The sequence below is a fragment of the Pseudomonas persica genome (genome assembly GCF_900291015.1).
In the GTDB taxonomy this organism is placed as follows: Bacteria; Pseudomonadota; Gammaproteobacteria; order Pseudomonadales; family Pseudomonadaceae; genus Aquipseudomonas.
The window spans coordinates 1-57,355 of record NZ_OLKL01000029.1 but is presented as its reverse complement, the minus strand read 5'-3'; the positions used below and the strand labels follow the sequence as shown (position 1 = coordinate 57,355).

The 57,355-nt window shown below is 63.8% G+C and carries 50 protein-coding genes and 2 pseudogenes (1 of these 52 cut by a window edge); 33 read left to right on the top strand and 19 right to left on the bottom strand.

Going from position 1 to position 57,355, the window contains the following annotated elements; all coding sequences use genetic code 11:
- The 9 genes from FQ664_RS14445 to FQ664_RS14405 form a co-directional block, all read left to right on the top strand.
- Positions 1 to 1,339, top strand: partial view of an RNaseH domain-containing protein gene (locus FQ664_RS14445; protein ID WP_144172756.1) — the 3' portion only. Its footprint begins 1,028 nt before the window's first position; 1,339 of the gene's 2,367 nt are visible here — the last part of the coding sequence; its start codon lies off the left edge, out of view; the stop codon is at positions 1,337 to 1,339.
- Positions 1,340 to 1,392: 53 nt separating this feature from the next.
- Positions 1,393 to 2,961, top strand: a complete 1,569-nt coding sequence (locus FQ664_RS14440) for an ATP-dependent nuclease (protein WP_144172754.1) — start codon at positions 1,393 to 1,395, stop codon at positions 2,959 to 2,961.
- Positions 2,946 to 3,971 carry an AAA family ATPase gene (locus FQ664_RS14435; RefSeq protein WP_144172752.1) on the top strand — a complete coding sequence of 342 codons (1,026 nt, stop codon included), beginning with the start codon at positions 2,946 to 2,948 and terminating at the stop codon, positions 3,969 to 3,971. The genes FQ664_RS14440 and FQ664_RS14435 overlap by 16 nt, the downstream gene beginning before the upstream one ends.
- A gap of 255 nt (positions 3,972 to 4,226) precedes the next feature.
- Positions 4,227 to 5,150: a LysR substrate-binding domain-containing protein gene (locus FQ664_RS14430; protein WP_144172751.1), complete on the top strand. Its 924-nt coding sequence runs from the start codon at positions 4,227 to 4,229 to the stop codon at positions 5,148 to 5,150.
- Positions 5,151 to 5,286: 136 nt separating this feature from the next.
- Positions 5,287 to 6,204, top strand: coding sequence for a LysR substrate-binding domain-containing protein (locus tag FQ664_RS14425; RefSeq protein ID WP_144172749.1), 918 nt, complete (start codon positions 5,287 to 5,289; stop codon positions 6,202 to 6,204).
- Entirely contained in the window at positions 6,197 to 6,556 is a 360-nt protein-coding gene (locus FQ664_RS14420) for an MmcQ/YjbR family DNA-binding protein (RefSeq protein ID WP_144172747.1), read from the top strand. Before FQ664_RS14425 ends, FQ664_RS14420 begins: the two co-directional genes overlap by 8 nt.
- Before the next feature lie 93 nt (positions 6,557 to 6,649).
- A complete protein-coding gene (locus tag FQ664_RS14415; RefSeq protein ID WP_013972930.1) occupies positions 6,650 to 7,048 on the top strand; it encodes a MerR family transcriptional regulator in 399 nt (132 codons plus the stop codon).
- 19 nt (positions 7,049 to 7,067) lie between these two features.
- Complete coding sequence (locus FQ664_RS14410; RefSeq protein WP_144172745.1) at positions 7,068 to 7,967, top strand: hydroxymethylglutaryl-CoA lyase; 900 nt, start codon at positions 7,068 to 7,070, stop codon at positions 7,965 to 7,967.
- Positions 7,968 to 7,989: 22 nt separating this feature from the next.
- Positions 7,990 to 8,169, top strand: a complete 180-nt coding sequence (locus FQ664_RS14405; RefSeq protein ID WP_144172744.1) for a hypothetical protein — start codon at positions 7,990 to 7,992, stop codon at positions 8,167 to 8,169.
- Positions 8,170 to 8,498: 329 nt separating this feature from the next.
- Here the strand turns inward: FQ664_RS14405 and FQ664_RS14400 are convergent, their stop codons facing one another.
- Complete coding sequence (locus tag FQ664_RS14400; RefSeq protein ID WP_144172742.1) at positions 8,499 to 9,017, bottom strand: MgtC/SapB family protein; 519 nt, start codon at positions 9,015 to 9,017, stop codon at positions 8,499 to 8,501.
- Positions 9,018 to 9,249: 232 nt separating this feature from the next.
- On the opposite strand from FQ664_RS14400, the gene FQ664_RS14395 reads away from it, so the two are divergent.
- From FQ664_RS14395 to FQ664_RS27850, 4 genes are all read left to right on the top strand, one after another.
- Positions 9,250 to 9,489: a DUF3203 family protein gene (locus tag FQ664_RS14395; protein ID WP_144172740.1), complete on the top strand. Its 240-nt coding sequence runs from the start codon at positions 9,250 to 9,252 to the stop codon at positions 9,487 to 9,489.
- Between the two features lie 121 nt (positions 9,490 to 9,610).
- The gene (gene ccoG, locus FQ664_RS14390; RefSeq protein WP_144172739.1) at positions 9,611 to 11,014 is read left to right on the top strand and encodes a cytochrome c oxidase accessory protein CcoG; all 1,404 of its coding nucleotides are present in this window, start codon (positions 9,611 to 9,613) and stop codon (positions 11,012 to 11,014) included.
- A gap of 49 nt (positions 11,015 to 11,063) precedes the next feature.
- Positions 11,064 to 12,473, top strand: a complete 1,410-nt coding sequence (mapR, locus tag FQ664_RS14385; RefSeq protein ID WP_144172737.1) for a GntR family transcriptional regulator MpaR — start codon at positions 11,064 to 11,066, stop codon at positions 12,471 to 12,473.
- Positions 12,474 to 12,512: 39 nt separating this feature from the next.
- On the top strand, positions 12,513 to 12,647 hold the full coding sequence (locus FQ664_RS27850) for a hypothetical protein (RefSeq protein ID WP_256675962.1): 135 nt from the start codon (positions 12,513 to 12,515) through the stop codon (positions 12,645 to 12,647).
- A 9-nt stretch (positions 12,648 to 12,656) separates the two neighbouring features.
- On the opposite strand, the gene FQ664_RS14380 is transcribed toward FQ664_RS27850, so the two are convergent.
- Entirely contained in the window at positions 12,657 to 13,403 is a 747-nt protein-coding gene (locus FQ664_RS14380) for an SDR family oxidoreductase (RefSeq protein WP_144172735.1), read from the bottom strand.
- A 121-nt stretch (positions 13,404 to 13,524) separates the two neighbouring features.
- Entirely contained in the window at positions 13,525 to 14,541 is a 1,017-nt protein-coding gene (locus FQ664_RS14375) for an FAD:protein FMN transferase (protein WP_144172733.1), read from the bottom strand.
- Positions 14,542 to 14,792: 251 nt separating this feature from the next.
- On the opposite strand from FQ664_RS14375, the gene rsxC reads away from it, so the two are divergent.
- Entirely contained in the window at positions 14,793 to 16,193 is a 1,401-nt protein-coding gene (rsxC, locus tag FQ664_RS14370) for an electron transport complex subunit RsxC (RefSeq protein ID WP_144172731.1), read from the top strand.
- On the top strand, positions 16,190 to 17,137 hold the full coding sequence (locus FQ664_RS14365; RefSeq protein ID WP_144172730.1) for an RnfABCDGE type electron transport complex subunit D: 948 nt from the start codon (positions 16,190 to 16,192) through the stop codon (positions 17,135 to 17,137). Before rsxC ends, FQ664_RS14365 begins: the two co-directional genes overlap by 4 nt.
- Before the next feature lie 49 nt (positions 17,138 to 17,186).
- Here the strand turns inward: FQ664_RS14365 and FQ664_RS14360 are convergent, their stop codons facing one another.
- From FQ664_RS14360 to FQ664_RS14340, 5 genes are all read right to left on the bottom strand, one after another.
- A complete protein-coding gene (locus tag FQ664_RS14360) occupies positions 17,187 to 18,722 on the bottom strand; it encodes a DHA2 family efflux MFS transporter permease subunit (RefSeq protein ID WP_144172728.1) in 1,536 nt (511 codons plus the stop codon).
- Positions 18,719 to 19,912: an HlyD/EmrA/EmrK family protein gene (locus tag FQ664_RS14355; protein WP_144172726.1), complete on the bottom strand. Its 1,194-nt coding sequence runs from the start codon at positions 19,910 to 19,912 to the stop codon at positions 18,719 to 18,721. The genes FQ664_RS14360 and FQ664_RS14355 overlap by 4 nt, the downstream gene beginning before the upstream one ends.
- Before the next feature lie 30 nt (positions 19,913 to 19,942).
- Positions 19,943 to 20,416 (bottom strand): MarR family winged helix-turn-helix transcriptional regulator, encoded by a 474-nt coding sequence (locus FQ664_RS14350; RefSeq protein ID WP_144172724.1) that lies wholly within the window; start codon positions 20,414 to 20,416, stop codon positions 19,943 to 19,945.
- Between the two features lie 120 nt (positions 20,417 to 20,536).
- Positions 20,537 to 21,187, bottom strand: a complete 651-nt coding sequence (locus tag FQ664_RS14345) for a response regulator transcription factor (protein ID WP_144172722.1) — start codon at positions 21,185 to 21,187, stop codon at positions 20,537 to 20,539.
- Positions 21,188 to 21,193: 6 nt separating this feature from the next.
- Positions 21,194 to 22,600, bottom strand: a complete 1,407-nt coding sequence (locus FQ664_RS14340; protein ID WP_144172720.1) for a sensor histidine kinase — start codon at positions 22,598 to 22,600, stop codon at positions 21,194 to 21,196.
- Between the two features lie 194 nt (positions 22,601 to 22,794).
- On the opposite strand from FQ664_RS14340, the gene FQ664_RS14335 reads away from it, so the two are divergent.
- The 3 genes from FQ664_RS14335 to FQ664_RS14325 all read left to right on the top strand — a co-directional run bounded on the left by FQ664_RS14335 (position 22,795) and on the right by FQ664_RS14325 (position 27,591).
- A complete protein-coding gene (locus FQ664_RS14335) occupies positions 22,795 to 24,417 on the top strand; it encodes an acyl-CoA synthetase (RefSeq protein ID WP_144172718.1) in 1,623 nt (540 codons plus the stop codon).
- A 117-nt stretch (positions 24,418 to 24,534) separates the two neighbouring features.
- Positions 24,535 to 26,304, top strand: a complete 1,770-nt coding sequence (locus tag FQ664_RS14330) for an acyl-CoA dehydrogenase C-terminal domain-containing protein (protein WP_144172716.1) — start codon at positions 24,535 to 24,537, stop codon at positions 26,302 to 26,304.
- A 279-nt stretch (positions 26,305 to 26,583) separates the two neighbouring features.
- Positions 26,584 to 27,591, top strand: a complete 1,008-nt coding sequence (locus tag FQ664_RS14325; RefSeq protein WP_144172714.1) for a FecR family protein — start codon at positions 26,584 to 26,586, stop codon at positions 27,589 to 27,591.
- 13 nt (positions 27,592 to 27,604) lie between these two features.
- On the opposite strand, the gene FQ664_RS14320 is transcribed toward FQ664_RS14325, so the two are convergent.
- The gene (locus FQ664_RS14320) at positions 27,605 to 28,924 is read right to left on the bottom strand and encodes a Na+/H+ antiporter family protein (RefSeq protein WP_144172713.1); all 1,320 of its coding nucleotides are present in this window, start codon (positions 28,922 to 28,924) and stop codon (positions 27,605 to 27,607) included.
- A 258-nt stretch (positions 28,925 to 29,182) separates the two neighbouring features.
- On the opposite strand from FQ664_RS14320, the pseudogene FQ664_RS28280 reads away from it, so the two are divergent.
- Positions 29,183 to 30,469: pseudogene (locus tag FQ664_RS28280) on the top strand (methyl-accepting chemotaxis protein); the annotation flags it as partial.
- Between the two features lie 102 nt (positions 30,470 to 30,571).
- The gene (locus tag FQ664_RS28275; protein WP_370290277.1) at positions 30,572 to 31,327 is read left to right on the top strand and encodes a methyl-accepting chemotaxis protein; all 756 of its coding nucleotides are present in this window, start codon (positions 30,572 to 30,574) and stop codon (positions 31,325 to 31,327) included.
- Between the two features lie 34 nt (positions 31,328 to 31,361).
- On the opposite strand, the gene FQ664_RS14305 is transcribed toward FQ664_RS28275, so the two are convergent.
- Positions 31,362 to 33,263, bottom strand: a complete 1,902-nt coding sequence (locus FQ664_RS14305) for a S8 family serine peptidase (protein ID WP_144172709.1) — start codon at positions 33,261 to 33,263, stop codon at positions 31,362 to 31,364.
- A gap of 165 nt (positions 33,264 to 33,428) precedes the next feature.
- Here FQ664_RS14305 and FQ664_RS14300 point away from each other — a divergent pair, with 165 nt between their 5' ends.
- From FQ664_RS14300 to FQ664_RS14280, 5 genes are all read left to right on the top strand, one after another.
- Positions 33,429 to 34,445, top strand: coding sequence for an ABC transporter substrate-binding protein (locus FQ664_RS14300; RefSeq protein WP_144172707.1), 1,017 nt, complete (start codon positions 33,429 to 33,431; stop codon positions 34,443 to 34,445).
- Positions 34,442 to 35,290, top strand: coding sequence for an ABC transporter permease (locus tag FQ664_RS14295; protein ID WP_144172706.1), 849 nt, complete (start codon positions 34,442 to 34,444; stop codon positions 35,288 to 35,290). Before FQ664_RS14300 ends, FQ664_RS14295 begins: the two co-directional genes overlap by 4 nt.
- Positions 35,291 to 35,446: 156 nt before the next feature.
- Positions 35,447 to 36,310, top strand: coding sequence for a LysR family transcriptional regulator (locus tag FQ664_RS14290; protein ID WP_144172704.1), 864 nt, complete (start codon positions 35,447 to 35,449; stop codon positions 36,308 to 36,310).
- Positions 36,311 to 36,460: 150 nt separating this feature from the next.
- Positions 36,461 to 37,378: an AEC family transporter gene (locus tag FQ664_RS14285; protein ID WP_144172702.1), complete on the top strand. Its 918-nt coding sequence runs from the start codon at positions 36,461 to 36,463 to the stop codon at positions 37,376 to 37,378.
- 204 nt (positions 37,379 to 37,582) lie between these two features.
- Positions 37,583 to 38,434 carry a CAP domain-containing protein gene (locus FQ664_RS14280; protein WP_144172700.1) on the top strand — a complete coding sequence of 284 codons (852 nt, stop codon included), beginning with the start codon at positions 37,583 to 37,585 and terminating at the stop codon, positions 38,432 to 38,434.
- 213 nt (positions 38,435 to 38,647) lie between these two features.
- Here FQ664_RS14280 and FQ664_RS14270 read toward each other — a convergent pair whose 3' ends face one another.
- A complete protein-coding gene (locus FQ664_RS14270) occupies positions 38,648 to 39,622 on the bottom strand; it encodes a GlxA family transcriptional regulator (RefSeq protein ID WP_144172698.1) in 975 nt (324 codons plus the stop codon).
- A gap of 105 nt (positions 39,623 to 39,727) precedes the next feature.
- Between FQ664_RS14270 and FQ664_RS14265 the strand changes: the two genes are divergently transcribed.
- A complete protein-coding gene (locus FQ664_RS14265) occupies positions 39,728 to 40,339 on the top strand; it encodes a LysE family translocator (protein WP_144172696.1) in 612 nt (203 codons plus the stop codon).
- A 28-nt stretch (positions 40,340 to 40,367) separates the two neighbouring features.
- Here FQ664_RS14265 and FQ664_RS14260 read toward each other — a convergent pair whose 3' ends face one another.
- The gene (locus FQ664_RS14260; RefSeq protein ID WP_144172694.1) at positions 40,368 to 41,567 is read right to left on the bottom strand and encodes an MFS transporter; all 1,200 of its coding nucleotides are present in this window, start codon (positions 41,565 to 41,567) and stop codon (positions 40,368 to 40,370) included.
- 103 nt (positions 41,568 to 41,670) lie between these two features.
- Positions 41,671 to 42,576 carry a LysR family transcriptional regulator gene (locus FQ664_RS14255; protein WP_144172692.1) on the bottom strand — a complete coding sequence of 302 codons (906 nt, stop codon included), beginning with the start codon at positions 42,574 to 42,576 and terminating at the stop codon, positions 41,671 to 41,673.
- 118 nt (positions 42,577 to 42,694) lie between these two features.
- On the opposite strand from FQ664_RS14255, the gene FQ664_RS14250 reads away from it, so the two are divergent.
- The 3 genes from FQ664_RS14250 to FQ664_RS14240 all read left to right on the top strand — a co-directional run bounded on the left by FQ664_RS14250 (position 42,695) and on the right by FQ664_RS14240 (position 47,076).
- Positions 42,695 to 43,045, top strand: a complete 351-nt coding sequence (locus FQ664_RS14250; protein WP_144172690.1) for a cupin domain-containing protein — start codon at positions 42,695 to 42,697, stop codon at positions 43,043 to 43,045.
- 216 nt (positions 43,046 to 43,261) lie between these two features.
- Positions 43,262 to 45,679 carry a glucose/quinate/shikimate family membrane-bound PQQ-dependent dehydrogenase gene (locus tag FQ664_RS14245; protein ID WP_144172688.1) on the top strand — a complete coding sequence of 806 codons (2,418 nt, stop codon included), beginning with the start codon at positions 43,262 to 43,264 and terminating at the stop codon, positions 45,677 to 45,679.
- Between the two features lie 128 nt (positions 45,680 to 45,807).
- On the top strand, positions 45,808 to 47,076 hold the full coding sequence (locus FQ664_RS14240; RefSeq protein WP_144172687.1) for a carbohydrate porin: 1,269 nt from the start codon (positions 45,808 to 45,810) through the stop codon (positions 47,074 to 47,076).
- Between the two features lie 119 nt (positions 47,077 to 47,195).
- On the opposite strand, the gene argE is transcribed toward FQ664_RS14240, so the two are convergent.
- A complete protein-coding gene (gene argE, locus FQ664_RS14235) occupies positions 47,196 to 48,356 on the bottom strand; it encodes an acetylornithine deacetylase (protein ID WP_144172686.1) in 1,161 nt (386 codons plus the stop codon).
- Positions 48,349 to 49,026: a DUF1028 domain-containing protein gene (locus FQ664_RS14230; protein ID WP_144172684.1), complete on the bottom strand. Its 678-nt coding sequence runs from the start codon at positions 49,024 to 49,026 to the stop codon at positions 48,349 to 48,351. The genes argE and FQ664_RS14230 overlap by 8 nt, the downstream gene beginning before the upstream one ends.
- Before the next feature lie 304 nt (positions 49,027 to 49,330).
- Between FQ664_RS14230 and FQ664_RS14225 the strand changes: the two genes are divergently transcribed.
- Entirely contained in the window at positions 49,331 to 50,650 is a 1,320-nt protein-coding gene (locus FQ664_RS14225; protein WP_144172683.1) for a flavin-containing monooxygenase, read from the top strand.
- Complete coding sequence (locus tag FQ664_RS14220; RefSeq protein WP_144172682.1) at positions 50,650 to 51,066, top strand: RidA family protein; 417 nt, start codon at positions 50,650 to 50,652, stop codon at positions 51,064 to 51,066. The genes FQ664_RS14225 and FQ664_RS14220 overlap by 1 nt, the downstream gene beginning before the upstream one ends.
- A gap of 193 nt (positions 51,067 to 51,259) precedes the next feature.
- On the opposite strand, the gene FQ664_RS27845 is transcribed toward FQ664_RS14220, so the two are convergent.
- The 3 genes and pseudogenes from FQ664_RS27845 to pgm all read right to left on the bottom strand — a co-directional run bounded on the left by FQ664_RS27845 (position 51,260) and on the right by pgm (position 53,497).
- Complete coding sequence (locus FQ664_RS27845) at positions 51,260 to 51,538, bottom strand: STN domain-containing protein (RefSeq protein WP_144172681.1); 279 nt, start codon at positions 51,536 to 51,538, stop codon at positions 51,260 to 51,262.
- Between the two features lie 2 nt (positions 51,539 to 51,540).
- Positions 51,541 to 51,781, bottom strand: a pseudogene (locus FQ664_RS14210) (sigma factor); the annotation flags it as partial.
- Positions 51,782 to 51,859: 78 nt separating this feature from the next.
- Positions 51,860 to 53,497, bottom strand: coding sequence for a phosphoglucomutase (alpha-D-glucose-1,6-bisphosphate-dependent) (pgm, locus tag FQ664_RS14205; protein ID WP_144172680.1), 1,638 nt, complete (start codon positions 53,495 to 53,497; stop codon positions 51,860 to 51,862).
- Positions 53,498 to 53,812: 315 nt separating this feature from the next.
- On the opposite strand from pgm, the gene FQ664_RS14200 reads away from it, so the two are divergent.
- Complete coding sequence (locus FQ664_RS14200) at positions 53,813 to 54,460, top strand: DUF1345 domain-containing protein (protein ID WP_144172679.1); 648 nt, start codon at positions 53,813 to 53,815, stop codon at positions 54,458 to 54,460.
- 275 nt (positions 54,461 to 54,735) lie between these two features.
- Positions 54,736 to 54,996, top strand: coding sequence for a DUF1652 domain-containing protein (locus FQ664_RS14195; protein ID WP_144172678.1), 261 nt, complete (start codon positions 54,736 to 54,738; stop codon positions 54,994 to 54,996).
- Here the strand turns inward: FQ664_RS14195 and FQ664_RS14190 are convergent.
- Positions 54,993 to 57,083, bottom strand: coding sequence for a putative bifunctional diguanylate cyclase/phosphodiesterase (locus FQ664_RS14190; RefSeq protein WP_144172676.1), 2,091 nt, complete (start codon positions 57,081 to 57,083; stop codon positions 54,993 to 54,995). The genes FQ664_RS14195 and FQ664_RS14190 overlap by 4 nt on opposite strands.
- Positions 57,084 to 57,355 lie beyond the last annotated feature (272 nt).

Sequence of the window (57,355 nt, the reverse complement as noted above, 5' to 3'; positions counted from 1 at the left end):
CGTGGCAAAACCTGTAAAGGCCTCAACGCCAGTGAAGGTGCATGCTGCGGTACTGGCAGCACACTCCGAGATCATGTTGCGACTGGTCAAAGCCAGCGAGACCCTGGGCTCGACCATGCCGTTTTTCAAGAAGAACGCCCCGCCTGAAATCCAACTGACGCGCCTGGCTTTCGAAGGCGCAACCTCCATGTTGGAGGGCAGCGCTTCTTCCATTGAACTCGATGGTTGGCTTCGAAAGAGCGTCGTCCCCGAAATCAAGAAACTCGGCACATCAATCCTGATCGTTGAAACTAGTACCTTAGCTGCAGCACTCGATTCAGACAGAGACCCAAAGCATTACATCCGTAGGGTACTGGCCGAGCATGGCATTGTGACTCAGTTCATCATGCATGAGGTACCAGACCCGAACAAACCGAAGCCCAAAAAAGAGTCGCGGGACTACAAGGCTCTCAACACTGTCACCGAGGCGATCCGCCTAACGGGTTACTTCCCAACCGCTTTCGTCAAGGCAAAGACCATCCCGACAGGCACAACGATTTTGTCTATTCGCCTGGATCGCATTAACGAAAAGGGTGACATGATCTACCTACCAGTCATCACCAGGTCGGTGGCTGATACTCAGAAATGCGAGGTCTACTGGTTCGTCAAGAACGACCCTAGCCGCGGGCAATGGTATCCGTTCACTGAGGGCGTCGCTGCCATTCATGCCACGCCTTCGCTGATTAACCCTGAGGCCATCAACAAGCTCGTGACGTGGTCGATGCTTGTGGCCACGGATGAGGCAGACACCCCGCTGATTGTCTGCCTCGATAGCAATTTGCGGACATTCTATCGGGGGCTGAAGGACAGCCCCGACAGCGGCCTGCCTCCCGTCCCGGCCAATGCGGCCATTGTGCGAATCAGGGTGGATAACGACATCGCTCAGATGTCCGGCAACCACTCCGAGCACCCTACCCAGCCCCAGTACATTGGGCAGAAAATCGGCGTCTTCCAGTCACTTCGAAGCCCTGCCGTTTATTACTTCGTATCGCCTTCAAAGATCTATAGCAAGGCTGAAGGCCAGCGTAAAAACACCCGCTACCAGGTCGGTGATTTCTTGTTGGCGGATCCTTGGCAGCAACTCGGCGTTACCGAGATCACCGTCATAGAGCCGGCTTCCTTTGCCTCCTCAACCGCGATCGCGGAACAAGTCGCCCTGCTCTGCCGCAACGCGCCCTTGTGGGACGGTCAACTCAAACTGCCAAGCCCCATGCACCTGGGGGCCCAGATCGCCAACGACCACCCCATCATGGAAATGCGCCGAAAAAGTGATGCCAATCGCCTGGCCGAGAAGGCCTGACCACTCGATGTCCGCTAGCCGACCTTGAACTCAAACACTGTGGGAATGATTTGATGCCTGCCATCAAGAAAGTGATGCTCCAAAACTTCAAGAAATTCGAGTCGCTTATGCTTGAGTTCGATGCAGGGGTGAATGTACTGATCGGTGACAACGAGACGGGGAAAAGCAGCGTGTTGCTTGGCCTCGATCTCGCACTGAGTGCCAGCCGCAGTCGCGTTGAAACCATCGGGTACGAGTCACTGTTGGCGCAGTCTGCGGTAAAGGCTTTTCAGCAGGGCCCACGTACGCTCGACCAGTTGCCGGAATTGGTCGTGGAGGTGTTTCTCGAGGAAGGCGATGATCAAGGCTACTACGGCACGCAGAATCTAGCCGGCGCCATGACTGACGGAATTGGGATGAAGATAGCTCCGCTGGTTGAGGAGTTCGGTGCAACGATCCATCAGCTCTTGCAAGACGACCCGGAAGGTTTCCCATACGAATACTATGGCGTGAAATTCTACACCTTCTCTGGCGGCCCTCATGTCAGCTATCGGCGTCCGGTGAAGCACCTTCTCTTGGACAGCTCTCGCATCGACAGTGAGTACGCGGCAAGGGAGTACACCCGCACAGTGTTCAGCTTCAACGCCGAACCACCTGAACGCTACAGCCTGGAAAATCGCTATCGCCGCGGGAAGGAAGCTTTTCGCGACAAGGTGTTGGCCGCACTCAATGCTAACCTGGGTGCATACCAATTTGGCGTGAGAACCAGCATCCGCTCCAATCTCGAAACCGACCTCGTCATCACCAAGGATGGCATCCCAATCGAGAATCGAGGTAAAGGTGAGCAGTGCTTCATCAAAACCGAGTTCGCGCTGCGCCGGCATGAAGCCAAGGGCGAACTGCATGCCCTACTCCTGGAAGAACCAGAGAACCACCTCAGCCACACCAAGATGAAGCTCCTGGTTGAGCAATTGGCCGCCACGGCTGGAACGCAGCTCTTCATCGCCACTCACAGCAGCCACATCTGCTCGCGGCTCGACCTCCGGCACGCACTTCTCTTGGGTAGCGATCAGCAGGCTGGTCGGTTGAAGGCGCTCACCGAACCGACCGCCAGCTTCTTCATGAAGGCACCGGATAACAATGTCCTGGAGTTCGCGCTCTCCAAGAAGGTCATTCTGGTGGAGGGTGATGCCGAGTTCATCCTGATCGAAGAGTTCTACAAGAAGCACTCCAACGGACGAACGCCACACGCCGATCAGGTGCACATCATTTCGATAGGTGGCACGAGCTTCAAACGCTATCTGGAGCTCGGAAAGTTACTGGGAATCCGCGTCGCAGCGATCCGCGACAATGACGGTGATTATCAGCAGCATTGTGTAGAGAACTACAAGGACAGTCTGTATCCGGAAGCTCGCATCTTTGCTGACGTAGCCAAGGATCGGTCGACCTTTGAGATCGGCTTGTACCAGGACAACAAGGTGGCCTGCGACGACCTGTTCGCTGCCGGGCGCAAGAAGCTGACCGTCCAGGAGTACATGCTCAAGAACAAGGCCGACGCTGCGTTCGAGCTGCTCAGGAAGAAGTCAGCAGCGCTCGTGGCCCCTCAGTACATCAGGGATGCGATCGCATGGATAAACGAGTGATTTTTGCAGTGGCTGGGTCAGGCAAAACGACCCACCTCATCAGCAAGCTCTGCCTTGAGAAGCGCGCCCTGATCATCACGTACACGGAGAACAATTACAGCCATCTGCGCAAAAGCATCATCAAGAAGTTCGGCACCCTTCCGTCGAACATCACCGTGATGACGTACTTTGCGTTCCTACACGGTTTCTGCTTCCGCCCCTTCATGCAAAACGAGATGGACACGCGGGGCCTGAATTTCAGAGCCCCTCCGCAGCGCAACTATCCGCTGACGGAGCGCAAGCGGTACCGCGATCCGGGCGGACGCCTGTATCACAACCGCCTGGCCAAGCTGATAGAGGTCGAAGGCCTCCTCCCTGCTGTCCGATCTCGGATTGAGCGCTTTTACGATTCTGTCTACGTCGATGAAGTGCAGGACTTCGCAGGCCACGATTTCAACCTGTTGCTGGAGATATCGGCTGCCAACGCCGAAATGCTGTTCGTGGGGGATTTCTACCAGCACACCTTTGATACGAGCCGCGATGGTACGATGAACAGCTCCCTTCACAAAGACATCACCAAGTACGAAAGGCGCTTCACCAAAGCCAAGATCAAGGTGGACAAAGAAAGCCTCAGCAAGAGCTGGCGGTGCGGAACCACAGTCTGCGATTTCATCACGGCCCACCTGCAGATCAAGATTGACTCACACAAAGGCAGGGTGACAGAGATCATCAAGGTCGACACCCAAGAACTGGCAGACCGTCTGCACAGTGATCACAGCATCGTGAAACTATTTCAGGAGCAGCACTATAAGTACGGTTGCTACTCACAGAACTGGGGTGCCAGTAAGGGGCAGGATCACTACGAGGATGTCTGCGTCGTGATGGGCGCGAAGGCCTGGAAGCAATTTGAACAAGGTAAGTTGAGTGAGGCCGTGGCTCATACAAGGAACAAGCTCTATGTGGCGTTCTCGCGGGCTCGGGGGGACATATATGTGGCCTCGGACAAACTTTTTAAAGCTTACAAATCGTGACTGCTTGGTATCCACGCCCTAACGAAAATGTGCGTAGCACTACAATGGCGAGCAGCTTCAAAACGTTGTAATTTCTCGACAAAGGCATTTCTTACCACCTCGTAGCGATCCAATAAAAGCCTATCGCAACGCCTGAAAACTGCCGGGCTTTCCTGGTTTTTTACATGGTTCATACGGGTGGGCACAAGCCTAGTAACTTCAGGCATAATGGACGCTACTCCATGCCTTGCCCCTACTCCATAAGGTCATTCGAAAGTGCCCATTGGTGATCCCCGAAATTTGAGCGACCTCTTTTATTTCGCGAAGGTCGTGGAGGCTGGCGGTTTCGCTGCCGCAGGTCGCCTACTTGGTATTCCGAAATCCAGACTATCCCGGCGAATTGCAGAATTGGAGCAGCGGCTAAACGCTCGCCTCCTCCAACGAACAACACGCAAATTGCAGCTCACTGCGCTAGGTGAGCGATACCTTCGCCACTGCCAGGCAATGCTTTTGGAAGCAGAGCAAGCTGATGAGGTGATTGCTAGCGCAACCAGTGAACCGAGAGGCCCTCTCAGGGTGAGCAGCCCAGTTGGGCTAGCAAATCAATTTCTGAATCCGTTGGTTCGTGATTTCCTAGCGCAATACCCTCATGTCCAGCTCGACCTGCTTTTGGTCAATCGCCGTATCGACTTGATCAATGAAGGCATTGATGTAGCGCTTCGTGTTCGCGAAGTAGAGGATGAGGAACCAAACCTCGTCACCAAGCGTTTGCGCGAGGCCCGGACAGAGGTTGTTGCCTCCGCAGATTTTCGGGACTCTCATCCTGTCTCTCACCCTAAAGATCTGATGATTCTGCCTTTCCTAGGGGCGCTAGATTCTGACCGGTTGGCAAGGATGCGCTTATTCAACGAAACCGGTGAGCGTTTCGAGATCACTATGGCAGCCCGTTTGGGTGTGGAAGATTTCATCATGCGCAAAGAAGCAGCATTGGCCGGACTAGGTTTCACAGTTTTGCCGTTAATGCATTGTGAAAACGAGCTAGCCAGCGGTGAGCTTGTTCGCATGCTCCCCGATTGGCGATGCGCACCTGCGTGGCTCCAGGCGGTGTACCCGCACAGGCGTGGAGTGTTGCCCGCTGTCAGGGCTTGGCTGGATCACTTAGCACACGCGTTCGATCGTTGCGGTGACCGGCCGCTATAGGTGGCTCCGCCAGCACCTTCTCGTCAGCCATTCTGATTTCATTCGATGAGGCTGGCCCTGATCAATGGTGTAGTTTTGATCATTCGTCAAAAACTGAAACATGCTAACCCACTGATCATCAGGGTAAATATCAGTTTTGATCAATGGTCTCTCTAGGAAAACTGGCCACCTTTTCTACTTTGCCCGCGTGGTCGAAGCCGGCGGTTTCGCCGCTGCCGGCCGTCAGTTGGGCATCCCCAAGTCGCGTCTGTCGCGGCGTATCGCCGAGCTTGAAGAACGCCTGGGCACACGCCTGCTGCAACGCACCACACGGCAACTGAAGCTCACCGCAGTGGGCGAGCGCTACCTGCACCACTGCCAAGCCATGCTGCTGGAAGCCGAAGCCGCCGATGAAACCGTGGCCAGCATGAGCAGCGAACCGCGCGGGCGTTTGCGGGTGTCCTGCCCGGTGGCATTGGCCCACGCCTTCCTGCCGGACGTGATCAGCCGCTTTCTCGCGCAGTACCCGCTGGTGCAACTGGACATGGTGCTGCTCAACCGCCGGGTCGACCTGATTTCCGAAGGCATCGACGTGGCCTTGCGCGTGCGCGACCTGGGCGATGAAGACCCGGCCCTGGTCACCCGCCGCCTGCGCCAGGCGCAGATGCAACTGGTTGCCGCGCCCGGTTTCGCCGACCATATCCGCGAACCGGGCGAGCTGGCATCACTGCCGGTGCTGGGCGCCGCCGAGGCGGACCGGCTGGTACACTTCCGTCTGTTCGGCCCCCACGGCAAGCAGCAGGAAATCGCCCTGGAGCCGCGCCTTGCCATCGATGATTTCGTAGTACGTAATGCTGCTGTACGAGCGGGCCTCGGGTTTACCGCACTACCCAGCATGTTCTGTGAGGAACAGCTCAAACGCGGCGAACTGGTGCGCCTGCTACCCGACTGGTCGCTACCGGGCGGCTACCTGCAGGCAGTGTACCCGCACCGGCGCGGCTTGCTGCCTGCGGTGCGGGTGTGGATCGATCACCTGGCGGCGTCGTTCGAGGCCTGTGGAGAACGGTATGTCTGAGCGGAACATGAGCGAAGCCCAGATGGCGGCGTTTTGCCTGAGCCTGCCAGGTGCTCGGGAAGACTACAAATGGGGCGGCGTCCGGGTGTTCTCGGTGGCAGGCAACAAGATGTTCGCAGTGCTCGACCTGGCAGGTGCGGGGTTGTCGTTCAAGGTGGCCGACGAGCTGTTTCTCGGCTATTGCGACCGCCCAGGGGTGCGGCCTGCACCGTACCTGGCGCGGGCGCGGTGGATCAGCATGGCGCTGCCCTATCCCATGGGGCGTGATGAACTGTGTGATCTGTTGCAGCGCTCGCACCAGTTGGTGGTACGGCGGTTGCCGAAGCGGTTGCAGGTGGGGTTGGTGATCTAGATAGCTGTACCGGCACACACATTTTCACCCCTGGCTTGACGTATACGTAAACCTGCCGGCAGGATACCGGCATACCCCACGCCGAGCCCCAGCATGAGCACCCAGACCTACAGCATCTCCGACCTGTCCCGCGAGCTGGACATCACTACCCGCGCCATCCGCTTCTATGAGGAACAGGGCCTGCTGAGCCCCGAGCGCCGCGGCCTGGAGCGTATCTATTCGGCGCGTGACAAGGTCAGCCTGAAGCTTATCCTGCGCGGCAAGCGCATCGGTTTTTCACTGGCCGAATGCCGCGAGCTGATCGAGCTGTACGACCCCTCCAGCGGCAACCTCAAGCAGCTCAACAGCATGCTGGCGAAAATAGCCGAACGCCGCGCCCAGCTGGAACAACAGATGCTCGATATCCACCAGATGCAGCTGGAGCTGGACACTGCCCAGGAGCGCTGCGAACAAGCCCTGGCCGCCACCCTGAACAACAAAGACAACCGCTGAACGCCACAGGAAACCCGCCATGTCCTTGCCCAAACACGTCCGTCTGGTCGAAGTAGGCCCCCGCGACGGCCTGCAGAACGAAGCCCAGCCCATCAGCGTCGCCGACAAGGTGCGCCTGGTGGACGACCTCACCGAGGCGGGCCTGGCCTATATTGAAGTGGGCAGTTTCGTCTCGCCCAAGTGGGTGCCACAGATGGCCGGTTCCGCCGAAGTGTTCGCCGGCATCCACCAGCGCCAGGGTGTTACCTATGCGGCGCTGGCGCCCAACCTGCGCGGTTTCGAGGACGCCCTGGCCGCAGGGGTGAAGGAAGTGGCGGTGTTCGCGGCTGCCTCCGAAGCCTTCTCGCAACGCAACATCAACTGCTCGATCAGCGACAGCCTCAAGCGCTTCGAGCCGATCATGGAAGCCGCGCGCAACCACGGTGTGCGTGTGCGCGGTTATGTGTCGTGCGTGCTCGGCTGCCCCTATGAAGGCAAGGTCAGCGCCGGGCAGGTCGCCCCGGTGGCCCGCGCCCTGCACGACATGGGCTGCTACGAGGTATCGCTGGGCGACACCATCGGCACCGGTACCGCCGGCGATACCCGGCGCCTGTTCGAGGTGGTGTCGGCACAAGTACCACGCGAGCAACTGGCCGGGCACTTCCACGATACCTATGGCCAAGCCCTGGCCAACGTGTATGCCAGCCTGCTCGAAGGCATCAGCGTGTTCGACAGCTCGGTGGCCGGGCTGGGCGGCTGCCCCTACGCCAAAGGCGCTACCGGTAATATCGCCAGTGAAGACGTGGTGTACCTGCTGCAGGGGCTGGGCATTGAAACCGGTATCGACCTGGACCGGCTGATCGCCGCCGGATGCCGCATCAGCAGCGTGCTGGGCCGCGACAACGGGTCGCGGGTAGCACGGGCGCGTAGCGCACAATAAGTCATACGGGTGTCACATACGTGTGGGTGAAGTGTTACCGCCTTCACGTTTCACAGCAAAAAATCGGGTAACAGGGAAACAAATCGGCAGAATTTCAGGCCACCCCTTTTCGGCTGAAATTGCCAAGCGATTGATTTTAAAGGGTTTTAAAAAGTTGGCACGCACCCTGCTATATCTCTGGTACAACAACAAAAAAATGTGACACCCAATAAAAACAACAGGTAACGGCTCTGACATAACAAGAACAACACGGCAGAGGCGTAGCAAGCAGATTTTTTTGGAGTCGACACGCTTTTCAGGGGTACGCCCCGCGATCTGGCACAAAACAATAAAACTACCTCAAGGTAGCGGCAGCCAGGTTCGGATCAGCAATGATGAAGGCAGGTCAGCGCTCAAAAAAATACGTTTGCTCTTGACCCCGCATGGGGGTCGCCAGCAACACCAGGACAGGCTGACAAAAACAACAAAAGGTCGGTCCCAATAATAAAAAAAGAGCAGGCAACAACGCTTTGAGGGGAGCTTCGGCTCCCCTCAGTGCTTCCTGCCCTCTTCCTCCTCCTGCTTTCCCTCATCCTGCCCTTCGAGCTTGTCCACCAGTAGCGGCATCGTGCCCAGCACCAGCAGGGCCAGTATCGTGCTGATCAACGCCGTGGCTTCGCGGCCCATGCCGGCTGCCGTACCGATGGCGGCGGTCATCCACAGCCCGGCGGCGGTAGTCAGGCCCTTCACATGGCTGGCGTCCTGGCCGTTCCCCTTGAGAATGGTACCCGCGCCAAGAAAACCGATACCGGCGACAATACCCTGGATCACCCGGCTCAGCGCCTGCTCATCGGCCCCGGCCATGCTCGGCGCCAGCACGAACAGCGCAGCACCCAGCGAAACCAGCATATGCGTGCGCACCCCGGCAGACTTGCCCTTGTGCTCGCGCTCGAAACCCAGCACGGCGCCGAGCAGGGCGGCCATCAGCAGGCGTACGAGGATTTGCGTGACCTCGCGCGCGTCGGTGATGTCGGCGAATTCGGCCTGGATTGCTTGCCAGATGAGGTCCATGGCGGTGTTCCCTTGCTGAGCATTGTCTTGCCTGTGCTGGCCTCTTCGCGGGTAAACCCGCTCCCACAGGAATGGCGCTGCGCTTAGGTCTGGAGCAGTACCCGCGAAGAGGCCGGGCCTGCCATCTGCAAGGGTTGACCTCCGAGCAAATGACAAAGTGCCGCTCAGCTTCCGGATGCAGCAACCCGCCCCGCCCTGTGGTCCACCCTGTAACCCCCAGGAGGACGACCCCATGCCCGTTGAAATCGACGAAACCACCCGCCGCTGTACCCTGCTCGGTGAAGACCTGCGCATCGAGGGTGATGGCCCGTCCATCGAAATCGTCACCGACGAACAGCTGCGCATGTCAGTGGCCCTGCTCGCCGGCCAGCGTGTGCCCATCACCGAAGCCGAGGCCGATGCACTGACCGTGGCGGGTGCGGTGGATAGCCGCAGGCATCTGAAGGCCAGCACGCCAGGCTCGGTGATCTGAGGCCTGGCGGGGCTTGCCCGAAGATCTGATACGGTTTTTATCGCAAAATCTGAGCCTGTGCTGATATCAGCCTCAGGGCCATAGTGCGCATGCCTGATCGAGGCCTGATGAGCACCGAGCCATGAACGATAGAATCCCTTTCACAGAGATCGTCACCGCCCCAGCCAGCCCCCAGCCGCGACGCGCCGACAATGGCATCCATACCCGTAGTTTCAGCGGGTTGTACCGCAACCTGCGCATCGCCTTTGCCGGAGCCCTGTTCGTGCTGTTCTTTGGCACCGCCTGGCTTAACTGGAACGGCCGCCAGGCCGTGCTGTGGGACTTGGGCAACAGCAAATTCCACATCTTCGGCGCCACCTTCTGGCCGCAGGACTTCATCCTGCTGTCGGCGTTGCTGATCATCTGCGCCTTCGGCCTGTTCGCCATCACCGTGTATGCCGGCCGCGTGTGGTGCGGCTACAGCTGCCCGCAGAGCACCTGGACCTGGCTGTTCATGTGGTGCGAAAAGGTCACCGAGGGTGACCGCAACCAGCGCATCAAGCTGGCCGCCGCGCCCTGGAGCCTGAACAAACTGGCCCGTCGCACATTGAAGCACAGCCTGTGGCTGGCCATTGGCGCGCTCACCGGGCTGACCTTCGTCGGCTACTTCACCCCGATCCGCGCACTGGCCACCGAACTGCTCACCTTGCAACTGGGCGGCGTGGCGCTGTTCTGGGTGCTGTTCTTCACCGCTGCCACCTACATCAATGCCGGCCTGCTGCGTGAAGCGGTATGCCTGCACATGTGCCCCTATGCGCGCTTCCAGAGCGTGATGTTCGACAAGGACACCCTGGCGGTCGCCTATGACCCACGTCGCGGCGAAACACGTGGCCCGCGCAAGAAAGGCAGCGACGCTCGCACCCAGGGCCTGGGCGACTGCATCGACTGCACCTTGTGCGTGCAGGTGTGCCCCACCGGCATCGATATCCGCGATGGCCTGCAAATGGCCTGCATCGGTTGTGCGGCGTGCATCGATGCCTGTGACGGGGTGATGGACAAGATGGGCTACACCCGTGGCCTGATCGGCTACAAGTCCGAACGCAGCCTGCAAGGTGGCACTACCCATTGGCTGCGCCCGCGCCTGCTGGGTTACGCCGCCGCGCTGGGGGTGATGATCGCGGCGCTGGTGGTGGCCTTGCAACTGCGTCCGATGGTATCGCTGGACGTGATCAAGGACCGTGGCCTGTTCCGCGAGAATGCCCAAGGCCAGATCGAGAATATCTACCTGCTCAAGATCATCAACAAGACCGAACGCACCCGGCACTACGAGCTGCGCCTGCTGGACGCCGACGGCTTCAGCTTGCAGGGCAGGACTTCATTCATGATCCCGGCCGGTGAAATGAGTGAACTGCCGGTGTCGGTGGCGATGCTGGCCGAGCGCCCGACCAGCAGCTCGCAGACGCTCAGTTTCGAAATCAGCGAGCGCGACGACCCCGCCATCCGCAGCGTGGCCCACAGCCGCTTCGTCGCACCGATGAACCGTTGATCCCTTACACTGCTTCCACCTGCCTGCCAGGCTTCGACAGAAGGCCAGAATGAAACGCTACGAACGCTTTGCCGACGACATCGCCGAACTGATCCGCTCCGGGGTGCTGGGCCCCGGCCAACGGGTGCCCTCGGTGCGCTATGCCAGCCAGACCCACGGGGTCAGCCCGTCCACCGTGTTCCAGGCCTACTACCTGCTGGAAAGGCGCGGGCTGATCCGCGCCCGGCCGCGCTCGGGTTACTTCGTCAACGCCCATGCCCCGCGCCAGTTCAGCGAGCCGCAGGCATTGCAGCCGGTCAGCGAGTCCACCGACGTCGACGTCAGCGCGCTGGTGTTCTCGATCCTCGACTCGATCAAGGACCCCAACACCGTGCCGTTCGGCTCGGCCTTCCCCAGCCCCGAACTGTTCCCGCTGCAACGCCTGTCGCGCTCGCTGGCCAGCGCCAGCCGCAACATGGACCCGCGCATGGTGGTGACCGACCTGTCACCCGGCAACCCACAACTGCGCCGGCAGATTGCCCTGCGCTACATGGTCGGCGGGCTGATGCTGCCGATGGAGGAGCTGCTGATCACCAACGGCGCGCTGGAAGCCCTGAACCTGTGCCTGCAGGCCGTCACCCAGCCCGGCGACCTTGTAGCCATCGAAGCCCCCGCCTTCTATGCCTGCCTGCAGGTACTGGAACGGCTCAAGCTCAAGGCGGTGGAAATCCCTGTGCACCCGCGCGAAGGCATGGACCTGAGCGTGCTGGCGCAGACCCTGGAAAAGCACCCGGTCAAGGCCGTGTGGTGCATGACCAATTTCCAGAATCCGGTTGGCGCCAGCATGCCGGAGGCGAAAAAGCAGGCACTGGTGGAGCTGCTGGCGCGTCATCAGGTGCCATTGATCGAAGACGACGTGTACGCCGAACTGTACTACGCGCAACAGGCCCCCAAACCGGCCAAGGCCTTCGACACCCAGGGCCTGGTGATGCACTGCGGCTCGTTCGCCAAGAGCCTGGCACCTGGCTACCGCATCGGCTGGGTGGCGGCCGGGCGTTTTGCGCAGAAGATCGAGCGGCTCAAGCTGATGACCTCGCTGTGTGCCTCAATGCCAGCCCAGGCGGCTATCGCCGACTACCTGCAGCACGGCGGCTACGACCGCCACCTGCGCAAGCTGCGCTATGCCCTGGAAGGCCAGCAGGCCAACATGCTGGCGGCCATCGCCCGGCACTTTCCGGCGCAGACGCGGGTCAGCCAACCGTCCGGCGGCTACTTCCTGTGGCTGGAGCTGCCCGAGCAGATGGACGCTCTCAAGCTGTTCCACATGGCCTTGGCCCAAGGCATCAGTATCGCCCCCGGACCGATCTTCTCGCCCACCCGGCGCTTCGGCAACTGCATCCGCCTGAACTACGGCAGCCCCTGGCATGAGGACGCCGAACGGGCCATGGAAACCCTGGGGCGGATCATCCGCTCGTTCTGATGGCTGATGACCCGGTGGGCGACTACGGAAAATACCCCAGTGTTGCTGCTTACCGGCTACGACACTACCGCTACCATGCCTTGTACCTGGCCCGACAAGCGCACCGAACTACTGGCCAAGCCGTTCGAGCTGGAAGTGCTGGCCGAACGGGTACGCACGCTGCTGGAGGATTGACGGGCGCGCTCAGCGCCCGCCACCCAGGTCGACGAAGCTGCCGGTGGAGTACGAGGCCTTGTCCGAGAGCAGCCAGAGGATGGCTTCGGCCACTTCCTCGGGGCGCCCGCCGCGGCCCATGGGCAAGCCGGGCTCAAGCTTGCTGACCCGCTCGGGGTCGCCGGACAGCGCATGGAACCCGGTATGGATGTAGCCTGGTCGTACGCCATTGACCCGCACACCCTCGCCTGCCACTTCCTTTGCCAGGCCGATGGTGAAGGTGTCGAGGGCGCCTTTGGAAGCGGCATAGTCCACGTACTCGTTGGGCGAGCCCAGGCGTGCGGCCACCGACGACACGTTGACGATGGCGCCGCCCTGCCCGCCGTGCCGGCGTGCCATGCGCAGCAGGGCGTGCTTGGCGCAGAGCATGGGGCCGACGATGTTGGTCTTCATGACTTTGAGCAGGCGGAATTCGGACATTTCCTCGACCCGGCTTTGCTGACCGATGGTGCCGGCGTTGTTGACCAGCGCGGTGACCGGGCCGAGTTCTGCGTCCACGCGCTGGAACAGCTGGATGACCTCATCCTCGACACTGGCGTCGGCGCGCACGGTGATGGCCTCGGCGCCCAGGGCGCGGACCTGGCCGAGGATGTTCTCGGCGGCCTGGTCGTCGGTGTGGTAGTTGATGCAGATGCGGTAGCCCTGGCGGGCCGCCAGCAGCGCCGTGGCGGCGCCGATGCCGCGGCTGGCACCGGTGATGACGATGACTTTCTCCATGGATTTGCCAATCGCTAGGGAAGGGAGCATCGACAATAGGGGAAAAGGCTACGCATGGGAATGACCAAGGTCAGCGCAGCACATCAGCGCCTGGTCAACCGGTAAGCGGGTTTTCCTTCGACTACTGCCTGGTCGTGCCCTGCCTGGGAAACAACGACTCGAATCGCGGCGTCGCCCGCGCAACGAAACCCAGCCCCTGGTGCATGATGAAATAGGCGGCGACGTCATGCCGTTCGGCGAAGGCATAGCCTTCCTCCGGGCCGAGCACCATCAACAGGGTATCCAGCGCATCGGCACGCAGCACCGAAGGGTCGACCACCGACACTGCCGCCAGCGCGTGCTTGACCGGCCTGCCGACACGTGGATCGAAGGTGTGCGAATAACGCTGGCCACCTTCTTCGAAATAGTTGCGGTAATCGCCGGCGGTGGCAACGCCGTAGCCATCCAGGGCGATAGCACGCTCCACTTGCTGCTCGCCGCCACCACTGGGTACCTCGAGGGCGATGCGCCAGGGCGAGCCATCCGGCTTGCGGCCGACCCCCTTGAGTTCGCCGGTGATCTCGACCAGATAGGCCTGGATACCCAGGGCCAAAAGCCGGTCGCCGACCCGATCCACGGCATAACCGGCGAGCATGCTGTCGAAATCCAGCTGCGCCGCCACATCCTTGCACAGTTTTTCTCCATCCAGGTGCAAGTGCTGGTGCCCTACCCGTGCCCGCTCCCGTGCCAGCGCGCCGGCATCCGGCACCTGCCTGCCTCGTGACTGCGGGCCGAAGCCCCAGAGGTTCATCAATGGCAAAACCGTCAGGTCGAAGGCCCCGCCACTCTCGCGAAACAGAGACTCACCGTACACCAGCAGGTGCCGCATTTCTTCCGGCACCGCCTGACAGGCGCCGGCCGGCAACGCGTTGAAGCGGGAAACCATGGAGTCGCCGCGCCAGTTGGAAAACTGCCTGTCGAGCGCCTCGAGTATCATCTGGACTTCGGCCTTTACCTGCTGCGCGCCGGGCGTCTGCGCGGCGGGTACGTACTGGATCGAATAAGTGCTCCCCATGGTTGGCCCGGAAAAGCGCTCGATCCTTTCGCCGCAGCCATACAGCAACGTCAACAGCATCACCAGCAGGCTTGCGCGCATCATTCGACACCTCGCAGACTCTGGCCGCCCCTTTGCGGCGCAGGCTATTTCACCAGAAATTGCAAGATGGCAATTGGCCTACCGTTCATCAGCAAGTCTGGTCAAAAATCGAACAAAATCCTCATTCAACACTCTGATCTGCGCGGGTGATCAACCATCCCCCTCCCTTTCCGCTAAACGCCCCGGAAGCCATAAAACCATCATGTGCATAAGCGCATAGGGGCGTTTTTTGCCCAAAAATTGGAGGACAGAATATGTCTAGCCATTCGTTGCAGAGCGTCGAACGCCTGCAGAGCCGAATCCGCGCCCAGCGCCAGCCGCAACAGAAACCTTTCTGGCGGCGCCTGCTGGCCATCGCCTCATCCTCTCAGCGTAGTTGGCACGGAGGGATCGAGCTCAGGGGATACAAGGAACTATCCAACGCCACCCCGGTTGCCCCGGTCGCGGTCGGAAAAATCCAGCTGGCGATTCCGCTCGGGCGGGGTCGCCGGTTTGTCCAGCCTTGCGTGCAGCCGGGACAGCATGTGCGCAAGGGCGAAGTCATCGGTATTGGCGATGACACCAGCGCTTGGGTGCATGCCAGTACCTCCGGCATCGTGGAACGGATTGATCTCGCCTTCGCGGCCGACTCGGCCGAGCCAGTCATGGCCGTCATTCTGAACGCAGATGGCCTGGATGAGTGGGTCGAACGCCCGGTGCCGGGCCTGCCGCAAACGCCAGAGGCGCTGGTCGAACACGCATTGCAGATGGGCATAGTCGGCCTTGGCGGGGCGGGTTTCCCGACGGCCCTCAAGCTGGCCGACGCCCGGCAGCCCGACCTGCTGCTGATCAACGGTGCCGAATGCGAGCCCTTCCTTACCTGCGATGACCGCCTCATGCGCGAGAATGCCGAAGCGTTGATCGAGGCCGCCGACTATGTCGCCGCGCTGCTGGGAATAACGACAACCCGTTTCGGCATCGAAACCAACAAACCAGAGGCGATGGCCAGGTTACGTGCCGCCGCTCGCCAGGCGCGCACCCAGGTAGAGATATGTCCGCTACCGGAGCGCTACCCGGCAGGCGGGCAGCCGTTGATGATCAAGAGCCTCAGTGGCCGCAACCTGGCGCCAGGGAGCCGGCCTGCCGATATCGGCGTCCTGGCGCTGAATGTCGCAACGCTCTACGCACTGGGCCGGGCCGTCTTCCAGGGCGAACCATTGATCAGCCGCGTGCTGACGCTGACCGGGGACTGCAAGCACCCCGGCAATGTCCGGGTGCCGGTGGGTTACCCGGTCAGCGAGCTGCGTGCGATTGCTGGCGCGTCCTCCACAGGACAGATAACCCAGGTCGGCGGCCCGATGATGGGGCTGCCGCTACCGGACGCTACCGCCGCCGTCAGCAAGACCAGTAGTTGCCTGATATTCGGCGCTGAACGCTACCTGCCGGCAACCCGCCCCGCAGGCAGTTGCATTCGCTGTACGCGCTGCGTGGATGTCTGCCCGATGTCGCTCAGGCCGCTGGATCTCTACGCTGCCGCCGAACGCCGTGACAAGGCCAGCCTGCAGGAACTGCGCTTGGATGCCTGTATCGAATGCGGCAGCTGCAGCAGCATCTGCCCGAGCAATATCCCGCTGCGAGAACGCTTCCGCCAGAGCAAGACGGAGGTACGAGCATGAGCCTGATACGCCATCCCATTCCACAACGGCTGCGCACGGTGATGCTGCTGGTCGTCTTGTGCCTCCTGCCGGGCACCGTCCTGTATGCCTGGCAATTCGGCGTTGTGGTCTGGTTGCAGACCTTCTGGTGCGTGCTGTTCGCCCTGGGCTTCGAAGCTGCCCTGCTGCGCCTGCGCGGGCATAATGTACGCGAGGGTTTGAGCGACCTCAGCTGGCTGGTGCTAGGCCTGATCCTGGCTCGGGCATTGCCGCTGCTGGTGCCGCTGTGGATGATCGCCCTGGCCAGTTTTGCCGCTCTCGCGCTATGCAAGCACGCCAGTGGAGGCCTTGGTCGCAACCGTCTCAACCCTGCCATGGTGGGTCTGGGGATCGTTGCCATCTGCTTCTACCAGCAGCTGTACCCCGCGCCATCGAACCATGCCCCGTGGACCGCAACCCTGGGCGCCAAGGCGGTTCTTCTACAACAGCTACAGTTGCTGCCACGCCTCGATCTCGATGCGTTTGCCGGCGCCACTCAACTGGCGCAGAACGAATTCACCCATATCACCCACAATCTGTCGGGGTACGGCTACATTGCCGGCGGCGTGATACTGGCTTTGCTGCGGGTGATCCGCATCGAGATTCCGCTGGCGATGCTCGCAAGCACAGTATTGCTGTGCATGGCCGCCGGCCATAGCCTGCAGGAAGCCGTGTACAACCTCAGTCTCGGTGGCTACCTCTTCACCGCCTTCTTCATCGCCACCGATCCGGTTACCAGTCCCAACACGCGCGCCGGTCGCATTCTCTTCGGCGTGACCGTTGGCACGCTCACCGAACTGATTCGCGAATTCGGGCTTTATGCTGACGGTCTTTGCTTCGCCGTGCTGGCCGGCAACCTGCTGGTGCCGCAAATCGATCGGTTGATGCTGCGTGCACAACGTCCCTGGTACGCAGCGAGTACCTGATTTGGGCATTTAGCAAGCGCAACAGCGTTGGGCCTAACCCTGGCCCGGCTCAATGCCCTGCCGAGGCCGGCCCCGCCTTGGCGGTAAAGGGCGGTTTGGCGAACCACACCAGCAGGATCAACCCGGCAAATACCCAGGTCATCAAGGTGAAGTAATCCACCGTCGACATCATGTACGCCTGCCCGTTGAGTATCTGCTCCAGCTGCGCATAGCCCTGCGGGTTGGCCCCGCCCAGCTGCTCCAGGGTATGCCGCGTGGCCGGTTCGAACGGGCTGATGTGCTCGCTCAGGTAGGCATGGTGCTGGTCCGCCCGGCGAATCCAGATCCAGGTCGTCAGCGACGCCGCAAAACTGCCGCCCAAGGTACGCAGGAAGGTCGCCAGCCCGGAGCCATCGGCAATCTGCTGCGGTGGCAGGTCGGACAGCAGGATGCTCAAGGTCGGCATGAAGAACAGCGCCACGCCAATACCCATGAACAGCTGCACCATCGCCACATGCTGGAAGTCCACCTCACTGGTGAACCCGGCACGCATGTAGCAGCTGCTGCCGATCGCCAGGAACGCCAGCCCGGCCAGCACACGCAAGTCGAAGCGGTGCGCGTACTTGCCCACGAACGGCGACATGAGCACCGGCAACAGGCCGATCGGCGCCACCGCCAGCCCCGCCCACGTCGCGGTATAGCCCAGCTGCGTCTGCAACCACTGCGGCAGGATCAGGTTGATGCCGAAGAACCCCGCATAACCCCCGACCAGCACGATGGTGCCGACGCGGAAGTTGCGGTGCGCGAACAGGCGCAGGTTGACCACCGGGTGACGATCTGTCAGTTCCCAGATCACGAACACCGCCAGGAACACCACCGAGATCAGGCTGCCGGCAATGATGAACGACGACTCGAACCAGTCCAGGTCATTGCCCTTGTCCAGCACCACCTGCAAGGCGCCGACACCGATGACCAGCGTCAGCAGGCCGATGTAGTCCATCGGCTGGCGGCTGGTAACCACCGGCCGGGTGCGCATCTGCTGGCGCACCACGGCGGCTGCGAACAGGCCGATGGGCACGTTGATGAAGAAGATCCACGGCCAGCTGTAGCTGTCGGTGATCCAGCCCCCGAGGATCGGCCCGGCAATCGGCGCCACCACCGTGACCATTGCCAGCAACGCCAGGGCCATACCGCGCTTGGCCGGCGGGTAGACGGCGATCAGCAAAGTCTGGGTCATGGGGTATAACGGCCCGGCCACCACGCCCTGCAACACACGAAAACCGACCAGCTCCGGCATCGACTGGGCAATACCGCACAGGAACGAGGCCAGCACGAACAGCAGCGTGGCCCAGATGAACAGTTTCACCTCGCCAAACCGCCGGCTGAGCCAGCCGGTCAGCGGCAAGGCGATGGCGTTGCTCACCGCGAACGAGGTGATAACCCAGGTGCCCTGCTCGTAGCTCACCCCCAGGTTGCCGGAAATGGTCGGCAAGGCCACGTTGGCGATGGTGGTGTCGAGCACCTGCATGAACGTCGCCAGCGACAGGCCGATGGTGGTCAGCAGCAGGCTCGGCGGGGTGAACTGGGCAGCAGCGTTGTTGCTCATCGCTGAGCCGTCTTGCCGGTTGCGCTGTTTTCTTGGATCAGCCGAGCGATCAGGTGGTCGGCCTCGACCAGCTGGCGGTCATACACCTGGGTGGTGTAGCTGGCCTGCTGTGGTGGCTGCTGGGCCAGGGCCGGGCCGCTCTGGTCGTGCAGGTCGACCTCGACCACGGTGGACAGGCCGATACGCAGCGGGTGGTCCTTGAGCTGGTCAGGGCTGAGGTGGATGCGCACCGGCACGCGCTGGACGATCTTGATCCAGTTACCGGTGGCATTCTGCGCCGGCAACAGGGCGAAGGCGCTGCCGGTGCCAGCGCCGAGGCTGTCGACCGTGCCGCTGTATCTGACCTCGTTGCCGTACAGGTCGGCGCTGATCTGCACCGGCTGGCCGATACGCATGTCGCGCAGCTGGGTTTCCTTGAAGTTGGCGTCGATCCACACCTGGTCCAGCGGGATCACTGCCATGGTCGCGGTGCCCGGCTGCAGGCGCTGACCCAGTTGCACGGTACGCTTGGCGACGTAGCCGGTGACCGGTGCCACCAGGGTGGTGCGGGCGTGGTCGAGGTAGGCCTGGCGCAGGTCGGCGGCGGCGGCCATCACCTCGGGGTGCGAGGACACCACAGTGTCGTCGACCAGCGCGCTGCTGGTGCTGAGCTGCTGGCGCGCACTGTTGACGGCGGCCTCGGCCACGCTCAGGTCATCGCGGGCATGGGACAATTCTTCCGCAGCAATCGCACCGCTGTCGGCCAGCACCTTGCGCCGGTTGAAGTCCTGCCGGGCCTTGCGCAGTTCGGCCTGGCGGGTTTCCAGCTGGGCCTTGAGCGCGTCGACGTTGCTGTACAACCCGCGCACCTGACGCACGCTGCGCGCCAGCCTGGCTTCGGCGGACTGCAAGGCCACCTCGCTGTCGGCCGGGTCGAACTGCAGCAATACCTGGCCGGCATGGACCAGGTCGCCGTCATCGGCACCGATGCTGGTAACGGTGCCGGTGACCAGCGGGGTGATCTCTACCACGTTGCCGTTGACGTAGGCATCGTCGGTGCTTTCGTGCCAGCGCCCAACCAGGCTGTACCAGGCCCAGGCGCCGACACCGGCAAGGATCAGCAGCAACAGCAGGCCAAGCAGCCAGGCCTTGCGCTTGCGCGACGGCTCGGGCGCGGCGGAGGGAGTCGGGGTGTCTGCGGGAGTGGCCATGACAATACCTTGGATAATTCGTGACAGGGATCAACGATCGCCGAAGCGGCGTATCGTCAACGGGTCGCCGGCAGCGAGCAGGACCTTGGCCAGCAGCCCTTCCAGGGCCTTGAGCTCTTCGGCTGCCAGCGCACCGCACAACTCGTTCATCGCCGCCGCGCCGATTTCCGGCAGGCGGTCAGCCAGGCGCTGGCCATCGGCGGTAAGGGCCAGGCGCACCTGGCGGCGGTCGTCGGCGCAGCGGTTGCGCACGATCAACTCCTTCTGCTCGAGGCGGTCGAGCATGCGGGTCATCGACCCACTGTCCAGGCCCAGGTAGCGGCACAGCTCGGCCGGGGTATCCACCTGGTACTGGGTGACGATGATCAGCACCTTGAACTGCGCGGCGGTGACGCCTTCGGATTCGAGGTGCCAGTCGAGAATGCGGTCCTTGAGGATCGCCGCGCGGCCAAGCAGCATGCCGATGGCGCAGGTCTGGAAGTTTTCGGGGGAGAAATGGGCCATCGGCGACTGCTCAAGTAATTGTGTAAAAATATTACTGCCTAGGCAGTGAATGTCAAAGCCTTGATTAGGTTGCTATGGAAAATTTCATGATTTGACGCTTCTGCTCGCACCCACAGGGATCTATGACTGCTGCCAAGGCCGAGCTCGCAGGCCGAGCGCCTCGACCGCCCCGCAGGCAATGGCCATGCCCACCAGCTCCGCCAGACTGGTGGCCTGCAACCGCTTCATCACCCGCCCCCGGTACAGGTCCACAGTTTTCACACTGACGCCCAGCCGCTCGGCAATCTCGCGGTTGCTCAAGCCCTGGGCCAACGGCACGAACACGTCCCGCTCGCGCGGTGTCAGGCCATCGATGCGCACCTGCACCTGGGCCAACGCCTGGTCGCCCTGACGTGCCCGCCCGGCGTGCTCCAGCGCGGCCTGTACGCTGTCGAGCAGCAACTGGTCGCTGTAGGGTTTTTCGATGAAGTCACAGGCGCCGGCCTTGAATGCCCGCACCACGATCGGCACATCGGCATGGCCGCTGACGAAAATCACCGGCAACCCCAGGCCACGCTCGCGCATCGCCTGCTGCACCGCCAAACCGCCCAGCCCCGGCATGCGCACATCCAGCAGTACACAGGCCGGCCCATCGTCGACGCAGGCGTCGAGAAACGCTTGCCCGCTGGCAAATGGCAAGGCCTGCAAGCCCACCGACTGCAGCAGCCACACCGTCGAATCCCGCATACCCTGGTCGTCATCGACCACATACACTTTCGCTTGCACCGCCATCTCCCCTTATCCCCTGCTGACCGCCAGGCGGCAGCACAGTACCAGACCGCCGTTGTCCCCGGCTCGCGCCCACAGGCTGCCGCCAAAGCCTTCGATCAGGCTGCGGCTCATGCTCAGGCCCAAGCCCAGGCCGTCGGCCTTGCTGGTGGTGAACGGCGTGAAGATTTCATCCAGGCACTCGGGCGCCACGCCCGGGCCCTGGTCGACCACCTCGACCAGCACACCGTCGCCATCGCGCGCGGCACCGAGCAGGATACGTGACGGCCGCTCGCCATGCTGCTCACGGTTGGCGTCGATGGCGTTGCGCAGCAGGTTCAACAGCACCTGCTCCAGCAGTACCCGGTCGGCATACACCGAGGGCAGTTGTGCGCTCATGCGCAGCTCGACCACCACCTGGTCACGCGCGGCCTCCCAGGCGCACAGGCGCATGGCTTCGCCCGCCACCTCGGCCACGTCCAGCGCCTGCAGGCGGCGCGGCCCTTTGCGCAGAAAGGCGCGCAGGCGGCGGATCACTTCGGCGGCATGGGTAGCCTGTTCGCTGATGCGCTGCAGGCCCTGCCCTACCCGCTCGCGGGCCTGCGGGTCGCGCTCCAGGCCCTGCAGGTAGCGCTGGCTGGCGTTGGCGTAGTTGACCACTGCGGCCAACGGCTGGTTGATCTCGTGGGCGATGCCCGAAGCCAGCTCGCCCAAGGTGGCCAACCGGGCACTGTGCGCCAGGCTTTCCTGGGCTTCGATGCGCAAAGTGATGTCGCGGGACACGCTGACCACTTCGACCACCGCGCCGGTGTAGGTTTCGCGGATGGCCCGGCTGGCGATTTCGAACCAACGGTAACCGCCGGCGGCCTGGCGCACCCGACAGGTCATGGTGTGGTAGCCGTCCTGGTCCAGGGCGGCGGCGGCCTGGCGCAGCACCTGGCGGCGTTCACGCGGGTGCAGCAGGGTATGCACGGCCATGCCACGCAGTTGCTCCGGCCACAGGCCAAGCAAGCGGAATGCCGCCGGCGAGGCATCGAGGAAACGCCCATCGGGGCTGTGCCGGGAGATCAAGTCAGTGGTGTTTTCGATGATCAGTCGGTACAGGCGCCGGGCTCGGCTGGCCTCGCGTGCGCCATGGCACTCGTCACTGGCGTCGCGGCAACGCGCCAGCACCTGTTGGCCCCGGTCGTCAGGGATGAAACTCCACAGCACGATGCGTTCGCCGACCTGCACTTCGACATCGGCAATCGCCCGGTGCTGGCGCAGGCAGGCGCGCACCAGGGCGGCGCAGTTGCCCGGCAGCCAGCTGGCCAGTGCCGGGCCTTCATCGACCCATGCCTGCAGCGCCGGGTTGAGTGCCAGCGGCCTGGCGTCGCCGGCCAGTATCAGGCTGGGTTGTGGGTCCTTGGCGAGTAAGGGGTAGGCAGTGCTGTCCACGGTAGGCGCCTCGTTTTTATAGTAGTTTTACTATATTGCTATAGTCGATATTCCTAATACCATAGCGACTCGCGTAAAACTGCGACAAGGGGAACGGCCCACCGTCCGCCTCCCTGCACCCTGAACAGAGCTAACAATCAGCCACCGGGGGTCAAGCGCACTGGATGTGCCTGCCTCCCCTACAGGATTACCGCATGTCGATCTATGCCCAGGGCCTGATGCCCGCTGCCGTCAACCATGTCGCCCTCACCCCGCTGAGTTTCATCGAGCGCACCGCTGCCGTGTACGGTAGCTACCCGGCGGTGATCCACGGTGCCATCCGCCGCAACTGGCAACAGACCTACCAACGCTGCCGGCGCCTGGCCAGTGCCCTGGTGGGCCGGGGTATCGGCCGTGGCGACACCGTGGCGGTGATGTTGCCCAACATTCCGGCCATGCTCGAAGCCCACTTTGGCGTGCCCATGACCGGCGCCGTGCTCAACACCCTGAACGTACGCCTGGACGCCGAGGCCATCGCCTTCATGCTGCAACATGGCGAGGCCAAGGTGCTGATTACCGACCGCGAGTTCCATACCGTCATCCAGGCGGCCCTGGCCTTGCTCGAACACCCGCCATTGGTGGTGGACGTGGATGACCCGGAGTACGGCGAAGGCCGTGCGGTCAGCGAACTGGATTATGAGGCGTTCCTCGCCGAAGGTGACCCGGACTTTGCCTGGGAGTGGCCCGATGACGAGTGGCAGGCGATCTCGCTCAACTACACCTCCGGCACCACCGGTAACCCCAAGGGCGTGGTCTACCACCACCGTGGCGCTTACCTGAACGCCTTGGGCAACCAGATGGTCTGGGCCATGGGCCATCGCCCGGTATACCTGTGGACCCTGCCGATGTTCCACTGCAACGGCTGGTGCTACCCGTGGACCATCACCGCGCTGGCCGGCACCCATGTGTTCCTGCGCCGGGTCGACCCGCAGAAAATCCTGACCCTGATCCGCGAGCACCGGGTCAGCCACCTGTGCGGCGCGCCGATCGTGCTCAACGCCCTGGTCAACATGCCCGAGGCGGCCAAAGCGGCCATCGAGCACCCGGTGCAGGCCATGGTCGCCGGCGCCGCGCCACCGGCCAAGGTCATCGGCGCCGTGGAAGAGATGGGCATCCAGGTCACCCACACCTACGGCCTGACCGAAGTCTACGGCCCGGTGACCGTGTGTGCCTGGCATGACGAATGGGATGAACTGTCGCTGGAGGATCGCGCACGGATCAAGTCCCGCCAGGGCGTGCGCTACCCGACCCTCGACGGCCTGATGGTCGCCGACCCGCAAACCCTCGAGCCGGTGCCGCGGGACGGCAACACCCTGGGCGAGATCTTCATGCGCGGCAACACGGTGATGAAGGGCTACCTGAAGAACCCGGAGGCCACCGCCGAAGCCTTCCGTGGTGGCTGGTTCCACACCGGTGACCTGGCCGTGTGGCACGCCGACGGCTATGTCGAGATCAAGGACCGGCTCAAGGACATCATCATTTCCGGCGGCGAGAACATCTCCACCATCGAGGTCGAGGACGCCCTGTATAAGCACCCGGCGGTGCTGGAGGCCGCGGTGGTGGCGCGCCCGGATGAAAAATGGGGGGAAACCCCGTGTGCCTTCGTTGCCCTCAAGCCAGGCCGCGAAGACACCCGCGAAGCCGACATCACCAACTGGTGCCGCGAGCACCTGGCCGGGTTCAAGGTGCCGAAGACCGTGGTGTTTGGCGAGCTGCCGAAGACCTCCACCGGCAAGATCCAGAAGTACGTGCTGCGCGACCGGGCCAAAGCCCTCTGATCCCGCAGTGGCCTCTTCGCGGGTACAGCACAGGGATCAGCTTTGGTGCAATCCCTGTGGGAGCGGGTTTACCCGCGAAAAGGCCGGCCCAGACCTCACACTTTTCAAGAGCTACCGATGACCACCTACTCCGCCCCCCTGCGCGACATGCGCTTCGTCCTGCATGATGTGTTCAACGCCCCGGCCCTGTGGGCCCGCCTGCCCGCCCTGGCCGAGCGCATCGACGCCGACACCGCCGACGCCATCCTCGAGGAAGCCGCCAAAGTCACCGGCCAGCTGATTGCCCCGCTCAGCCGCAACGGTGACGAACAAGGCGTGCGCTTTGAAGCCGGCGAAGTCACTACCCCTGACGGTTTCCGCGAAGCCTGGCACACCTACCGCGAAGGCGGTTGGGTCGGCCTGGGCGGAAACCCCGAACATGGCGGCATGGGCATGCCGAAAATGCTCGGTGTGCTGTTCGAAGAAATGCTCTACGCCGCCGATTGCAGCTTCAGCCTGTATTCGGCGTTGAGCGCCGGCAGCTGCCTGGCGATCGATGCTCACGCCAGCGAATTGCTCAAGGCCACCTACCTGCCGCCCCTGTACGAAGGCCGCTGGGCCGGCACCATGTGCCTCACCGAACCCCAGGCCGGCACCGACCTGGGGCTGATCCGCAGCCGCGCCGAACCCAAGGCCGACGGCAGCTATCGCATCAGCGGCAGCAAGATCTTCATCACCGGCGGCGAACAGGACCTGACCGAGAACATCGTCCACCTGGTGCTGGCCAAGCTGCCGGATGCGCCCGCCGGCGCCAAGGGTATCTCGCTGTTCCTGGTGCCCAAGTACCTGGTCGAAGCCGATGGCCGCCTGGGTGCACGCAACGCCGCCCACTGCGGCTCGATCGAGCACAAGATGGGCATCAAGGCCTCGGCCACCTGCGTGATGAACTTCGACGGTGCCGTCGGCTACCTGGTGGGTGAACCGAACAAGGGCCTGGCGGCGATGTTCACCATGATGAACTACGAACGCCTGTCCATCGGCATCCAGGGCATCGGCTGTGCCGAAGCCTCCTACCAGAGCGCCGCCCGCTACGCCAACGAGCGCCTGCAAAGCCGCGCCGCCAGCGGCCCGCAAGCACAGGACAAGGCTGCCGACCCGATCATCCACCATGGCGATGTGCGGCGCATGCTGCTGACCATGCGCACCCTCACCGAAGGCGGCCGGGCCTTTGCCGCCTATGTCGGCCAGCAGCTGGACCTGGCGCGCTATGCCGAAGACGCTGGCGAGCGCGAGCATGCACAGCGCCTGGTGGCGCTGCTGACACCGGTGGCCAAGGCGTTCTTCACCGACAACGGCCTGGAAAGCTGCGTGCTCGGCCAGCAGCTGTATGGCGGCCATGGCTACATCCGCGAATGGGGCCAAGAGCAGCGGGTGCGCGACGTGCGCATCGCGCAGATCTACGAAGGCACCAACGGCATCCAGGCTCTCGACCTGCTCGGGCGCAAGGTGCTGGCCGACGGTGGCCAGGCGCTGGCCAGCTTTGCCGCCGAGGTGCGGGCCTTCAGCGTGAATGCACCGTTGCACCGTGCGGCCCTGCAAGCGAGCCTGGCGCGACTGGAGGCTACCAGCGCCTGGCTGCGGGCGCGTGCCGGCGAGGATGCCAACCTGGTCAGCGCGGTGGCGGTGGAATATCTGCAGCTGTTCGGGCTGACTGCGTATGCCTATATGTGGGCGCGGATGGCGGCTGTGGCGCTGGCCAAGCGTGACGAAGATGCCGCGTTTCATGGGGCGAAGCTTGCCTGTGCCGAGTTCTTCTTCCAGCGGGTCTTGCCGCGGGGGTTGGCGCTGGAGGCGAGTATTCGGGCGGGTAGTGGCAGCCTTTATGGGATGACAGCGGAACAATTCTGAGCTTCCTGAACCGCCCCCATCGCTGGCAAGCCAGACTCCCACAGGGATTACACAGGCCCCAAAACTTGTGCAGTCCCTGTGGGAGCCTGGCTTGCCGGCGATGGGCTGCAAAGCAGCCCCAAGGATTTCCGCCATTGTTTGCGTGCGCGAAGGGTTCCCAAACGCGGAAAAACCATTGGCAATCCGACGAAAAACCGGCACAACTGATAGTCATTCGCCATTACCTCGGTTCTCGGGAGCCCTCCAGCAAGGGTAGAATGCGCAAAACCCGGAGCCGCAATGAACCACGACCGCCTCAATTCCAGCCCAGACGATGCCATCACCGACGCCGCCGCGCACTGGTGCATGCGCCTGCACGCCGAAGATTGCACGGCGGCCGAGCGCGAGGCGTTCGCCCGCTGGCTGGCGGCCGACCCGCGGCATGCCGAGGAATACCAGGCGATGCTGGAAATCTGGCAAACCGCCGACCTGCTGCCGCGCAACACCAGCGTCATCGACTTCAATCCGCCTGTGCAACAGGCTGCGCGCCCGCGCAACTGGCGGCCGCTGGCGTCTGCTGCTGCCATCGCCCTGGCGGTGCTGCCGCTGGCCGGCTGGGTGGGCTGGGAACAAGGCTGGCTGCCCAACCACTACCAGCACTTCGAAGCTGGCGCGCGTATGCAGACTGTGCAACTGGGCGACGGCAGCACGGTGCAGCTCAACCTCAACACCGAACTCACCTACCTCAACTACAAGGACCAGCGCCAGGTCACGCTCAAGCGTGGCGAAGCATTCTTCAAGGTAAAGCACGACAGCAGCCACCCGTTCATCGTGCATGCCGGCCGTGGCCAGACCCGCGTCACCGGCACCCAGTTCAACGTGTGGAAATACCAGGACCAGGTCAAGGTCACCCTGGTGGAGGGTTCGGTACTGGTGTCCAGCGACGGCAGCGACGGAGGCTACCGCCTCGGCCCAGGGATGCAGGCCAGCTATCACCAGGGCGACTTCGAACCGCAACTGGCGCAGAGCGACGACTACAGCAACAGCCTGGCCTGGCGGGACGGCAAGCTGGTGCTCGACAACCTGAGCCTGGAACAGGCGCTGCCGGTGATCAACCGCTACCTCGATGCACCGCTGCTGCTGGCCGATGCCAGCACTGGCCGCATCCGCATCAGCGGTATCTACAACACCCGTGAGGTGGGGCGCCTGGTCAACAACCTGCCCAAGGTGCTGCCGGTCTACCTGACCCGCAGCAAGGACGGCAGCACCGTGCTCAACCGCATCTCGCCGCCGCCCGACAAGGGCTGACGCCCTCCCAGTCTTACAGCGTCATCGCCGCCAACCAGCCGAACGCCAGCAGTGGCAGGTTGTAGTGGAGGAAGGTGGGTACCACGGTGTCCCAGATATGGTGATGCTGGCCATCCACATTCAGCCCCGAGGTCGGGCCCAAAGTCGAGTCCGAGGCAGGCGAACCCGCATCGCCCAAGGCCCCGGCGGTACCAACGATGCACACGGTGGCCAACGGGTCGAAGCCCAGCTGCACGCACAGTGGCACGAAGATCGCGGCCAGGATCGGCACGGTGGAGAACGACGAGCCGATGCCCATGGTCACCAACAGGCCCACCAGCAGCATCAGCAAGGCACCGATGCCCTTGCTGTGGTCGATCCACTGCGCCGAGGTTTCCACCAGGCTCGTCACCTCACCGGTGGCCTTCATCACGTCGGCAAAGCCAGAGGCGGCAATCATGATGAAGCCGATCATGGCCATCATCTTCATGCCTTCGGTGAACAGGTCGTCAGTGTCTTTCCAGCGCACGATGCCCGACAGCGAGAAGATCAGGAAGCCGACCATGGCACCGATGATCATCGAGTCCAGCCACAACTGGACGATGAACGCCGAGGCAATCGCCAGCCCGGCCACCAGCAGGGTCAGCGGGTTGTACTGCACGCTCACCTGCTCCACCTGTTCGATGCGCGCCAGGTCGTAGTCACGCTTCTTGCGGTAGCTGATGATTACCGCCAGCAACAGGCCGGCCAACATGCCGGCGGCCGGGATGGCCATGGCGTGGGTGACATTCACACCACTCACGTCGACCCCTGCGCGGGCAACGTTGGCCAGCAGGATTTCGTTGAGGAAGATGTTGCCAAAGCCCACCGGCAGGAACATGTACGGGGTGATCAGGCCGAAGGTGATCACGCAGGCGATCAGCCGGCGGTCGATGCGCAGACGGGTCAGCACGTATAGCAACGGCGGCACCAGCAACGGGATGAAAGCGATGTGGATAGGCAGGATGTTCTGCGACGACACCGCCACCACCAGCATCAGGCCGACCAGCAACCATTTGACCTTGCCGCCATTGGCATGGCCCTGGCGGTCGATCATGGCCAGGGCGCGGTCGGCCAGGGCATGGGCCAGGCCGGACTTGGCGATGGCCACGGCAAAGGCGCCCAGCAGTGCATAGGACAGGGCTACCGTGGCCCCACCGCCGAGGCCGCCGTTGAAGGCCTTGAGCGTACCCTCGATGCCCAGGCCGCCCACCAGCCCACCGGCCAGGGCCCCGATGATCAGGGCGATGACCACGTGCACGCGGGACAGGCTGAGTATCAGCATGATGCCGACCGCGGCGATCACTGCATTCATGGTTGGCTTACCTCATTGCGACAGAAAAAAAGCGCGCACTCTGAAGCAGTGGGCGGCAGATGTCAAAAAGCGCCATGTTGCGGCGGGTTACGCAGAGGGCTGAAATTTAAATTGAATGTTTGAATAAAGAAAAAGTGGAGTGCGCCGATAGAAGGTGTTGGGGCTGACAGGCACCAGAACTCTCCAGCCAGGCACCTCACAGCACAGCCCCGCCCCAAAGCCATAACCCTTACTGTCCAAAAAAAGGGATCCGCCCCCATGCCTTTGCGACAACTTTCCATCCAGTGGAAGATCACCCTGCTCGCCGGCCTCTGCCTGGCCGGCATCGTCACCCTGCTCGTCGGCCTGTCGCTGTACCGCATGGACCACAGCTCGGACCTGGTCAAGGCCAGCAGCATGCAGATGCTGACCGAGTCGGCGCAGTCGCGCATCGAGTCGCAGGGCGAGGTGCAGGCGCTGAACATCCGCCGCCAGTTCATGGACGCCTACCAGTACGGCGCCGGTTTCGCCCGCCAGGTGCTGTTCCTGCGCGAGCAGGCGCAAAAGCGCTTTCTCGATGCCTTCGACCTGCGCGAGGACATGACCCGCCAGGTACGCGCTGCCTTGCAGGCCAACCCTGACCTGCTCGGCCTGTCGCTGGTGTTCGAGCCCAATGCCCTGGACAACAAGGACAGCCTGTTCGCCGACAAGGCGGAACTGGGCAGCAACGAAACCGGGCGCTTCGCCCTGTACTGGTCGCAACCGCGTGTCGGCCAGCTGACGGCCATGGCCCTGCCCGAGCATGACATGGCCAATACCGAGATCGGCCCCAGCGGCCAGCCTGCCAATACCTGGTGGGTGTGCCCGCGCACGTCCGGCAAAGTGTGCGTAGTAGAGCCGTACTTCTATGAAATCGATGGCCAGCAGGTGCTGATGACCAGCATCGTCTTTCCGCTGACAGTCGACGGCAAAGTGATCGCCACCCTGTCCATCGACATCAACCTCAACAGCCTGCAGGCCCTGAGCCAGGAGGCCAGCCGCAGCCTGTACGAAGGCCGCACCACGGTCGGCATCCTCAGCCCGGTCGGCCTGCTGGCCGGCTACAGCGCCGACGCCAGCAAGCTGGCCCAGCGCTTCGACCAGGTCGACAAGGCCAAGGGCGCCGAACTGGTGCGCAAGCTGGCTGACGGCAAAATGACCATCGTGCACGACCAGCAGCGCCTGAAAGTGCTGGCCGCGTTCCGGCCGATCCCGGACGCCCAGCCCTGGGGCGTGCTGCTGGACGTGCCGGAAAACGCCCTGACCGGGCCGGCCGAAGCGCTGAAACAGGAACTGGACGCGCTGAACACCAGCGGCACCCTGCTGGAACTTGGCCTGGGCCTGGCGGCGGCGATTGCCGGCCTGCTGATGGTGTGGCTGATGGCCCGCGGCGTTACCCGGCCGATCCTTGGCGTGGCAAGCATGCTCAAGGACATCGCCAGCGGCGAAGGTGACCTGACCCGCCGCCTGACCTACCAGAAGCAGGACGAACTGGGCGAATTGGCCGGCTGGTTCAACCGGTTCCTCGACAAGCTGCAGCCGACCATCGCCGAGGTCAAACGCTCGGTACAGGCCGCCCGAGGCACCGCCGACCAGTCTTCGGCAATTGCCACGCAGACCAGCGCCGGCATGGAGCAGCAGTACCGCCAGGTCGACCAGGTAGCCACCGCCTCGCACGAAATGAGCGCCACCGCCCAGGATGTCGCCCGCAGCGCCGCCCAGGCCGCGCAGGCCGCCCGCGACGCAGACCAGGCCACCCGCGAAGGCCTGGCGGTGATCGACCGCACCACCCACAGCATCGATGCCCTGGCCGCCGACATGAGCAACGCCATGGCCGAAGTCGAGGGCCTGGCGCAGAACAGCGAGAAGATCGGATCGGTACTGGAAGTGATCCGCTCGATTGCCGAGCAGACCAACCTGCTGGCACTCAACGCCGCCATCGAGGCGGCCCGCGCCGGTGAAGCCGGCCGTGGTTTTGCCGTGGTGGCGGATGAGGTGCGCAACCTGGCCCAGCGCACCCAGGAGTCGGTGGAAGAAACCCGCCAGGTGATCGAAGCGTTGCAGAACGGCACCCGCGAAGTGGTCGGTGCCATGGACAACAGCCACCGCCAGGCCCAGGGCGGCGTGCAGCAGGTTGGCCAGGCCGTCACCGCGCTGCAGCGCATCGGCCAGGCAGTGACGGTCATCACCGACATGAACCTGCAAATCGCCTCGGCCGCCGAGGAGCAGAGCGCGGTGGCCGAGGAAATCAACAGCAACGTGGCGACCATCCGCGACGTCACCGAATCGCTGTCAGGGCAGGCCAACGAGTCGGCGCGGGTCAGCCAGTCGCTGAACAGTCTGGCCAACCAGCAGCAGGCGCTGATGGACCAGTTCCGCGTGTGACAGCGACCAGGGTCGGCACCTGCCGGCCCTGGACTCAGGCCGCGAACCTGCCGCCGCCGAGGATACGGTCCAGCAGCACCAGGGCGCCATGCACATTGGGCCTGGCGCCCATTGGTAGTACATCGGTATCGGGCAACGTGGCGTCGTCGTAACCAGACGCCATGACCAACTGGTGCATCTGGTTGCCATTGAGATAGATATGGTGTTGCTCCATGGCGTAGGACTGGATCAGGCCCAGCGCCCCGCATACCATCGGAGTGGCACTGGAAGTGCCCGCATAAGTCGCGGAATAGTCCCGGTTGTCACCGGCCAGATCCTGCAGGTCGCCATACGCCAGCGTAACGACACTATCGCCCCAGGCATTGAGCATCCGGGGATAGTAGCTGTTCGAGTACGCATGGGGCTTGCCGTCGTACGAGTGGCAGGCACCCACCAGGATGGCGCCTGAATCGCCATGGTTGTTGAAGTACGCCCAGTTGCCCAGGTCGACACCCTGCCCGGCGCGGGTACCTTTGCCATCGAGCGTCTTGCTGCTGCCATTGGCCGCGGCATTGACCACCACCGCCCCACGCTCGCTCAACTGCCTGGCGACGAACCACCAGGGCTGGTCGTGCAATGAAGGCAGCATCGTACTGAGCACATCGATGTGCGCTGTCTGGCGGTTGATACCCACGATGTCCCCCGGTTCCACATTACGCAGCAGGTCCTTGAGCGTCAGGAAGTTGCCTTGGGCGTCTGCGGCGCGGTTGTTGTACAGGTACAGTTCACTGTCATGGCTGATACCCGTCACTCCCACGCCATCGCGTGCCGCCAGGATGACCCCCGCCGATGCCGTGCCGTGCGCGGGGTCGTGGTTGGGGGCCAGCGAAACGACCTTCAAGCGAGCATTGCCACGTAACTCTTCATGTTCGGCAAACAAGCCTGCGTCACTGAAATGGATACGCGCCCCTTTGCCTGTCACCTGGCCGGCCCAGGCCTCGCGCACGTTCAGCCCCTTCCGTCGCGGGCCCGGTGCATCCAGGTAGGCCTGGCGCGGTTCGAAGTCGGGCGTGGCCTGTGCGTTTTCATGCGCCCGGTTGCCGGCCACCACCGCCGCGCCCGTCAATACAGTTGCCACCAGCCCTGCCAGGCCTAACAAGAAGATGTTCGGCGGCGTCGCTGATGGCAAGAAGTGCATGGACTGTACATATTCGAGTGCCGCCAGGGTCTTGAGCAACTCAACGTAGGTATCATTGAGCATGCTGTCGGGCTGATCGAGCAGACAGTAGTCGCATAATGCCTGGAGCCTGGGCTCAGCCCGTTCCGGTTCGCTCAGGACAGGCCTGGGGGCTATCACATCCTTGAGTTTCGGCCAGTAACGGACCAGCACTGAGCCGGAGGCGGGCTTCAGGTCATGCAGCAGGCGCTCATGCCCTCCCTCGCTGAAGGCTATGACCAGCGTCGGGTACCCAGCGCCTGGTGCCAGAGCCGGCGGGGTTTGCGGTGCATGACCGGGAGCGCCCGTTTGCGCCAATGCTCGCTTGCGACGGTCGCCGGTTCCGGGCAGCGGCACCTTGTCGAGCAGGCTCCGGTTGAGCTCCTCTGCCTTGATGTCGAGGACCAGCGGCGGCATGTCGATCACCCCGGCAGCACCGGTCGGACGGTTCATCGTGCGTGCATGCTCGTCCAGCAGTATGACCCTTGGCCGGATGAAATAGATGCCCGCCTCTTCCTCCACAACCAGTGTGGCTGGGCAGCCATGATCGCTGAGCTTGCCGCTGCGGGCGTGAGAATAGGCAGAAACGCCTTTGAACGACACCGGGCCGTCCGGCCCCGCTCGTTCGAACTCATAGCGGATGCGGTTGACCTTGTGAAGGTCCGCTCCGCTACAACGAACGTGCAATTTTCCGTCAAAGCGGAAATTGCGGTAATAGACGAAATTCAGATCTAGCGTCATCGGAAATGCCTCGTGAGGTGTGCTTGCCAAAGGGCAATGCTCACCTTTGCAGTGCGCTACATCCGCTAGCAGTGGGAGCACCTTCCCTGCCGGCAGCTGCAAGGGCGCGAAAGGGGCTGGTCTACACTTGCTCGCACCTGCGCAACGGCAACCGACGAGGCCCTGATGAAGAAAATCCCAACGCTGCTGGCCGGCCTGCTGCTCGCCGTAGGCCTGGCCAGCACCGACAGCGCCGCTTCGGCAGAACGCAACGAGCTCATCCACTTTGGCGCCATTGGCTGGGAGAGCGGTGCCCTCACCACCGAAATCCTGCGGTTGATCGTGGAGCGTGGTTACGGCTACCCCACCGACACCCTGCCCGGCAGCACCGTCAGCATGGAAGTGGCGCTGGCGCGCAACGACCTGCAAGTGATCGCCGAGGAATGGGCCGGGCGCAGTCCCGCCTGGGTCAAGGCGGAAGCGGCCGGACAGGTGTTCGCGTTGGGCGACACGGTCAAGCATGCCGAAGAAGGCTGGTGGGTGCCGGCCTATGTGGTCGAGGGTGATACCACGCGCAAGCTCAAGCCCATGGCACCCGACCTGCGCAGCGTCGACGACCTCAAACGTTACCCACAGGTGTTCCGTGACCCCGAGTCGCCCGACAAAGGGCGCTTTCTCAATAGCCCCAGCGGCTGGACATCCGAGACCGTCAACAGTCAGAAACTCAAGGCCTACGGGCTGAATGACCTGTATACCAACTTCCGCAGCGGTTCCGGGGCCGCGATGGATGCCGAAATTGCCTCGGCCATCCGCCGGGGCCAACCGGTGCTGTTCTACTACTGGAACCCGACCCCATTGATGGGCCGCTACAAACTCATACGCCTGGAAGAGCCGCCGTTCGATGCCCAAGCCTGGGCGACCCTCACCGATGCCGGCAACCCCGAGCCCAAGGGCAGCCGCTCGCTGCCGGCCAAATTGTCGATTGGCGTATCCAAGGCCTTTCGTGACGGCTACCCGGAGCTGGCGAGCCTGTTCGAGCGGGTCGACCTGCCCATCGACCGTCTCAACAAGGCACTGGCCGACATGAGCGAAAAACGCATGCCGCCCCGCGACGCTGCCCTTACCTTCCTGCGCGACAACCGCGAGGTGTGGAAAGCCTGGTTGCCTGCGGACATTGCCACCAAGGTGGAGGGCAGCCTGTGAGCGGCGGCTTCCCCCAAGCCCTGCAATTCTCCTTTGCCGACAGCGTCAACCGGCTGGTCGACTGGCTGGTGCTGAACTACGGCGATCACCTGCGCAGCCTCTCCGACCAGTTGCTGCAACTGCTGGTCGGCCTGGAAACCCTGCTGCGCCTGCTACCCTGGTGGCTGCTGCTATTGCTGATAGGCCTGCTCGCCTGGCATGCCAGCCGCCGCTTGCTGCGCAGCGCGGTACTGGTGGCGCTGCTGGCCCTGATCGGCATGCTCGGGTTGTGGGACAAACTGCTGCAGACCATGGCTTTGGTGCTGGTCAGTACCGGCCTCTGCGTGCTGGTGGGCGTGCCGCTGGGTATCCTGCTGGCTGCTCGGCCGCTGGCGAAGCGGTTGCTGTTGCCGGTACTGGATGTGATGCAGACACTGCCGGCCTTCGTTTACCTGATCCCGGTGCTGATGCTGTTCGGCCTGGGCAAGGTGCCCGCCGTGTTCGCCACACTGATCTATGCCCTGCCACCCCTGGTGCGGCTGACCGAACTGGGCCTGAGCCAGATCGACCCTTCGCTGTTGCAAGCCGCGCATGGTCTGGGGGCCAGCCGCTGGCAGCGGTTGCGGCGTATCGCCCTACCCCTGGCGCTGCCGAGCATCATGGCCGGGCTCAACCAGTCAGTGATGATGGCCCTGTCGATGGTGGTGGTGGCTTCGATGATTGGCGCCCGCGGGCTGGGCGAGGATGTGTTGGCGGGGATCCAGACCCTGAATGTCGGCCAAGGCGTCGAGGCCGGGCTGGCGATTGTCGCCCTGGCCATGGTGATCGACCGGATCAGCCAGGCCTATGGGCGTAATGCACGTTGAACAGTGTTGCCTGCCCCGGCCCTATCGCCGGCAAGCCAGCTCCCACAGGGTGCCACAATGGCCACCGCCGGTGGAGTACCTGTGGGAGCTGGCTTGCCGGCGATAGGGCCGGGCCTGACAATGCAGCTCTGTCAGCTTGAAACCGGACCCACCCGCATGTCCCTCAAAGCCCTGCGCACCCTGGTGACCATCGCTCGCCATGGCACCTTCGCCCGTGCCGCCGACCTGCTCAGCCTCACCCCTTCGGCGGTGAGCCTGCACATCAAGACCCTCGAAGACGAACTGCAGGTGCCCCTGTTCGACCGCAGCCGCAGGCAGGTGGTGCTGACCGAAGCCGGCCAACTGGCGGTGGCCCGCGCCGAGAGCATTCTGGGCGCCTATGACGAACTGGCCGACGCCTTGGCGAGCGGCCCGAGCCTGCGCGGCCGCCTGCGCCTGGGGGCGATCCATACAGTGCTGGCGCGGCGTCTGCCCAAAGCGCTGGTGTGGGTCAAGGCGCACCACCCGCAGCTGCATATCAGCGTGGCCTCCGGCATGTCGGCAGAGCTGGCGCGGCGCGTGGAAGACGGCGAGCTGGATGCGGCAATCACCACCGAACCAGTCAGCCCCTACCCGCAAAGCCTGGTCTTCACGCCATTGTTCGAAGACCGCTTCTGGGCCATCGCCAGCCCCGAATTGGCCGGACACAGCGTGCCGCAGTTGCTGGCCAGCCAGCCATTCCTGCGTTTCGACAAGCGTGCCTGGGCCGGACGGCAGATCGAACAGGAACTGCGTCGGCAGCATTTGCAGGTGAGCGAGCAGATGGAGCTGGACAGTCAGGAAGCCCTGGCACGCATGGCGGTGATGGGCCTGGGCGTGGCGATCATCCCCATGGCTGACGACGACCTGCAGCGCTTGCCTCCGGCCACCTGCCTGCCGTTTGGCGAACCGCAACTGGCCCGGCGGGTGGTGTTGCTGGAACATGAGAAGAGTCAGCGGCGGCATTTGAGTGCGGTATTGAAGACTGCGCTGGAGGCCTGAATACTCATGGCGCCACTCTCATGTAACTGCTCCGTGGGAGCGCCGCTGCAACATGCATTTTTTCTCAACAGTCAGTTAAGAAAACAACGTTTTTACAAATCGATCCGCACCCGTAGTCTGTGCCCCGTACCCGACCACGGAACGTCGATCATGCTCCACTTGCTGCTGACTACCCTGCTGCCGATCATCCTGCTGATTGCCCTGGGCACTCTTCTGCGCCTGCGCGGTTTCCTCGCCGATAACTTCTGGCCCGGCGCCGAGCGCCTGAGCTATTACGTACTGCTGCCGTCGCTGTTCCTCCACGGCCTGGCCACCGCCAACCTCGATGGCGTACCGGTGCTGGGCATGGTCGGCGTGCTGATGCTCTCGACCCTGGCCGGGGCTGTGCTCTTGGTGCTGTACCAGGGCGTAATGAACCATGATGGCGCCGACTTCACCTCGGTGTTCCAGGGCGGCATCCGCTTCAACAACTACATCGGCGCCACCCTTGCAGCCGGAATCTACGGCAGCGCCGGCATCGCCCTGGCGGCGGTGGCCAACGCCGCCATCGTGCCCTTGGTCAACCTGCTTTGCGTACTGGTGTTCGCCCGTTTCAGCGCCCGCCATAGCTCACCGGGGACGGTGCTGCGGGCTATCTTCGCCAACCCCTTGATCGTCGGTTGCGCCGGCGGGTTGCTGCTGCGCGCCAGCGGGCTGGGCTTGCCAGCGGGTATCGAACCCACGGTCAAGGCCCTGGGTCAGGCCGCCCTGCCGCTGGGCCTGCTGTGCGTCGGCGCAGCCCTGGGTAGCGCACGTCCGGGCCAACAGGTGCGCCCGCTGTTGGCGGCGTCGGCATTCAAGTTCCTGGTCATGCCGCTGACCACCTGGGGCCTGTGCCGCGTGCTTGGCCTGGGTGGCCAGGCAGCGGTGGTGGCGGTGCTGTTCCAGGCACTGCCGACGGCGTCATCTTCCTACGTGATGGCCCGGCAAATGGGCGGTAACGCACCGCTGATGGCCACCATCATCGCCCTGCAGACCATGGTGGCCGCCGCCACCCTACCTTTGGTACTCATGCTTGCGCTTGGCTAGACTGTGACGGCTGCAAGGTACGGTGTGATACGAATGATTACCAAGTCATCGCACTTTTCCGCCGGCCAGTGGTCTACTCCCCCTTTGCCGCCAGCAACGAATGCCGGCGTTTTCATTGCTTTGTACGATCCCGGGCCAAAAGCCCTGGGCTTGTGTACGATGAGCAGCGCAAATCACGACGCTGCCAGTCATAGGGAGATCCACATGCGCGTCCTGTCATCCGTTGCCGCCTTGTCGCTGGGCCTGGTCGTCTCGACCGGGGCACTGGCTGCCACCGGCGAAGAGGCGCAACTGATCGATTCGATCAATGTCTACCGCAGCAAGGCCCAACCCTGCGGTGGCGAAGCGTCGTTGGAGCTGCCCCCGCTCAACAGCGATAGCCGCCTGGCACTATCGCCAGAGGGTACCCGCGACCTGCAGCAAGCCATGACCCGCGCCGCCTACCCAATGGTCAACGTGCAGGCCATCAGCCTGTCGGGGCCGCGTGATGCGCGCGCTGCGATGCATGCCATCGAAGAGAGCTTCTGCCAGGTGGTGCTCGACCCGCAGTTCGTCGATATCGGCGTCAGCCAGGAAGGCCGCGACTGGCGCATCGTGCTGGCCCGGCCGCTGCTCAGCGGCCGCCTGGGCGACTGGCAGGCCGAGGGGCAGAAGGTGCTGCAGGAGATCAATGCCGCGCGCAAGGTGCCGCGCCAATGCGGTGGCCAGCCCTTCGCCGCCGCCCCCGCGCTGAGCTGGAGCACGGTGCTGGCCGGGGTTGCCGCCAACCACACCCGGGCCATGGCCAACCAGAACTTCTTCGACCACATCGACAAGGATGGCCGCACCCCCGGTGACCGGGCAGAACTGGCCGGCTACCTGTACCAGCAGATCGGCGAAAACATCGCCGCCGGGCGTGACACCGCGCGCAAGGTGGTCGATGGCTGGCTGGATAGCCCGGGGCATTGCGCGACGCTGATGAACCCGGATTTCCGTGAGCTGGGCGCTGCATATGCGGTGGACCCGAAGAGTGATGCAGGGATTTACTGGACAGGGCTGTTCGGGACACCGCAGTAGGCCCGCTCTCACGGAACTGCACATGGCTTGTAGCTTTAGCAGGGACCTTGTGGGAGCGGGTTCACCCGCGCACACCGGCGAAGCCGGTGCCATACGCCGCGTTGAATTCTTCGCGGGTAAACCCGCTCCCACAAACGCCTGCATACTCGGTTCTCAGCGCGACAGCGCAGCCCGAAGGGCTGGGTGATCTCCCACAAGGAACCGCGCGCGGCTTCAGAGCGGGTTCGTGCCTGCGCGCAGTTCAAGGGCTGTACAACCAAACCGTCGCCGCACGCACCTGCCCAGGTAACTGGCATCGCCCAAGCCCACCTCATCGGCAATCTGCGCCAGGCTGTGGCTGGAGTTGAGCAAGCGCCAGCGCGCCTGTTGCAAGCGCATCTCCAGCCACCAGGCCTTGGCGCTCATGCCATGGCTGGCGTGAAACTGCCGGTCCAACTGGCGCCGGCTGATGCCCAGCTCCACAGCCAGCTGCTCCACCGCCAACGGCGTGCCCAGGTGATGACGCATCAACGCCTGCGCGCGCTGCACCTGCCGCCCCTGCCCGGCCCCCAACTCCAGCGAGCGCAAGGCATGGCGGCTATCGCGGGTTTCGTCCACCAGCATGTCGGCCAGGCCCTTGAGCGCCCGGGTCCGCCCGCAGGCGCGTGACAACAGCGCGACGGCCAGGTCGATGGCCGCGGTGCCACCGGCGCAGGTAATGCGGCTACCGTCGATGCAATACAGCTGCTCACTCAGCACCTGCAGGTGCGGGAAGGCCGCACGAAATTCGGCTTCGTGGCGCCAGTGCACCACCACCTTGTGCCCCTGCAGCAATCCGCACGCAGCCAACAGGAAGGCGCCGTTGTCGACGCCCACCAGCTTGACGCCCGCTTTGCCGGCCTGCCTGAGCAAGGCCTTGTAGCGAGGCGCCAGTGCGGCAGTGGCCATGGCGTTGCGCCCGCCGAACACCACCAGGTAGTCGAAACTGGCCAGCTCGAGCTGGCCAGCCACGGCCTCGACCTGCAGCACCGCACCGCTGCTCGACGGTACCGGCTCGAGGGTTAACCCTGCCACGGTCCAACTGCAGTAGCGCTGCTGGCTGTAATCCTCGTCGTCGGCGCTGAAACGCAACTTGTCGAGAAAGGCGCCGAACGGCAGCAGGGCAAAATCCGGTAACGGCAAGATCAGCAAGCGGATATCGGGCAGCATGGCATTACGTCCAGAAACGACCATTAAATGCCCAGATCATACCCTCCATGGCCAAGGCAGGCGCCATAGACTGGCGCCCTTCACATCAACAAGGCAGGTCCCACCATGGCACTCGACACCTGGCTCATCTACCTGCTGGCCAGCATCGGCCTGTCGCTGACCCCAGGCCCCAACAGCCTGCTGGCCCTGACCCACGGCGCCTTGTATGGCGCGCGCCGCACGTTGTTCACCATCGTCGGCGGGGTGTTTGGCTTCAGTGCCCTGATCGCCCTGGCCATGTTCGGCCTCAGCGCGTTGCTGCAAACCTCGGCCTCAGTGCTGAGCGTGCTCAAGTGGGTGGGTGGCGCCTATCTGATCTGGCTGGGTGTCCAGCTGTGGCGCAGCCCGGGCCTGCATCTGGAACTGACCGGGCAAAGCGCGCGGCAGGGCAATGCCGGCCTGTTCCGCCAGGGCCTGTTGTCGGCCATGGCCAACCCCAAGGTGCTGCTGTTCTATGGCGCTTTCCTGCCGCAGTTCATCGACCCGCAGCGAGGGTTGCCGCTGCAGTTCCTGGTGATGGCAGCAACCTTCGCCAGCGTCGAGTTCCTGGTCGAATACCTGTTGGCGCGCCTGGCGTTTCGCATCCGGCCATGGCTGGCCAAGGGCGGCAAAGGCTTCAATCGCTGCTGCGGCAGCCTGTTTGCCTTGATTGGTCTGGCGCTGCCGCTTGGGCGGTAACACCTCGCGACAGCCTAGGGGCACGCGTTCAACCCCGGCGCGCTTTTACCAGGAATACCAGCAAGGCAACACCCGGCAACCCCGCCCCCACCAGCGCCACACCCTGCCAGCCAAACTGGCTGAACAAAGCACTGGCCACCGCCGACCCCAGCGCCCCACCGAGGAAGATGCTGGTCATGTACACCGCGTTGAGCCGCCCGCGGCTGGCCGGGTCCAGGGCGTACACTTCACGCTGGCCGATGACCATGTTCATCTGCACGGCAAAATCCAGCAGCACGCCAGTCAGGCCCAGACCAATCACGCTGTAGCCCGGCACCGTCAGCCCCAGCAACAGTGCCGCCGGCGCCAGCAACAACGCCAGCAGCGAGCCGGCCCGGGCATGCCCGGCATCGGCCAGGCGACCGGCCATGGGCGCGGCCACGGCGCCCACCGCGCCCACCAGGGCGAATACTGCGATCTGGCTCTGCGACAAGCCATGCTCAGTGGCCAGGGCCATCGGCACCGCCGTCCAGTAAAGGCTGAAGGCCGCGAACATCAACGCCTGGTACAGCGCGCGCTGACGCAGCAAGGGGTAACGGCGCAGCAGCGCGAACAGCGACAGCATCAGGCCGGCATAGCTGGCCTTGTGCTCGGGTACCCGCCGCGGCAAGGTCAGGGCCAGCAGCAGGATGATCGCCAACATCACCCCGGCAGCACCAATGAACACCGCACGCCAGCCGAAGTAGTCGGCCACCAGGCTGGACAATGGCCGCGCCAGCAGGATACCCAGCAGCAGGCCGCCCATGATATTGCCGACCACCCGCCCACGCTGCTGCTCCGGCGCCAGGTGCGCCGCCAGCGGGATAAGCATCTGCACCGCCACGGAACTGAACCCGATCAACAGCGCATAACCCAGGAACAGTTGGCCCTGGCCACTGCTGCTGGTCCCCGCCAGCAACAGGCTGACGCAGGCCAGCACGGCGGTGGTCACCATCAACCGGCGGTTTTCCAGCAGGTCGGCCAGCGGTACCAGCAACAGCAGGCCCAGGGCGTAGCCCAGCTGCGTGAGCGAAACGATCAGGCTGGCATGCCCGGTGGACAGCCCCAGGTCCGGGGCGATCAGCCCGACGATGGGCTGAGCATAGTAGATATTGGCGACGATCGCGCCACAGCAGAACGCCAGCAGGGCGACCAGGGCCCGACTCAGGCCGGCAGCTGCAGGCTGCGCGGCGGCAAGGGAGGGATTCATGCGAGGGTCCTCGGCAAGGGGGAATATGCCGGCCACCTTACCCAGACGCGCTCCTGACGAGAATCCAGCGCTGGCGCAACAGGGCTTTGCGCACTGCGCAACACTAAGTGCTGCACTTCAACAAGTTTTCGCAAAAGTCGATAAACGCATTCACCCGCCGCGAACCACGATGGTTGGGCAGATACAGGGCGTTGATGCTGTCATTGGCCGCGCCAGGGCTGGCCTGCCAGTCGGGGAACAGCCGCTGCAGGCGCCCGGCCGCCACATCCTCGTGCACCAGCCAGTCGGCCAGCAGCGCGATGCCGCCGCCCGCCAGCGCGGTTTCGCGCAACATGTCGGCATTGGCGCTGCGCAACGGCCCGCTCACGTTCAGCTCCAGGCTGTCCTGCCCGCGGGTCAGGCGCCAAGGGCGCCCTTTCTGCCCGTAGCGAAAGCGCAGGCAGGCGTGCTCGGGCAACTGCCGCGGATGCAGCAACGCATCACGCCCGGCCAGGTAGGCCGGGCTGGCCACCAGCCAACGCTGGAAGCGACCCAGCTGGCGGCACACCAGCTCGTCGTTGGGCGAGGGGTCGCCCAGGCGGATCGACAGGTCATAGCGCCCGTCGAGCAGGTCATCCAGGCGGTCGCTGAGGTCGATGTCCAGCTCCAGTGCCGGGTGCTGCGCCAGAAACGGCCCCAGGTGCGGGGCGATGACCCGCCTGCCGAACTCCACCGGCAAGCACAGGCGCAGTACGCCGACAGGCTCTTCGCCCCGGTCGGCGACACTGGCATCGGCCGCATCCAGCGCCTCGAAAATACCCCGCGCGCGCTCGTAATACCGGGCGCCGGCCTCGGTCAGGCTGACCTGGCGGGTGGAGCGGTTGAGCAAGGTGGCGCCCAACGCCGTTTCCAGGGCATCGACCAGGCGTGTCACCGACGATGTCGCCAGCCCAAGCTGGCGTGCGGCGGCAGAAAAGCCCTGGGCATCGACAGTGGCCACGAACATCTTCATCGCCAGGAGTTTGTCCATTTGCTGCCCGCCTTCCAAATCTCGGAAAGTTCTTACAAACAGCCGGGCGGGTCAAGAAGCACGGCGCGCGGCAATTGCGTCCATAGTGGAACCACCCCCCTTTTAAACGAGGCTTTCCATGACACCGACCAATCTGCTGAGCGCCCTGCCCCCTTGCGACCCCACCAGCGCCGAACGGGTCGACCAATTGCTCAGCCGCCCGGGCGTGCGCGTGGAACGTATCGTCTCCAGTGGCCACGCCAGCCCGCCCGGCTTCTGGTACGACCAGGCCGAAGGCGAATGGATCGTGTTGCTCAGTGGCGCCGCCGGCCTGCGCTTCGAGCACGAGAACCACACCCGCCTGCTGGCGCCGGGCGATTGCCTGGACATCCCGCCGCATTTCCGCCACCGCGTGGAATGGACCGCCCCCGGCACAGCCACCATCTGGCTCGCCGTGTACTACAGCAGCGGCACTCCGTGGCCGGCGTGAACCCGCTCATGGCTGTCCGGCACAAAGTCGGGTGCAGGTTGCACAACCGGCATGAACACGCTATTTCCTTCGATTTTAAGCACCTGATCCAGACTTTTAGCCACACTTTGGCGAGTGTCCCCTGCGACAATCCGCCTCGCAAAATTATGTACCAACTTGTTAATTAGCAAGCTAAGAGATTACACTGCGCGCATCCCACCTGCTGAGATCCCTGGCATGAAACAAACACCGCGCGCTGCTGGCGCCACAAACATCATCCTGGTCGGCCTGGGCGTGCTCATCGCTCTGCTCGGCCTCCTCCTGGCTGCGGGCGGCGTCAAGCTGGCCGGCCTGGGCGGTTCCTGGTACTTCCTGACCGGCGGCCTGGCCATGGCCATCGCCGGCGTCCTTATCGCTCGCCGCAAGCCGGCTGGGGCCTGGCTGTACGCGGCGTTCCTGGTCGGTACTGCCATCTGGGCGCTGATCGACGCTGGCCTGGTGTTCTGGCCGCTGTTCTCGCGCCTGTTCATGTTCGGTGCAATCGGCATGCTGGTGGCGCTGGTCTACCCGCTACTGGCCCGTGCCAGCGGTGCCAGCACCGGCCGTGGAGCCTATGGCGTTGCCGGGGTGATGGCCGTGGTGCTGGTGATCGCCGCCGGCAACATGTTCGTTGCCCACCCCAGCGTCGCCCCCACCGGCAAAGGCCCGGGCATGACTCCGGTCGAGGCCGACAAAGCGCAAAAGGACTGGGCCCACTACGGCAACACCGAAGGTGGCAGCCGCTTCGCCGCGCTGGACCAGATCAACCGCGACAACGTCAACAAGCTGGAAGTGGCCTGGACCTACCACACTGGTGACGTGGCCCTCAGCGACGGCAACGGGGCCGAAGATCAGCTGACCCCGCTACAGGTCGGCGACAAGGTATTCATCTGCACCCCGCACAACAACCTGATCGCCCTCGATGCCGACACTGGCAAAGAGCTGTGGAAGAACGCGATCAACGCCCAGGCCAAGGTCTGGCAGCGTTGCCGCGGCATGGCCTACTTCGACGCCACTGCCGCCATCGCCCAGCCGACCCGGCCGAACAGCTCGCCGATCACCGTCGCTAGCGTCGCAGCCGGTGCCAACTGCCAGCGTCGCCTGCTGACCAACACCATCGACGGCCGCCTGATTGCCGTCGACGCCGACACCGGCGAGTTCTGCCAGGGCTTCGGCAACAACGGCCAGATCGACCTCAAGGCCGGCCTGGGGAATGTGCCGGACTCCTACTACCAACTGTCCTCGGCACCGCTGATGGCCGGTACCACAGTGGTGGTCGGCGGCCGCGTCGCCGACAACGTCCAGACCGACATGCCAGGCGGCGTGATCCGTGGTTTCGACGTGATCACGGGTGAAATGCGCTGGGCCTTCGACCCTGGCAACCCGCAGGATCGCCAGGCGCCGCAGGGCGACAACACCTACGTGCGCAGCACCCCCAACAGCTGGGCTCCGATGTCCTACGACCCGGCGATGAACACCGTATTCCTGCCGATGGGCTCGTCGTCCACCGACATCTACGGTGTTGAACGCAGCAAGCTGGACCATACCTACGGCGCTTCGGTACTGGCCCTGGACGCCACCACCGGCAACCAGAAGTGGGTGTTCCAGACCGTACACAACGACCTGTGGGACTTCGACTTGCCGATGCAGCCGAGCCTGATCGACTTCACCAAGGACGACGGCCAGTCGGTCCCTGCGGTGGTGATCGGCACCAAGGCCGGGCAGATCTACGTGCTCGACCGCGCCACCGGCACGCCGCTGACCCAGGTCGACGAAGTACCGGTCAAGCCAGGTAACATCCCTGACGAGCCGTACTCGCCAACCCAGCCGAAGTCGGTGGGCATGCCGCAGATCGGCGCGCAGACCCTGACCGAGTCGGACATGTGGGGCGCGACCCCGTATGACCAGCTGCTGTGCCGCATCGACTTCAAGAAGATGCGCTACGACGGCCTGTACACCGCGCCGGGCACCGACCTGTCGCTGAGCTTCCCGGGGTCGCTGGGCGGCATGAACTGGGGCAGCATTTCTACCGACCCGGTGCATGGTTTCATCTTCGTCAACGACATGCGCCTGGGCCTGTGGATCCAGATGATCCCGTCGCAGAACAAGGGCAATGCCGCTTCCGGTGGCGAAGCGCTGAACACCGGCATGGGCGCAGTACCGCTCAAGGGCACCCCGTATGCGGTGAACAAAAACCGCTTCCTGTCGGTGGCCGGCATTCCGTGCCAGGCACCGCCATTCGGCACCCTGACTGCCATCGACATGAAGACCCGCCAGGTGGCGTGGCAGGTACCGGTGGGCACCGTTGAAGACACCGGCCCGCTCGGCATCCGCATGCACCTGCCGATCAAGATCGGCCTGCCGACCCTTGGTGGCACCCTGTCGACCCAGGGCGGCCTGGTGTTCATCGCCGGCACCCAGGACTTCTACCTGCGCGCCTACGACAGCAGCAACGGCAACGAAATCTGGAAGGCTCGCCTGCCAGTGGGCAGCCAGGGCGGCCCGATGACTTACGTCTCGCCGAAGACCGGCAAGCAGTACGTGGTGGTCACTGCTGGCGGCGCGCGCCAGTCGACCGACCGTGGCGACTACGTGATTTCTTACGCTCTGCCGTAAGACCGCGTCGCCTTCTTCGCGGGTAAACCCGCTCCCACAGGATTTTCACTGCCCTTGCAAACTATGCAGTCCCTGTGGGAGCGGGTTTACCCGCGAAGAGGCCCAAAAAGACAACCCGAGATTCAGCAATGTCATCCGCAATTCGCATCCTCCCCACCCTGTTCCTGGCCCTGGCCAGCACTACGGCCCTGGCCGACGGCGACCTGATGACCCGCAGCACCCTGACCGGTGACTGGGGTGGCCTGCGTCACCAGCTGGAAGAAGACGGCGTCAAGTTCACCGGCGACTACAGCGGCGAAACCGCCTACAACGCCCACGGTGGCCTGCACCGCTCGGCGCGCTACTCGCAAAACCTGAAACTGGGCGTGCACTTCGACCTGTCGAAACTGTATGGCCTGGACAACGGCGGCAAGGTCCAGCTAAGCATCAACGACCGCCGCGGCAACAGCGCCTCGGAAGACCTGGTGGGCAACCGCCTGCCGATCCAGGAAAACTTCGGCGGCCTGTATACCCGCCTGACCGAGCTGAGCTACGAGCGCACCCTGTTCACCCCGGCGCTCAACGTCAAGCTCGGCTACATGGCCATGGGCAACGACCTCGGCGGCCTGGACAGTGGCGTCCTGTGCAACTTCATGAACGCCGGCTTCTGCGGCCACCCGCTGAACATGTCTGGCGGCAGTGGCTGGACCAACTACCCCAATGCCCACCTGGGCGTGCGGGTGAAGTACGACCTGTCGCCGTCCTGGCAACTGCGTGTGGCGGCGTTCAACGTCGACCCGCAAAGCAACGGCAACTCCAGCCGCGCTTGGCACCTGGGCCCCAAGCACACCACTGGCACCGTGGTGCCGGTAGAGCTGGTGTACAAACTGCAGAGCGAGCTGCCTGGCGAGTACAAACTGGGCTACTACTACGACAGCTCCGACGTGAAGCGCATCGGCAGCGACGAGGAAGTGTCCGGCCGTGGCGGCCACTGTCTGCTGGTCGACCAGGCCGTGTGGAGCGACCAAGCTGCGCCGGGCCGCAGCCTGCATGCCTTCGGCCAGTACTCGGCATCGAGCAAGGCCGCCTCACCATTCACCAAATGGTATGGCGCCGGCGTGGTGCTGTACAAGCCGTTCGCAAGCCGCCCGAAGGATACCGTGGCGCTGGGCTATGGCCGTGCCGTGCCCAACCCGCGCAGCCGCAGCGTGCTGGAAGATGCCGCGGTCAATGCCGGGCAGCCGTTCCCCGACATCGACAGCGCCGAGCAGTTGATCGAGCTGAGCTATGGCTACCAGGCCACGCCGTGGCTGAGCCTGCGCCCGGATGTGCAATACATCATCGAACCGGGCGCGTTCTCCGGGAAGGACATCGACAACGCGCTGGTGGTTGGCCTGCAGGTCAAGGCTACCTTCTGAATACCCGGGGCCGCGCTGCGGCCCATTCGCGGGTGAACCCGCTCCCACAGGTACTGCTCAGCCCTTGAGACTGACGAGATCCAGTGGGAGCGGGTTTACCCGCGAAGAAGCCAGCGCAATCAATCCTGCCTGAGGTAATCGACCAGCCTCAGCAACATGGCATCACACCCGCGCAACTGCTCGACACTGACGAACTCATCCGGCTTGTGTCCCTGGTCCATGCTCCCTGGCCCACACACAACAGTCGGGATCCCCGCCTGGTCGAACAGCCCACCTTCGGTACCAAACGCCACCGTACCGAACTGATCCGAGCCACTGAGCCACGCCACCAGGCGAGCCGCCTCGCTATCCGCTGGCGTGGCCAGCCCCGGATACCCACTCAACGGCTGCAGGCGAATGGCACTGGCCGCATTGACCTTGCGCATACGCGGCAGCAATTCGGCCTCGGCATAGGTTTGCAACTGGTCGGCCACTGCCTGCGCCTCGAACCCCGGCAAGGCCCGCACTTCAAAATCGAACTCGCATTCCGCCGGCACGATGTTCAGTGCCCTGCCCCCTTTGATCACACCGGTCTGCACAGTGGAGAACGGTGGGTCGAAGCGTTCGTCGTGATGCGCCGGCAATGCCAGGGCATCACCGATATCACCCAGCTTGCCGATCAGCTTCGCCGCATACTCGATGGCATTCACCCCGTACGGCGCATACGCCGAGTGGCAGGCCGCACCCTGCACCTGGCAGCGCAGCGCCAGCTTGCCTTTGTGCCCCAGCACCGGCTTGAGCTCGGTGGGCTCGCCAATCAGGCACAGCCGGGGCTTATGCGGACGCTGCTCGAGCGCGGCCAGCATCGAGCGCACACCCAGGCAGCCGACTTCCTCGTCATAGGAGAACGCCAGGTGCACCGGCGTGCGCAACGGCTGGGCAAGGAACGCGGGTACAGCCGCCAGTACCGAAGCGATGAAACCCTTCATGTCGGCCGTGCCACGGCCATACAGGCGGCCGTCGCGCTCACTCAGGGCAAACGGCTCGACCGTCCAGGCCTGGCCGTCCACCGGCACCACATCGGTATGCCCGGACAGCACCACGCCGCCAACGTCCCTGGGGCCGATGGTGGCGAACAGGTTGGCCTTGGTGCCCTCCGGGTTATGGAACAACTCGCAGTGCACGCCCACCTCGGCCAGGTAGTCGCGGATGAAACCGATCAGTTCGAGGTTGGGATCCCGGCTGACCGTGGCAAAGCCGATCAGCCGGGCCAGCAGCGCGCGACTGGCAAATTCACTCATCGCCCGGCACCCCGTAGCTTGGCGCGGCAGTCGGGTTGAGGGCACGGCTGACGTAATCCTGCATTTGCGGCCGGTACGCCTGCCACAGGCCATCGAGTACAGCGATCGGGTCGGCCTCGGCCCAGTCCACGCGCAGGTCCACCAGAGGCCAGGTCAGCTCGCCAGCAATCTTCAACGCCGCCGAGTGCACCGGCCCGGCCTCGCCGCCTGCGGCCATCGCCGCGTGCATGGCGGCCAGCAGGCGGTCGGCCAGATGCCCGCCAGCTTGTGCAAAGGCCTGCACCATCGCCTCGATCACCTGGGTCGAGGCCAACAGGTTGCCTGCCGCCGCGCATTGCTCACCGGCCACGGCGTGGTGCGTACCCAGCGCTTGCTTGCCGGTGAACAGCGCCACCTGGCCATGGCTGTCGATCACCGTGACCTGGCGGTACTCGCTCCAGCCATTGGCGCTCAGCACCCGCTCCAGCGCTGCGGCAGGCGGCAACTGGCCCTGTTCCAGGGCATCGAGAATCTGCGGGCCCAGCGCTGGCAAGGTGATGTTCTGGGTGGCAACCGCGCCCACGCCGGCACGTACCCACGGGCAGCGGGCGCCCACGGCAATGCTCGAAGAGCTGATGGCGATACCGACCTGGCCGGTTTCCTGGCAACGACCGATGATGGAAAAAGTCATGTCATGGTTCCTGTTGTGCTGTGCGATACACGGCATTCTGGGTTGAACCTTCCGGCAGGCGAAACGACCTTTTTCCGAGGGTTTGCCGAGGAAAAAACTATGGCCACGAACCGCTTGAAAAAAGTGCCGGCAAAGCCGCCCCAGGAGCCGCTGCAGACGGCAGGACTCAAGGCCTTCGCCGTTTTATCGGCAAACCCCAGCTAAATACTATTTTCGCCATTTCCACGGCATCCCTAGTCTGGCCCCAGGTAACGGCGGTCCTCCAAACCGACCTGACAAAAACCGCCTGAACAAGGGCTCGGACATGACACTGAACAACCTCGAAATCGACACCCTCGTCGTCGGCGCCGGCCAGGCCGGCGTGGCCATGAGCGAACACCTGAGCAAGCTTGGCGTGCCGCACCTGGTGCTGGAGCGCAAGCGTATCGCCGAGGCCTGGCGCACCGGCCGCTGGGACTCGCTGGTGGCCAACGGCCCGGTCTGGCACGACCGTTTCCCAGGGTTGGAATTCAACCTCGACGCCGACGCCTTCGCTGGCAAGGATCAGGTCGCTGACTACTTCGAGCAGTACGTACGCAAGTACAACCTGCCGGTACGCACCGGCATCGAAGTGAAGAAAGTGCTGCGTAACAGCGACCGCCCCGGTTTTACCATCGAAACCAATGAAGGCGTGATTCGCGCCAACCGCGTGGTGGCCGCCACCGGCCCGTTCCAGAAGCCGGTGATCCCGGCCATCGCGCCAAAAGACAGCAACCTGCACCAGATCCACTCCGCCGCCTATTACAACCCCGAGCAGCTGCCCGGCGGCGCTGTGCTGGTGGTAGGCGCCGGCTCCTCCGGCGTACAGATCGCCGAAGAACTGATGCGTGCCGGGCGCCAGGTCTACCTTTCGGTCGGCGCCCACGATCGCCCGCCACGCGCTTACCGCAACCGCGACTTCTGCTGGTGGCTGGGCGTGCTGGGTGAGTGGGATGCGGAAATCGCCAAGCCTGGCCGCGAGCACGTGACCATTGCCGTCAGTGGCGCCCGTGGCGGCCACACCGTGGACTTCCGCGCCCTCGCCCACCAGGGCATGACCCTGGTCGGCCTGACCCAATCGTTCGAGAACGGCGTGGCGCGCTTCCAGGACAACCTGGTCGAGAACATCAACCGCGGCGACGACAACTACCTGGCCCTGCTCGATGCCGCCGATGCCTACATCGAACGCAACGGCCTGGATCTGCCGGAAGAGCCCGCAGCCCGCGAACGCCTGGCCGACCCGGAGTGCATGCGCAACCCCCTGCAGCAGCTGGACCTGGCCAAGGCCGGCGTCACCAGCATCATCTGGGCCACCGGTTACGGCGTCGACTTCAGCTGGCTGCAGGTAGACACCTTCGACGCCAACGGCAAGCCCCAGCACCAACGCGGCGTGGCCCGCGAGCCGGGCGTGTACTTCCTTGGCCTGCCGTGGCTGTCGCGTCGTGGCTCGTCGTTCATCTGGGGCGTTTGGCACGACGCCAAGCACGTCGCCGGCCACATCGCCACGCAACGCACCTATACCGCCTACCGCGACCGCGAACAACGCGCAGCGGATGAGCAGCAACAACCCAAGATCAGCAACGTCAGCACCCTCGGAGCCCACTGATGCCTACCCATACCCGTATCCGCATGTTCAACACCAAGGCCACCTACCCGAACCAGACCCTGGACAACGACCTGTGCCAGGCGGTGCGCGCCGGCAACACCATCTACGTGCGCGGCCAGGTCGGTACCGACTTCGAAGGCAACCTGGTGGGACTGGGTGACCCACGGGCGCAGGCCGAGCAGGCAATGAAGAACGTCAAGCAACTGCTCGAAGAGGCCGGCTCGGACCTGTCGCACATCGTCAAGACCACCACCTACATCACCGACCCGCGCTTCCGCGAGCCGGTGTACAAGGAAGTGGGCAAGTGGCTCAAGGGCGTGTTCCCGATTTCCACCGGCCTGGTGGTGGCAGGGCTGGCCCAGGCCGAGTGGCTGATGGAGATCGATGTGATCGCCGTGGTGCCTGACCGGGCCTAACGGGATCACCGGGAGCGGGCTTGCCCTGATACCTGTCAGTCGGTGTTCCTGGGGCTGCTGCGCAGCCCATCGCCGGCAAGCCGGGCTCCCACAGGTACGGCGCGGACCTCAATGTTTGCGAAATCCCTGGGGAGCCCGGCTTGCCGGCGATGGGCCGCAAGGCGGCCCCAGATTGCTTGATCTGCCGAGCCTGCTAGAAACCCAATGTCGCCGACAGCAGGTAGGTACGCGGCGTAGACAGCGTCAGCCCCGGCTCGCTGTCATCCGAGGCCCCGGCCGAACTCCAGTAGCGGTCGTCCAGCACGTTCTCGACACTGCCACGCAGCAGCTGGGTGAAGCCTTCGTCGACACTGTAATTACCGGACAGGCCATTGCTCTGCCGGCCATTGACCAGCGTCGGGACCAGCGACAGGCTGACCCCGGCCTGGTCGGCAAACTGGGTAAGTGCCGCACCCAGGCTTGCGGCTGGCACCCGAGCAACTCATCGAGGGCTTGCAGGGTTTCCAGTAGAACCCAACGCTGCTCTGGTGAGGGCACATGCTGCTCGGGCAACTGTGCCAGTGCATCGAGGTAGGCTTGAGAAGGTATCCTGGCTGAGGTCGGCGGCATCCCAGGCATTGCCCATGCGCCGCCGCAGCCAGGTTTCCAGCCAGCCGCGATGTTCCCGGTACAGGGCAGGCAGGCGATGCTCCGGTGGCGGCGCGGCGTCGATCATGGGGAAGGCCCTGTCGTGGTGTAAATAAGATTAATTCCAATTTACACCGCGCTGCAGAACCAAGCGGTTTGTTACCGGTCAGACAATCGCCGCATCCACCAGCACCTGTGCTTCCTGCACCAGGCGCTGCAGGTGCGCCTCGTCGATGAAACTTTCGGCGTAGATCTTGTAGATATCCTCGGTGCCCGACGGGCGCGCGGCGAACCAGCCATTGGCGGTCATCACCTTCAGTCCGCCAATCGCCTGGCCGTTGCCCGGCGCATGGCTGAGAATCTGCACGATCGACTCACCCGCCAGCTCGGTCGACTTCACCTGCTCCGGCGCCAGCTTGCTCAGCAAAGCCTTCTGCCGGGCATCGGCCTTGGCTTCGACACGGGTGGCGAACGGCTTGCCCAGCGCCTCGGTCAGGTCGGCGTAGGCCTGGCTCGGGTTGCGCCCGGTGCGCGCGGTCATCTCGGCAGCCAGCAAGGCCGGAATCAGCCCGTCCTTGTCGGTAGCCCAGACCGAGCCATCGCGGCGCAGGAACGAAGCCCCCGCACTTTCCTCGCCACCAAAGCCCAGCGAGCCGTCGAACAGGCCTTGGGCGAAGAACTTGAAGCCTACCGGCACTTCGTACAGCTCACGGCCCAGGCGCTGGGTGACGCGGTCGATCAGGCCGCTGGACACCACGGTCTTGCCGACGGCAGCATCGCTGCGCCATTGCGGGCGGTGGCGGTACAGGTAGTCGATGGCCACGGCCAGGTAGTTGTTCGGCTGCAGCAGGCCATCCGGAGTGACGATGCCATGGCGGTCGTGGTCCGGGTCGCAGGCGAAGGCCACGTCGAAGCGTTCACGCAGGCCGATCAGGCCCTGCATGGCGTATGGCGAGGACGGGTCCATGCGGATCTGGCCATCCCAGTCGACGGTCATGAAGCGGAAGGTCGGGTCAACCTCGGTGTTCACCACTTCCAGGTCCAGCTTGTAATGCTCGGCGATCGCCGACCAGTAGCGCACCCCTGCCCCGCCCAACGGGTCGACGCCCAGGCGCAGCTTGGCGCCGCGGATGACGTCGAAATCGATGACGTTTCCCAGGTCGGCCACGTAGTTGCTCACGTAGTCGTGGCGCTGGGTGGTGGGTGCCTGTAGCGCCTGGGCATGGTCCATGCGCTTGACCCCCGCCAGGTTAGCGGCCAGCAGTTCGTTGGCTTTGGCCTCGATCCACTTGGTCACGTCGCTGTCGGCCGGGCCGCCATTGGGTGGGTTGTACTTGAAGCCACCGCTTTGCGGCGGGTTGTGCGACGGGGTGATGACGATGCCGTCGGCCAGGCCCTGCGCACGGCCACGGTTATGGCAAAGAATGGCGTGGGATACGGCCGGTGTCGGCGTGTATTCGTCATCCTTGGACAGCATCACCTGCACGCCATTGGCCGCCAACACTTCCAGGGCGCTGGCGGTAGCCGGTGCCGACAGCGCGTGGGTGTCGGCGCCGATGAACAACGGGCCATCGATGCCCTTCTCCTGGCGATACAGGCAGATGGCCTGGGTAATGGCCAGGACGTGGTACTCGTTGAAACTCAATTCAAGCGAGGTGCCCCGGTGCCCCGAGGTGCCGAAGGCCACCCGCTGGGCCGCCACGGCAGCGTCGGGGCGGCCGGTGTAGTAGGCGGTGAGCAGTCGGGGAATATCGACCAGCACGCTGGCCGGAGCCGGCTTGCCTGCCAAAGGACTGAGCGTCATGCAAAAACCTCGAGTTCAACAGTTGGTGTTGGAGCGTGCAGTGTACTGAGAGTTGCAATGGCGTGCGATGGGCGACATCAAAGAAACACCAGGCCACGCAGCCCGCTTTTTGCAGGAGCCTCTGAAGTGTTCAAAATCTGAAAGATTGCGTCCCCCTGTGGGAACGGACATGCCCGCGAACACGGGGGCAGCCCGTGCCAACCACCGCGGTGCCTGCTGCGCGGGCTCGCCCGCTCCCACAATGGACCCGCGCATGTCCCTCATCCCTGTCATGACCGTCTAGAGTGGTACCCATACTCCCGAAAACGAGATCCCATGGCTTTCCAGCGCCTGACCCGCACCCACCCCCGTCTGAGCATCGCCACCCTGGTCGGCCTACTCGGCGCCTGGCTGATCCCCGCCGGAGACAGCGTGCAGCACATCCTCGCCGGCTGGAACCTTGGCGTGTGGCTATACCTGCTGCTGGTGCTCTACCTGACCTGGAGCGCCAGCCCCGAAAAGGTGCGCAAGGTCGCCCGCGTCGAAGACGAAAATGCAGGCCTGGTCCTGCTCACCGTATGCATCGCCGCCATCGCCAGCCTCGCCGCCGTCACCCTGCAACTGGTGTCCAGCCGCGGTCTGCAGGGCAGCGCCCTGGCCCTGCACTACCTCTACACCGGCCTGACCGTGGCCGGCTCCTGGCTGCTGATCGGCTGCATCTTCAGCCTGCACTACGCCCGGCTGTTCTACACCGGACAAACCCACGAACCACCGCTGCGCTTTGCCGATGGTGAGCGCAACCCGGATTACTGGGACTTCCACTACTTCTCGTTCACCATCAGCGTGGCGGTGCAAACCTCCGATGTGGGCATCGCCGGGCGGGGCCTGCGGCGGGTGGTGCTGGCGCATTCGCTGGTGGGTTTCGTTTTCAATACGGCAATCCTGGGGTTCACTATCAACATTGCCGCCGGGTTGCTCGGTTGATCGCACCGCTCGTCCGAAAACATCGTGTGGCGAAGGTCGAAAAAAACGGGATAACTTACCGGGTTATCTGCCGTCATCGCGCCAGGAAAACGTTTGCCTGGCCGGCGCCCGCCAAACACCATCCATGACAAGGATGTGACCGCTGTCATGCATTAACGCATTTGTCTTGTTTGCAGCCAAGAATCGCGCGTAGCAGGTGCTATGGTTACTTTCCCGGCGGCCGCATCGATGTGGCCACCCGCTCACCACGTCCAGGTACGGACAAGGAGGCTGGCATGAACAAGATGACGTTCCCCAACGCCTGCCAGGTGATGCGCTGGCATTTCCACCCGCTGGGCTTCGAAGCCAGCATGGATGCGCCACGCAGCATGGTTGCACGGCTGTTCGACCGCGCCACCGGCGAAACCCTGCTGGCGATTGCCGGCATCCCCTGCTCGGCGATCATGGCCGCCGCCGATGTAGAGCGCATCATCGAGGCCGTCGAGGCGGAGTTGGATACCTTCATGCCCGCCTTCTCCTTGCGCGACGCGGTCTAGCCCGCAACCGTATTTACCTGGCGCATGGCCTGCAACTTGTCCATGAACTGCTCGGCCGGCACCGGCTGGCCCAGCAGGTAGCCTTGCAGTGAATCGCAGCCCAGGCGGGTCAGGAAGTCCTGCTGCTTGTCGGTCTCCACCCCTTCGGCAACGATGCGCAGGCCCAGCGCCTGGCCTAGCGCGACAATGGCCGACACGATCGCCGCATCGTCACTGTCCTGCTCCAGTTCACGCACAAAGCCACGGTCGATCTTCAGCTCGTTGGCCGGCAGGCGCTTGAGGTACATCAGGCTGGAATAGCCGGTGCCAAAGTCATCGATAGACAGGTCCACGCCCATGTCGGACAGCCGCTGCAGCACCGTCAGGCTGGCATCGGCGTCGTGCATGGCGGTGGTTTCGGTAATTTCCAGGGTCAGGCAGTTGGCCGGCAGGTTGTTCTGCTGCAGGGCACGGGCCACGCTCTCGACCAGCCCGGCATGGCAGAACTGGATGGCCGACAGGTTCACCGCCATGCGCCAGCCCTCGTGCCCCTGATCCAGCCACTGGCGCATCTGCCGGCAGGCCTCGATGAGCACCCATTCGCCAATGGGGATGATCAGGCCGGTCTTTTCCGCCAGGCCGATGAAGCGGTCGGGCAGCAACAGGCCCTGCTGCGGGTGCTCCCAGCGCAGCAAGGCCTCGGCCCCGATCGGCTGGCAGGCCTGGGCGTCGAACTTGGGCTGGTAATGCAGGCGGAACTGACGCTGCTCCAGCGCCTGACGCAGGTCCTGCAGCAGCTGCAATTGCTGGCGGGCGTTGCTGTTCATCGACACGTCGAAGAAGCTGTAGCCATTCTTGCCGGCGCTCTTGGCGTGGTACATGGCGGCGTCGGCATTGCGCAGCAACTCGTGCTGGTCCTGGCCATTGCCCGGGTACAAGACGATGCCCAGACTTGCCGTCAGCTGCAGGTCATGCTCGGCTACGCGGAACGGCCGTGACACCAGGTTGACCTGCTTGACCGCCACGTCCATGGCATCGTTCGGTTCACGCAACTCCACCAGCAGCACGAATTCGTCGCCGCCGATGCGCGCCAGCGTGTCCTGGCTGTGCAGGTGACCGCGCAGGCGCGCCGCCACAGCCTTGAGCAGCAAATCACCGACGTGGTGACCAAAGGCATCGTTGACTGGCTTGAAGCCGTCCAGGTCGATGAACATCAGGGCAAAGCAGCCGCCCTGCTCCGCTACCTTGGCGATGGCCTGCTCGATGCGGTCGGCCAGCAGGGTACGGTTGGGCAGGTCAGTGAGGGTGTCATGCAGGGCCAGTTGGGTCAGTTCCTGGTTGGCCAGGGTCAGCGAACGGGCCAGTTCGGCGGTGCGCGCTTCCAGGCGGGCGTCCAGCACCGAGGTAAGCAAGGCCACCGCCAATACCGCCAGGGTGGTGATCAGCACCAGGTAGACCAGGCCGTCGCCTTGCAGGCCTCCCCCCGCCAGTGCACCGCAGAAGCTGCCCGCAGGGAAATTCGCCGCGGCCATGCCGGTGTAGTGCATACCGACGATGGCAAAGCCCATCACCACCGCCGCCAGGCCGCGAATCTGCCGCACGTAGGGGGTGTGCGCGCGTAGCCGGAAGGCGATCCACAGGGCCGCTGCCGAGGCGCCCACGGCAATCAGTAGCGAAGCACCGAACAGCGTCGGGTCATAGTCGATACCCGGCAGCATGCGCAGCGCGGCCATACCGGTGTAGTGCATGCAGGCGATGCCGGCGCCCATGATCAGCGCGCCGAAGGCCAACTGCAGCCACGGCAGGCTCGGCTGGCTGACCAGCCACAGGGCAAAACCCGAAGACAATACGGCGATCAGCAGCGAGAACGCGGTCAGGGCAAGGTCATAGCCCAGGTCGATGGGCAGGCTGAAGGCGAGCATGCCAATGAAGTGCATCGACCACACGCCAATACCCATGGCCAGCGCGCCACCACCCATCCACAGGCAGGCAGCCCGGCCCTTGGCCGTAGCGATGCGGCCAGTCAGGTCGAGGGCGGTATAGGACGCCAGAATCGCCACGCACAGCGAAATCAACACCAGCGAAGAGGAGTAGCTACCGGTCAGCATTGGGAGTTCCAGCGACGGGACGGGAGGTCCGGAAAAAGCTGACGATTGTACTCAAGCTTAAGGGAAACGCACGGGCTTTTTGGCGAACAGGAATGGATCCAACAATCCGGCCCGAATAGGGCTGCTGCGCAGCCCATCGCCGGCAAGCCAGCTACCACCCCGACTGCATCGACCTCAAGCCATGTGCACTCCCTGTGGGAGATGGCCCAGCCCTTTGGGCTGCGCTGTCGCATAGAGAACTGAATTCGCAAGCGGTCCGTGCATCCTGTGGG

Coding starts and splice junctions, on each gene's coding strand:
- FQ664_RS14440 (WP_144172754.1), top strand. CDS start 1,393: ATGCCTGCCATCAAGAAAGTGATGCTCCAAAACTTCAAGAAATTCGAG.
- FQ664_RS14435 (WP_144172752.1), top strand. CDS start 2,946: ATGGATAAACGAGTGATTTTTGCAGTGGCTGGGTCAGGCAAAACGACC.
- FQ664_RS14420 (WP_144172747.1), top strand. CDS start 6,197: ATGTCTGAGCGGAACATGAGCGAAGCCCAGATGGCGGCGTTTTGCCTG.
- FQ664_RS14415 (WP_013972930.1), top strand. CDS start 6,650: ATGAGCACCCAGACCTACAGCATCTCCGACCTGTCCCGCGAGCTGGAC.
- FQ664_RS14410 (WP_144172745.1), top strand. CDS start 7,068: ATGTCCTTGCCCAAACACGTCCGTCTGGTCGAAGTAGGCCCCCGCGAC.
- FQ664_RS14400 (WP_144172742.1), bottom strand. CDS start 9,017: ATGGACCTCATCTGGCAAGCAATCCAGGCCGAATTCGCCGACATCACC.
- FQ664_RS14395 (WP_144172740.1), top strand. CDS start 9,250: ATGCCCGTTGAAATCGACGAAACCACCCGCCGCTGTACCCTGCTCGGT.
- ccoG (WP_144172739.1), top strand. CDS start 9,611: ATGAACGATAGAATCCCTTTCACAGAGATCGTCACCGCCCCAGCCAGC.
- mapR (WP_144172737.1), top strand. CDS start 11,064: ATGAAACGCTACGAACGCTTTGCCGACGACATCGCCGAACTGATCCGC.
- FQ664_RS14380 (WP_144172735.1), bottom strand. CDS start 13,403: ATGGAGAAAGTCATCGTCATCACCGGTGCCAGCCGCGGCATCGGCGCC.
- FQ664_RS14375 (WP_144172733.1), bottom strand. CDS start 14,541: ATGATGCGCGCAAGCCTGCTGGTGATGCTGTTGACGTTGCTGTATGGC.
- rsxC (WP_144172731.1), top strand. CDS start 14,793: ATGTCTAGCCATTCGTTGCAGAGCGTCGAACGCCTGCAGAGCCGAATC.
- FQ664_RS14365 (WP_144172730.1), top strand. CDS start 16,190: ATGAGCCTGATACGCCATCCCATTCCACAACGGCTGCGCACGGTGATG.
- FQ664_RS14360 (WP_144172728.1), bottom strand. CDS start 18,722: ATGAGCAACAACGCTGCTGCCCAGTTCACCCCGCCGAGCCTGCTGCTG.
- FQ664_RS14355 (WP_144172726.1), bottom strand. CDS start 19,912: ATGGCCACTCCCGCAGACACCCCGACTCCCTCCGCCGCGCCCGAGCCG.
- FQ664_RS14350 (WP_144172724.1), bottom strand. CDS start 20,416: ATGGCCCATTTCTCCCCCGAAAACTTCCAGACCTGCGCCATCGGCATG.
- FQ664_RS14345 (WP_144172722.1), bottom strand. CDS start 21,187: ATGGCGGTGCAAGCGAAAGTGTATGTGGTCGATGACGACCAGGGTATG.
- FQ664_RS14335 (WP_144172718.1), top strand. CDS start 22,795: ATGTCGATCTATGCCCAGGGCCTGATGCCCGCTGCCGTCAACCATGTC.
- FQ664_RS14330 (WP_144172716.1), top strand. CDS start 24,535: ATGACCACCTACTCCGCCCCCCTGCGCGACATGCGCTTCGTCCTGCAT.
- FQ664_RS14325 (WP_144172714.1), top strand. CDS start 26,584: ATGAACCACGACCGCCTCAATTCCAGCCCAGACGATGCCATCACCGAC.
- FQ664_RS14320 (WP_144172713.1), bottom strand. CDS start 28,924: ATGAATGCAGTGATCGCCGCGGTCGGCATCATGCTGATACTCAGCCTG.
- FQ664_RS28275 (WP_370290277.1), top strand. CDS start 30,572: ATGGAGCAGCAGTACCGCCAGGTCGACCAGGTAGCCACCGCCTCGCAC.
- FQ664_RS14305 (WP_144172709.1), bottom strand. CDS start 33,263: ATGACGCTAGATCTGAATTTCGTCTATTACCGCAATTTCCGCTTTGAC.
- FQ664_RS14300 (WP_144172707.1), top strand. CDS start 33,429: ATGAAGAAAATCCCAACGCTGCTGGCCGGCCTGCTGCTCGCCGTAGGC.
- FQ664_RS14290 (WP_144172704.1), top strand. CDS start 35,447: ATGTCCCTCAAAGCCCTGCGCACCCTGGTGACCATCGCTCGCCATGGC.
- FQ664_RS14285 (WP_144172702.1), top strand. CDS start 36,461: ATGCTCCACTTGCTGCTGACTACCCTGCTGCCGATCATCCTGCTGATT.
- FQ664_RS14280 (WP_144172700.1), top strand. CDS start 37,583: ATGCGCGTCCTGTCATCCGTTGCCGCCTTGTCGCTGGGCCTGGTCGTC.
- FQ664_RS14270 (WP_144172698.1), bottom strand. CDS start 39,622: ATGCTGCCCGATATCCGCTTGCTGATCTTGCCGTTACCGGATTTTGCC.
- FQ664_RS14265 (WP_144172696.1), top strand. CDS start 39,728: ATGGCACTCGACACCTGGCTCATCTACCTGCTGGCCAGCATCGGCCTG.
- FQ664_RS14260 (WP_144172694.1), bottom strand. CDS start 41,567: ATGAATCCCTCCCTTGCCGCCGCGCAGCCTGCAGCTGCCGGCCTGAGT.
- FQ664_RS14255 (WP_144172692.1), bottom strand. CDS start 42,576: ATGGACAAACTCCTGGCGATGAAGATGTTCGTGGCCACTGTCGATGCC.
- FQ664_RS14250 (WP_144172690.1), top strand. CDS start 42,695: ATGACACCGACCAATCTGCTGAGCGCCCTGCCCCCTTGCGACCCCACC.
- FQ664_RS14245 (WP_144172688.1), top strand. CDS start 43,262: ATGAAACAAACACCGCGCGCTGCTGGCGCCACAAACATCATCCTGGTC.
- FQ664_RS14240 (WP_144172687.1), top strand. CDS start 45,808: ATGTCATCCGCAATTCGCATCCTCCCCACCCTGTTCCTGGCCCTGGCC.
- argE (WP_144172686.1), bottom strand. CDS start 48,356: ATGAGTGAATTTGCCAGTCGCGCGCTGCTGGCCCGGCTGATCGGCTTT.
- FQ664_RS14230 (WP_144172684.1), bottom strand. CDS start 49,026: ATGACTTTTTCCATCATCGGTCGTTGCCAGGAAACCGGCCAGGTCGGT.
- FQ664_RS14225 (WP_144172683.1), top strand. CDS start 49,331: ATGACACTGAACAACCTCGAAATCGACACCCTCGTCGTCGGCGCCGGC.
- FQ664_RS14220 (WP_144172682.1), top strand. CDS start 50,650: ATGCCTACCCATACCCGTATCCGCATGTTCAACACCAAGGCCACCTAC.
- pgm (WP_144172680.1), bottom strand. CDS start 53,497: ATGACGCTCAGTCCTTTGGCAGGCAAGCCGGCTCCGGCCAGCGTGCTG.
- FQ664_RS14200 (WP_144172679.1), top strand. CDS start 53,813: ATGGCTTTCCAGCGCCTGACCCGCACCCACCCCCGTCTGAGCATCGCC.
- FQ664_RS14195 (WP_144172678.1), top strand. CDS start 54,736: ATGAACAAGATGACGTTCCCCAACGCCTGCCAGGTGATGCGCTGGCAT.
- FQ664_RS14190 (WP_144172676.1), bottom strand. CDS start 57,083: ATGCTGACCGGTAGCTACTCCTCTTCGCTGGTGTTGATTTCGCTGTGC.